The following is a 54,927-nucleotide window of genomic DNA, read 5'->3' on the forward strand; positions in this document are numbered from 1 at the left end:
ATATGGGCGGCGGCTTCCTGCAAAAACTGACGGAAGGAGCGTCCATTCTTGGCCTGTTTGTCATGGGGGCACTGGTTAACAAGTGGACGCACGTGAATATCCCGCTGGTGGTGTCGAAGATCACCGACCAGACCGGGCATACCACGGTGACCACGGTGCAAACCATCCTCGACCAGTTGATGCCGGGTCTGGTGCCACTGCTGCTGACCTTCGGCTGTATGTGGCTACTGCGCAGAAAAGTGAATGCGCTGTGGATCATCATTGGCTTCTTTGCCATCGGTATCTTCGGTTACTGGATAGGTCTGCTGGGTCTGTAAGCGTTTTAATCGCCGGGGGGAAACCCCCGGTTTTTTTATTTGTGGAGTTGAAAGATGTCGCTGACCGATGGCGTATTACTGATTTTCACCGCGCTGATGCTGGTGTATGCGATTTACGACGAGTTCGGTATGAACCTGCTGAAAGGCAAAACCTTGCTCAAGGTGCAGTTAAAACGCCGTAATCGGATTGATGGCCTGATTTTTATCGGCCTGATCGCCATTCTGCTCTACCGAAATGTCACCACTCAGGGTGCGTTAATAACCACCTATCTGCTTATTTCTTTAGCACTGATCGCCATTTATATTTCTTATATCCGTTGGCCCAAGATGTTGTTTAAAGCCCAGGGTTTCTTTTATGCCAACGCCTTTATTGAATATAACCGGATTAAAGCCATGAATTTATCCGAGGATGGCATCCTGGTGATAGATCTGGAGCAGCGTCGCTTGCTGATTCAGGTCACTCAATTAGATGACCTGGAAAAGATTTATCACTTTTTTGTAGAAAATCAGTGAGTAAGAAATAACCTTAACTCTCCCATCGCCTCGCCCCGCGCTGTGTGTGTGGATAATTATTCGCCAGCGCACGAGGCTACCTGATGATTATTTACGCAATATTGTTGCACTCGCCTACATTATATTCCTTCTTGTACATTCCATTAATGAAAACAATTATCAACTCCAAACAAATGTCCATCGGGAATAAGGGTTGTTGGTAACGGAATTAATATGGTATGGTTGCGCCGTCATTGGGGAGTAGCCGGTTTCTGGACAATAAAACGCCAGAAACGCCCGTATCAACATACTCGTTTTATCCATTAAAACGTGGTGCGGGCAGCCAGGTAAGGTTGGCGAGACCATAGACACGTAACTCCGTCGTATGGTTGGGGGTGGGTTACGTGTATATGGAGCCGCCCGGCCGAGGTTACTTAACATGAACTTGTCAGCTACACTCATTCTCGCTTTTGGCATGTCTATGGATGCGTTCGCCGCATCGATCGGCAAAGGTGCCAGCCTGCATCAACCTCGTTTTCGTGAAGCGCTACGCACCGGACTCATCTTCGGGGTGGTCGAAGCCATTACGCCGATTATCGGTTGGGGCATCGGCTTGTTCGCCAGCCAATACATTATGGAATGGGATCACTGGGTCGCCTTCTCACTGCTGTTTATCCTCGGCATGCGCATGATCGTCGAAGGCGTCAGAAACCGGCCGGACGAAGTGGAAAAAGTGAAGCGTCACGGGTTCTGGCTGTTGGTCGCCACCGCCATTGCTACCAGCCTCGACGCAATGGCCATCGGTGTCGGTCTGGCCTTCCTGCAGGTGAATATCGTGCACACTGCCATGGCTATCGGCTGTGCCACCATGATTATGGCCACCCTGGGCATGATGATTGGCCGCTTTATCGGGCCATTGCTAGGCAAACGTGCGGAGATCCTCGGCGGCGTGGTGCTGATCGGTATCGGCTTCAATATCCTGCTGGAGCATTTGGGTTATCTCGCCTAATCCTGCTGAACGCAAAGAAAAACCTGCCAATGGCAGGTTTTTTTATTTGTGGCCCGTGATTCAGGCTTAATCAGGCTGGCGGCGGTACAGCGCGATGACAAAATCGGTTTCGCAGGCGAAGGCCTCGCAGCCAATCAGGTGCTGCTGTACCTCTGGAGAGGCCCGCCAGGCAAACGGCGTCATCTGCAGCAGGTTGGCCGCCTGCTCACCCGGTAACGTCATCGGGTAGGCTAACGACTCAACGCGTTCACAGTCAAAACCGGCGAACTGCTCATCCTGTTCGACATGCAGTTGCACCTGCTGATAGACCTGTTCTTTCAATTGGTACAGGTGACGTGGGCCGGGCGATACCGTGACCACTACACCACCGGGTTTCACCACCCGAGCCAGCTCTTCAGCTTTGCAAGGCGCATAAATACGCACTATCGCGTCCAGAGAGCCGTCGGCAAACGGCAGGCGGTGGCTCGACGCCACACAGAATGACACTGCCGGATAACGCTTGGCGGCATAGCGAATTGCCACCTTGGCAACATCCAGGCCATACACCGTAATATTCCGCTGCTGCGCCAATCGGGCGGCCACCTCTGCCGTGTAGTAGCCTTCACCACAGCCAATATCCAGTAACGCCTGTGCATCGGTCGCCAACGCCTGATCCAACAGCTCGGCCACCCGCTGTTGCAAGGGCTGATAGAAACCCGCATCCAGGAAAGCGCGCCGCGCCTGCATCATTTCCACACTATCTCCGGGCTGCTTTGAACGCTTGTGCTGTACCGGCAGCAGATTGACATAGCCTTCTTTGGCGCAGTCAAACTGATGGTTGGCGTCGCAACGCCATTGCAGATGAGATAAATGAAGCGGTTGATGACACAGAGGGCACTGATAAGACATGGCTTGGATTCCAGAGAGATACGGCGCGGCTAGTCTAAAGAAGGCGCTGGTGTGATGCAAGGTACATCCCGCCAGGGCCTAGCCAAGCGGGAAAAAAACTGGCTACACTGACGTTAAGTTTTCTGACGCAGGCAAAAACCTTATATGACCGATTATTCCCTACTGCTCAACGCCATACCGGCCATTCAGCACGGTTTCGGCAACAAAAGTGCGCTGCTGCCCGGCCACCTGCTGCCCTACCGCGTCACCCTGCCGGAGAAGAAACAGGTGCATGGCACTCGTATTGTTGACGTAACGCAGACGACGCAACGGTGCGGTGAAGCCGATGGCTTCTATACCACCCAGCCTGGCATTTTGCTCAGCGTGTTAACGGCAGACTGTCTGCCGGTGATTTTCAGCCGTAACGACGGTTCTGCCATTGCTGCCGTGCATGCCGGCTGGCGTGGCCTGCTGGACGGCATTCTGGAGCAACTGGCGGCGCGTATCAGCCGTGATGACTCAACCGCTAATTGGGTGGCTTCCATTGGCCCTGCGGCCGGCCCCTGCTGTTACGAGGTCAACGAGGAACTGGTCGCAAGGTTCAAGCAACAGTTACCCCTGCCCGCGGCCTTAATCAGTCCCCATTATCGCCACCTGGATCTGGCCGCCATCGCCGAATCCAAACTCCGTGAACTGGGGTTTTCCGCCGTTGACCATGCCGGAAGCTGCACCATCTGCACCCCCAATACCGACCCGCACCAGCCACAGCGTTTTAAATATACCAGCTACCGTCGCAACAGTCACCGGCGCGAGCAAGACCCAACGCATCCGGGTATTACCGGGCGAAATCAGTACGCGGGGATTATTATTACCGGTAGATAACAGAAACGAAAAAACCCGCACTAAGGCGGGTTTTTTGTACAGCTGACGCTGATTAGATTGCAGTAACGTTTACTGCAGATGGGCCTTTCTGGCCATCTTGGATTTCGAACTCAACGTTCTGGCCTTCAGCCAGGGTTTTGAAGCCGTTACCCTGGATTGCAGAGAAGTGTACGAACACGTCTTTGCTGCCGTCAGCTGGAGTGATGAAACCGAAACCTTTAGATTCGTTGAACCACTTAACTTGACCTTTAATCTTTGCCATCTTGAGTATTTCCTTTGGATTGTTTAAACCGCCCGGAGGCGTTACATAGACAAACTAGAGTCGTTACTGCTTGAGGCACTAAGATAAGGATCGGCAGAGAAGCGGTATTCAACGCTAACGTTTTTACTCAGAACTTCTTTACTGAAAATGCCACACATATACAGAACTGTACCTCGTTTTACCCAGATGCGTTATCACATACTCTGTATTCGATGGCAAGCCATTTTTAATCACTGGTGGAGCTGTCGCACATATTTGAAACGGTCGAGAGCAACATAAGCTTAAATAGACTAAAAGATGTTGAAGCCTTAGCTATTTTCTGCTTAACAGTGATACCTCGCTACACTCCGCACCCTGACTGAATTTTAACAATTCTTTCATCCGATTGACCAATGTATGTTGCAACATATAACCCCAGGCAGACGCTTAGAACGTTAAAAAATTTGAATCTTTATGGAATTTCTTATACAACTTTTGAATATCGATGAACGGGCACATTTGATATCGGATGATCCGACCATCGGGTTGCCATCTGGATGGCCCGACGCTGGCACCGCCTTCCGTCCGCGACTTCCCTGCCCCCGGCAACGAAATAATACCCAGGCTCATTATTGCTCTCAATCAGGGTGGCCACAATTTGTGCAACCGGGATCTCATAACAAAAATCAAATAGCGTGCCACTTTAGGGTGCATAAGCATGCAAAATCAGAATTTACGCACTCTTGTCGTGCAGCAGCAGTGAAATACATTACTTATTACGGGGGTTAAATAACGGCAATAACCTTGAAGAGTGTGGGAATCTATAGCGAAATTAAATCTTAAAAAACGCGCAGGTATTTACTCGGTCAATAAGAATGTCTACCGGGCGTATTTATTTTCTCTTTTTCTCCACGTGGTATCCATTCAGGCCAACGCGTAACCTCAGGCATGGGATAACCGGGCCCCGCACTACGGAATGGCCACAGCCCGCATCGGCGCTGGCCTGCAGGCGGTGGCAACCTTCGCGTCCGTCCTGCAGGACCAGGATTAACGCTTAAGAGTTAGCCTCAAGCGCGATGCGCTCACCAATTTTGATTGGCCGGAACCGGTGCTGCTCTATTCCCGCTGCACTCAGAGCAAGATTTAATTGCTGCGGCGGTTCATCCAACGACTCGTCGGCCAACTCAAAAACCCCCCAATGGATCGGAATCACCCGCGGCGCATTTAATTGTTGATACAGCGTCACCGACTGCTGCGGATCCATATGCTGTTCCTGCATGAACCAGCGTGGTGCATAAGCACCAATCGGCAACGCCGCCACGTCAAACGGCCCTAAACGGGTGCCAATGTCTGCCAGACTATCCGAATAGCCGCTGTCTCCGGAAAAATAGAAGCGTAGCGCCGGATGATGGATCACCCAACCGCACCAGAGAGAGCGATTGCGGTCCCACAGGGTGCGCATGCTCCAGTGACGCGCCGGTGTGCAGTGAAACGTCAAATCCCCCAACTGCAGGCTATCCCACCAGTCCAGCTCTTCTACCCGCTGCAGGCGGTAACGTCGGAACCAATTCTTCAGCCCCAGCGGCACAATAAAGGTCGCCTGCGGAAATCGCCGCGCCAGTTGCCGAACGGTGCGTCGATCGAGATGGTCATAATGATTGTGTGAAATTAATACTATGTCCACCGTCGGCAACTGTTGAACCGTCAACGGCGGCGGTGTCTTTCGCTTCGGGCCATAAAAACTGAACGGCGATGCGCGTTCCGACAGTACCGGGTCAATCAGGATATAACGGCCATCGAGACGCAGCAGCATCGAGGCATGCCCCAGCCACCAGATACTGTTATCGCTGCCGCTAAGATCGGCACGTTGCCACCAGCGCTGGGTAAACTGCGGATAGCCCATCTGCGGCGGTTTGGGCAACCCCAGCTGTTTGCGCTCATCCTGCCAGCGTTTTAAATCCCCCGCCTGACGTTGCGAAGGCTCCGGATTGCGAAACCCCTGCGGGGTATGATGCGCTTTGCCGGCATCATAGTAACGATTGGTTATCTTCAAGTTGCTCTCCCGACCATTGCGGACATCCTGCACGGGCAGGTTCGACAGCATAACAAGATACGCGATCCGCACGCTTTGTGAACCGTGCTCACCTCAGGGGGACCTTTTCGGGTATTGTGTTGTCACAGTTCCTGTAAGAATGCCAGGGCCGACTAGAGCCTGTTAAGCATCTCTTAAGATCCTTGTGATTTACTTATTAGGACATTCAGAAAAGGAGAAGTTATGAGCCGTTCTACATCACGCAAATCACGTGTTCGACTGGGCCGTATCCGTAGCGCGATGCTGGCACAGATGCAGTATTGGAAAATGTATGCCGCGATGAAACTGCGTCGGGTGCGCGTACCGGCACCACTGGTGCTGTTGGTTGGCGCGCTGGTGAGTTTCTTCATGCTGGGCATGCTGATGCTGAGCGTGGTCGCTATCGATGTCATCACCACCCTGTTCCTGCTGTGCAGGAAGCTGTTGGGATTAGGCCGCGCCACCCCAGGCAATGCCTTTATGCCTCGCAGCTAAAGGATGAACCGGAGGCGCAGACAGCGCCTCCGTTATAGATTACCGCCGAACTTTAGCGCCTTTGCGGCGCGTCAGCATAAAGCCTGTCCACAACAGCAAGATCCACACCGGCATCAGCAATACCGAGATACGGATCCCCTCGCTGAAATACATGATCACCAGAATCAGGCTGAGGAACACCAGGCACAGGTAGTTGCCAAACGGGTACCACAACGCCTTGAAGATTGGGATCACGCCCTGACGGTTTTTCGCCGCGCGGAACCGCAGATGCGCCAGACAAATCATCACCCAGTTAATCACCAGGGTAGAGACCACCAACGCCATCAGCAACTCAAAGGCCTTCCCCGGCATCACATAGTTGATCAGCACGCCGACCGAGGTCACCAGCGCCGACAGCGCGATCGACAATACCGGGACACCGCGCTTGTTCACCCGGGTCAACGCCTTGGGCGCATTCCCCTGCGTCGCCAGCCCGAACAGCATACGGCTGTTGGCATAGACCCCACTGTTGTAGACCGACAGCGCCGCAGTGAGCACCACCACATTGAGCAGGGTTGCCACCAGATTGCTGTTCAGCGCATGGAAAATCATCACGAACGGGCTACCGCCTTCGACCACTTTGTCCCACGGATAGAGCGAAAGCAGTACCGTCAGCGAGCCGATGTAAAAAATCAGAATGCGGTACACCACCTGGTTGGTGGCCTTGGGGATACTACGGCGTGGATCGGCCGCTTCAGCGGCCGTAATGCCCACCATCTCCAGCCCACCGAATGAGAACATGATCACCGCCATCGCCATCACCAGCCCTTCAATGCCGTGTGGCATAAAGCCGCCCTGCTCCCACAGGTTGCCGATACTGGCTTGCGGACCGCCGTTGCCGCTGGCCAATAGCCAGGCGCCGAAGACGATCATGCCGACAATCGCTACCACCTTGATGATGGCAAACCAGAACTCGGTTTCGCCGTACAGCCGCACGTTAACCAGGTTGATCAGATTGATCAGGACAAAGAATACCGCGGCGGAAACCCAGGTAGGGATGTCCGGCCACCAATACTGAATATAAATACCGACCGCGGTCAATTCGGCCATGCCGACCAAAATGAACATCGCCCAGTAGTTCCAGCCGGAAAGAAAACCGGCGAAATCACCCCAGTATTTATAGGCAAAGTGGCTGAACGACCCGGCGACCGGCTCTTCAACCACCATCTCCCCCAACTGACGCATGATCAGAAAAGCGATAAAACCGCCAATGGCATAACCCAGCAGCACCGAGGGACCGGCCATTTTAATGGTCTGCGCAATGCCGAGAAACAGGCCGGTACCGATGGCGCCGCCCAGGGCGATGAGTTGTATGTGTCTGTTTTTTAAACCGCGTTTTAGCGGGGTATCCTGCTGCTGACCGCCCATCTTATCCTCATATGGCGTGGGATCCTGCCGCTTTTGCGCAAGATTTCGCCAATCAATAAATGTATCTGCGGGCGGCTTTTTAACACTTAACCCCGTGAGCATCAAGGAGTAGCGCCCCGGCAACGATGGCCAGGGCGCTATTTTATACTGGGAATAACCGTAGAAGGGGTGAGTTTTTAACCGGACAGGCCGCACAACTTGGTCAGATTGCGCGCGCCAATCATCAGCGTTGCGACGTAGGACTGGCGACGTGTTACCACCTCTACCGCCACGCGATCGTTTTGATATTTTATCAGATAGGTTGACGGCCAGCCCTGTCGGCGCTGACCAAAGCTTTCGGCGTGACGATCGATTGCCGCATGGGCAACCACCAGATGAGACAAGTTTTTATCACCTTTAATAATGCGCTTCATAAACAGGCTCCGCCAGAGACAAGTTCTGTTGTCATAAAAAGGGAAAGTCATCAGTAATTCTGGTGTTTCAACGGACCATTTCGTTAGTTTGCTGGCTCAGCAGGAAACAGATCATCGCTGCACGCAGGGGGCTGCTGCAGTCCGCCTGCCACTCGCCAAGCTGAGTGCTCATGCGCGCTTGCCACTGAGTACTGTCGCTTTGAGCATCGGCATTCAGACTGATTTTATTGGCGCAGATAATCGGCCAGGCATCGGAGGGATTCTTGCAATAATCTTTACCTTTCACACCGCCGTAAGGATACCATTTATCCGGGTTTTCTCCGGTGATCAACGCAATGCTGCGGTTCACCTCGGCGTCGCTTTCTTCATACCATTTAATCATCGGCTTTATCCATCTTTCGTAGAGTTGGCGCTACATTACGATGCTAATACGACAGATTTATGACAATGGGATGGGTTTTTATATTATCTACACTAATGTTTTTCGGCGCGAGGCGGGTGGCAACGCCACCCGACAGGCATCTTGATTAACGCTCGGGGATAAAACCTTTGAAATCCAGCGTCGGGCTGAGATCGTCATCGTCCGTCACGCTATCGCCGCGCGCGCTATGCGCCAGGCTTTTCAATAATGCAGTTTGCTGACGCTGCTGCTCGGCAATTTCCTGCAGCAGGCGGATCTGCTCATTGGCACGCACACTGGCGCGATTCACCAGGAACCAGATCCACAATCCCACCAGCAGTGCCAGCACGGCGACAACCAGCGACACCAGGCTATTCGGACCAAAACCTAAATCGTACATGGACAACCCTATCTACTGCTAAAAACAGGCGGACATCTTAGCACTCCGGGCCCCGGCACGAACATCTTGATAGAAAATTGTTACGCACTGCCTCGCATCTCACCAGGGAATCAAGCGGGTAACAGAACAAACTCCCAACGCGAATGTGCCCCCCTCATCGCAATAGCTATCCAGCGCCAGCAGATAAAAGAACAGGCAGGCAGCGAGGAACGCCATTATCACGAGGATTTTTTTCCGTAACAAATTTAGCAGCCTCATTGTTATCTTGATAATTTGTTGGGCATGCTATCACAGCCAACTTAAACGAAGTTTAACCTGTCGTTTAGAAACCGGCTTGAGGGCTACTTTTCAGATTGTTACCATTGCCCCCTTCTCCGGAGCGTGGCTATATCGCAACGACGATAAATAACAAGGAGTCACAATGGGTAAGTTGGTGAAATGGGCAGTGCTGCTGGCAGTAGTGTATGGGGTGTTTTTGTTCTCGGGCTATGGCGTGTTGGTCGGCAGCAATAAAAACGTCGGTGGGCTGGGATTGCAGTGTAAGTACATGACGGCACGCAACCTGGTTATCGCCCAGTATCTGCATGGTGATAACGGCGTGATTGGCGTGGCCGATTGCCCGTTGTTCAAGAAAGTCGAAACGGTGGTGGATTAATCACCACCGCTCAGAACCGTCGCTCAGCGGCGGTTTCCCCATTAGCTGCGGGTAAACTTCATCTCAATCAATGCAATCGCTTTTTCAATCGCCCGCCGGGTCACGGGATCGGCACCGGCTGGGTGAGTGGTAAAATCGATGCTCTTCAACTGGCTTGCCATCTTGTCCCGCACCTCGGTGGGGGCGATAACGTCGATAACGTCCAGGATTTGTTTGATCACCAATTGGCAGGCCACCAGGTCGGAAGCCAATTCCTGATCGTTGCTCAGCATGTCGGACATAATTCCTTTCCTTCTTAATTCAGACGCCGCACAGAATAGCATGCCGCCTGAGGCTTTACCGCCTCCTGGTCGTTTGCCGCTGAATTTTCAACGATGTTGCGCATTGGCTGCCAAAACGCCCGGTTGAATTGACCTATACTTGAGCCTTGAGCGGCACGCTTTTCGGCGCAACCCTCAGCCACAACCCAACAGGAGAAAGTTATGGCAAACCACAATGTGAAATCCTGGGCTACCGTGCGTGAAACTTCGGTGGAGATCGCCGAGGCTATTTTTGAACTGGCAAAAAACGATGAGGTTCTGGCACAAAAAATCTGGGAAGAAGGCAGTGACGAAGCGTTGCAAATGGCCTTTGCCAAAACCAGCGCCGACCAACTGTACTGGGGTGAAGAAACCGTGGAACGGAAAAACGTTTAATCGGCTAATGCTCAGCAATAAAAAGCCCGGGTCACTCTGTGCCCAGGCTTTTTCGGTAGTCTGTCAAACCCCATTGGGGGTCATATTCTGCCCTGATATCACGGCTCTTCACCTCCCACACCTTCCGCATTATTCATTCTCATCACCGGTGTCACCATAAAAGCGGCTACACCTACAATTACAACCAGAGTAATAATCACTGTCATTAACATGCGATCACCCCATCAACGCTGAATTGTCACGGCTGGATCTGCTTGGGTTGTTATGTGTTGCGATCTGACCCACTTTGCTATCGGCAGTAGCGGCCAATCTCAGATTAGCCGTTTTCCCTTCCGGCTGACAAGCCACCTGACGATGGTTTTTCCGAATAATTTCGCCTCGGTGTCGGTGGCTTTTTTGTCCGTGGCGGCAAGTTGTGTATACTTCAGCGCTATGTAGATCTCACACAGACGCACTGATGATACAAGAACATCACCTCTCATTAGTCTGCGCCCTCAGTAAATGGGTCGAAACTCACCTTGGAAGAGTGATCCATCTCGAAGAGCTGGCCGAATACTCCGGCTACTCTCTGTGGCACATGCAGAAACTGTTCAAAGAAGCGACCGGGATTTCGCTGGGCAAATACATCCGTGAGCGCAGACTGGCCGGCGCGGTTTACCAGTTGCGTAGCAGTGACGCTTCTATTTTCGACATCGCCCTCGATTTTGGTTTTGGCTCACAGTCACATTTCACTTATATGTTCAGAAAGCGGTTCGATATCACACCTTATGATTTTCGCCAGGATTTAAGCGTGGATTTGCACATCGCCCCGCCGCTGCACGTCATTCATCAGAAGACCGCCTGACCGCTTTCCCGCCGCCGTCAACGGCGGGCTAATGCGCCCAAAGGACCACCACCAGCCCCACTAACGCGGGCAGCGCCTGCACCCTGAGGATTTTACGGCTGGCCGTCAGCCCGCCAAACACGCCCGCCACCAGCACACAGCCGAGGAAGAACAGCTGCACCGTCGGATCGTTGCGCCAGACACCCCAGGCCAGTCCTGCCGCCAGAAAACCGTTATACAGCCCCTGATTGGCTGCCAGCACCCGGGTTGCCGCAGCAAATTCTGCGGTGGTAGCAAACACTCGCCTGCCAGTAGGTTTCTGCCAAAGGAACATTTCCAGGATCAGGATATACAAATGGATCGCGGCAATTAACAACACGATTATATTAGAAAGAATTATCATTTTATTTTACGGGGTTAATCTGGGATTAGGTTTAACCAGTATAACCGCACTCAGAATATTGCGAATAATCCGGCATAAAAAAACCCGCCGTAGCGGGTTTATTGCATAATCATTCAGAGTTAGTTTAGTGCGACAACCAACATGGCTGCGATGGTGATCCAAAACGCCGCCGTTGCAATAACAACATGGGATAATCTTGCACGATAGAGTACTTGGCTCATAATGACCTCACAGGCTTCTGACTAGCGGTGGACAACATCACTTCTTGAGATTTATCTTAATCCACTGCTCCGACCTTTTATTTGCGCCAGATCACTATTTACCAGATAAACTATATTTACGCCCAAACATGGAATTTCGATCACATTAATTTAACGTTAATAGAGCGAAATGAATAAAACCATTAGTTTGTTATAGCCTGATGATATCAAACATCGCTCCAGGGCAGGCGTGGCGCGGTCATACGTTGACCATAATAGCCGCTAACTTCGGGAAAACGTGTATTCCCCTGTTCCCAGTCACGTTGCGCCTGAGTAATCTCCTGCTTGTTGTGACCGACAAAGTTCCACCAAATGAGAATCTCTTCGTTTAAAGGGAGTCCGCCGATTAATAATGCACGGCTACCCTTCCTGGCATGTAACTCGATACGGTTAAGATTTTTACCTAAATAGGCAAACTCATCAGGTGAAAATTTTTCATCATTAACCTCAAATGCACCAATAAGGGGCAAAAATCCTATTTCAAAGTCCTCTCGCAGAGGTAATTGCAAATAGCCATCGGCCAGCCATTCCAAATCAATGGCGATTAAAGGCGAAAGAGTGAACACCGGGGAACGATATTGTTCAAACTCGCCCACCAACAAAGTGTGCCTGACCCCGTCGCGTTGCCAGCACGGCAAATCAGGATAATGATCGAAGCGTGGTGCCATATTGGCATGTTCGGCAGGTAACGCGATCCACAATTGCGCGGCGTGTAAACGCCGCTGTTCGCCCGTTGACTGTTCGGTATGCGCGATACCCTGCCCTGCAGTCATCAGATTGACCTGGCCGGGACGTATCACCTGTTCACTGCCCAGGCTGTCACGGTGTAGCACTTCACCTTCAATCATCCAGGTAAAGGTTTGCAGGCCGATATGCGGATGCGGCCCGACGTCCATCCCCTGCGAGGAGCCACTGAATACCGACGGACCGGCATGGTCGAGAAAACACCAGGCCCCCACAGTACGGCGTTCACGGGTAGGCAAGGCACGATTGATCTCAATACCGCCGACTTCGGCGTTGCGTACGGCAATGCGTTGGATCTGACGGATGCCGTCAACCACAGGACAATCACGGGAAGATGAAGAATGAGTTGGGCGGGAATTGCTCATGATAAAACGCCTCCAGAACGTCACACAGGTGAGTGAGTAACCGGACGCCAGCTTACCATGAGCCGGCGGCCAGAACGTAACCTGGGTGGTCTGAGCGCTAAGATGCCTTGATGTAGCAGCCTTTGATATCGACTTCATCGCGAGCATGCTTCAGATCGGAGAAGTAAGTCACACCAAAGAGTATTGATACCACTAACAACACGGAAACCAGTAAGCCGATAACAGCCAGCAGCTTGGTTTCATCGTGGAGATTGTGCTCCATTTTATCCCCTGCATTGAAAGACGTCATGTCAGCCACAGCGTGACTGACAGCGTAAAGATGATCAGGGAGCAGGACGCTATCGCCAGCACAATGACAGCAAATTGCGCGTCTCCCAAAGTTTCACGGTAGTTTTTATCTTGTGAGGTATTACGTTGTTGTTTCACAGAATCTATCTTAACTCATCACGCGTTAACGTTTTTGTGAGGGGTGATTGATAAAAAGCCCGCCATTGCAGGTTTGTCAGATTCCGCGCCCAATGCCGCTCAGACCTCAAGAGTGGCAAGACGCTATCAACTTTCCTCGCCAGGGTCAATATTCTCCCCTGACTGATGCGGCGAAGAACAGGAAGCATTCTCAACACTTATTAAAACAATAAAATAATTAGACCAACTTATACCAAATGGCATAAAAAAGCCCGACCAGAGATCCGGCCAGGCAGAATGTGTCGCGGTTACTGTGGAATACGCAGTACCTGCCCCGGGTAGATTTTGTCCGGGCTGGACAACATTGGCTTGTTCGCTTCGAAAATCTTGTTGTACAGATTGGCATTACCATACACTTCTTTCGAAACGGCGCTCAGGGTATCGCCCTTCTTCACGGTATAGAAACGACTTTCTGCGGCGGCTTGTTCAACCGTCACCTTGTCTTCCACACCGCTGATGCCGGCGACGTTCCCTACGGCCACCAGGATCTTCTCTTTCAGTTCCTGGCTGACTGTGTCACCAGTCACCACGGCTTTACCGTCAACCACCTGCACATCAACCTTATCAATACCCGGCAGACCGGTCTTATTGAGGTGGTCCTTCAGTTTGGCGCTTTGATCTTCGGCAGTCGCATTGCCGGTCACTGTGTCCCACAGCTTTTCGCCCGCTTCTTTGACGAAGTTAAACAAACCCATATTCACTCCTTTCGATGGTTACAATGTTGCGTTGACTTGAGGCTTGTTAAGCTTAGCACTGCAAGAGGGATATTCAATTGGCCCTGCGGTTTTAAGCGGTTAGAGTAATCCGAAAGTGCCACATTTAGTTGCCAAACTGTCCAGTTGCACCTGCCCGGCATGAAACAATCGCCGACTTTACCTACAATATAGGTATGGAAGGATTGGGTGAAGGACATGAGACGCAATGTACGCCTTGGTGATGTTTGTCTGTTATCTGGATGGCGGCTGTGCCGATATCGTGGTTGACGTACTGCGCGACGAACGCCAGTGTCTGATCAGCATGAAGGAACAGAACCTGCGCCATGCCGGTTGTTTTCCGTTTGAGGATTTTATCGACGGCTTCTGGTTGCCTGCCAACGAATATGCGCCGATGTAAACTATCGAACAAGTTTTCCGCTACTTTCCTCTGAGGAATTTCTGAATTCACCGGAAAACAGGTCTGCCTACAATGCTTTATGCCGCCAGTTTGCTAAATTGCTTCACCCGAACGATATGGAGACGGCGTGATGCCCGTATCTACCCTCTCAAACGAACATTATGAAACCCTGTTACGCGACGTCAGCCTGGTGGTCGGCGGCGCAGTGATCCAACTGATCAATCTCAATAAAAAAATTTCTGGCAATAATATTCTGGCCCATTTGGTTAACGAGATTGAGCATGAGACCAATCAGCAGCGCTTTGCCACCTTGCGCTCGGCGATTGAGGTGATGGGGCAAGCCCCGAAAGGATAGCGGCCCCAATAATAGAAAAGGCAGAGCTCGCGCTCTGCCTGATTACCTTTTGGTTCCCGACACAGGAAGAAGGTAATAGCGTTGAAACTTAGAAACGGTAGGTCAAGTTCACTGCCACGATATCATCGGTGCTCAGTTTCAACTTGTTATCGTCGTTCAACTGGTTGATTTTGTAGTCAACATAGGTGTACATGTTTTTGTTGAAGTAGTAAGTCGCACCCACTTCCACGTATTTCACCAGATCGACATCACCAATCCCTTCGATATCCTTGCCTTTGGACTGCACGTAGGCCAGAGAAGGACGCAGACCGTTCTCAAACTGGTACTGAGCCACCATTTCGAAGTTCTGCGTTTTGTTGGCGAAGCCAGACACGCCATTGCCGCTGATTGGCGTCATGTTACGTGTATCGGCATACATGGCTGCCAGGTAAACCTGGTTGGCGTCATACTTGATTGCCGTGGTCCAGGCTGTTGCGCTGTCGCCTTTGCCGTAAGCCAATTCTTTTTGCGCACTGGTGCGGTTGGAGTCAGAGAACGCCGCCGCTACACCAATACCAGAACCACCGATGTCCTGATAATCCAGGGACATACCGTAACCGTCACCGTTTTGTTTGGTCACGCCACGGCCATCACCGTCGTTTTTACCCTGGTACTGCAACGCAACACTCAGACCTTCAACCAGGCCAAAGAAATCACGGTTACGGTAAGTTGCCAGGCCGTTGGAACGTGCGGTCATGTAGTTGTCGGTGTAGCTATAGGAGTCACCGCCGAATTCCGGCAGCATGTCGGTATAGGATTCCGGGTCGTACACAACGCCGTAGTTACGGCCGTAATCGAATGAACCGTAGTCAGCGAATTTCAGGCCGGCAAAGCCCAGACGGGTTTTAGTGCCCGCGGTACCCTGCGCTTCGTCGTGGTTGGCCTGAACGTTGTATTCCCACTGGCCATAACCGGTCAGTTGGTCATTGATTTGCGTTTCGCCTTTAAAACCGAAACGGACATAAGTCTTGTCGCCGTCTTCGGATTTATCATCGCTGAAAACATGTTTGGCCGCTACACGACCATACAGGTCGAGTTTATTGCCATCTTTATTATAAATTTCAGCCGCGTTGGCAAAGGAGGTCATTGCCCCGAGGGCAATAGCTAAGGCTAATACACTGCGTTTCATCATTTATTTTCCTAGATATTATAATTTTTAATTCCTGCCCATCACGCCCAATTTATGGTTTGGGCTGTGATCTTTATCATTTAGCGTTTTATGAGCGCCCCTAATAAAGGAGCCATGTGACATTAGCATCATGAATCGTAACTTCAAATAAAAAGTTCATAAAACACCGTGGATAAAGCATGTTTATTTGTAACTAAATATTACAACACCACAACCAATCAAACCATTGATTTTCATTATATTTTGGCACATAAGTTATAACCACATTGGTGCAATGCACTAATTTGGTGCAATTTAGTTTCTTTTTGTATGCTTTCCATTCGTTTCATAAATATCATGAAACTTAGCATGGTTATTAATAACGTTACTTATTTCACATTTTTATCTGAGTAAAGTCGCGCTGGTCATTTAGGACATTTACCCGTGTTTTAAGCCAAGCTTTTACCGCTTCGAATAATTAATCGAAGTCAAACCATCAAAAAGAGGTTTGGCGAAGATGAAAGGTAAAAAAATAAAAAACATTGAACAGCGGAATATAAAGAAGGGGAAATAAGCGGAAGGGGTAGCATGATATACCGCCGTTATTTAAGGTTGCAGCCAACATCACTACAACCTCAAACACGGCAAGTATAAAAACGTATTTAGGAAGAACGGTTCAATACAGCGTGCTGCGTGGCGCTTCGATCAGTACCATACCGGCACGCAACCCAAGTGCAACGCCAGGGTTAGGGAACAATATCCACTCACTGGCATGCTGTACCCGGTACTCTTCTCCCGGTTGCTCACACAACAGCGTGCCCTGCTTCAGCTCGGTAAAGTTGGCAGTATCATCACTGAGATGCAGCCTGAAGTCTTCACTACGCTTGATCAGCGAGCGCTCAACGCGGAATAGCCGCAAGGTATCCGCCGCTCGTTGCGGTAAAGGCTCATCACTCACCGCCGTCTGTAACGCACGGTTAATGGCGGCAAACTGCTGCAGATCGTTGCTGCCAAACGGCCTCGCCTTGCCCAGTTCCAGCGTGGAGCTGGCAGCGCCGGCATGCTCACTGGAGAAATGGCTGAAAGTGCCACCCGGCGCGCTGTGGATCACCAGGGCATCCAGATCGGCGGCATCCAGCAAGGCCAGCATCTCGGCACTGTAAGGCCGCGTCTGGAAAGGCAAAATACCAAAGCGCGGCAGGCGTGAATCACGGATCGCCGTATGCAGATCATAATGGAAACGGGCAGCGTCCTCATCGGCGAAAAACTCCGCGATCGCCTGCTCCAGTTGCTGTGCCCGCGCGGTTTCACCACTGTGGTCAAAATCACGATAACGGCCGCCAAACATCCGGTTCATATCACTGTGCAAATAACGCTTACCGGCACGCATCGCCGCCGGGTTGCCCAGCACCACCAGCAGCCTAACCGCTAAGGTTCGGCTACCGCTGAGCAGATCATTGACCAACTGATTCAACAGCTCAATGGGGGCAGTTTCATTACCGTGGATACCCGCTGACAGCACTACCGCCTGGCGGTAATCCTGCCGTGGGGTGATCTCCAGCAGGCCTTCCCCCAGCCAGTGCCAGTGCAAATTCGCGTTCTCGCCCTGTTGCTCAACCGGGACCTGTCCCGCCAGCGTCAGGGCCAACAAATCAAACATGGTGGCTCCGCCTATTGTTGGAAAGGATAAACCGAGCCCAGCCCGAGGATGGTCGTCAGGGCATCCAGCGCATCACGCCCTTCGCGCAGCAGTTGCGGATCGGCCAAATCATTTTGCGTCAGACGATCGCGGTAATAACGATCGACCCATTCATTCAGCGTGACGAACAGGCTATCGTTCATCATCACGCGCGGATTAACCGCCCGCAGCTCTTGCTCATTCAACGCCACACGCAGCCGCAAACAGGCCGGCCCGCCGCCATTACGCATGCTTTCACGCAGGTCAAACACCTTGATTTCATCGATTGGCCCGCCGCCGGACACCATCTCGCTCAGATAGCTCCAGACGCCGCTGTGCTGACGCGACTCTTCCGGCACCACGATCATCATTTTGCCGTTGGGTTTGGTCAGGATCTGGCTGTTGAACAGATAGGTTGCCACCGCATCCGCCACGGACACCCGCGTCGTCGGCACTTCAATCACCACCAGTTCGGTGTCCAGCGTCGCCATCTTGCGACGCACTTCATCCAACGCCTGCTGCTGACGATAAAAAGCCTGCTGATGATGGAACAGCACGTTCTGGTTGCTGACGGCAATCACGTCGTTATGGAACACGCCCTGATCGATCACCTCCGGGTTCTGCTGCACAAACACCGTATGCTGCTCGTCCAACTGATGCAGACGGGCAATCGCCTCCCCGGCCTCACGCGTCTGACGTGCCGGATAACGCGTTGGGGCAATTTCACCCCCAAACTCCTGACGGCCGTAAACAAACATCTGCACGCTGCGTTTGCCGTAGTCGCCGCCCAGTCGGTTGTGATTAGCCGCACCTTCGTCACCGAACAGCGCCACCTGCGGCAAGGCCTCATGATGGGCGAAATGGCGGGGATCGTTAAACATCGCTCGCAGTACGCCGGAAGTCGTCTCGGCCTCAATCGCGCGATGGAATTTATTGTTCAGATTGGCGGCGGTGAAATGCACCTTGCCATCAGCGCTGTCCGCCGAAGGTGACACCGTGGCCGCATTGGCGGTCCACATGCAAGAGGCCGAACTGAGCGCAGACAGCAGACGTGGCGACTGCTGCATCGCCTGTGCCAAAACACTTTCACCGCTGCCGCTGAAACCCAATTTGCGCAGCATCGGCACGTGCGGGCGTTCCTGCGGTGGCAATACTCCCTGCTGGAAGCCGAGGTCTGCCAGCGCCTTCATCTTCAGCAGCCCCTGCTTGGCCGCCAGTTTCGGGTTCGACACGCTATTCTGGTGCTGGGTCGAGGCCTCATTCCCAAATGACAATCCGGCGTAGTGATGCGTCAGGCCCACCAGACCATCGAAATTGACTTCATATCCTGACATGCTGTTCTCCTGATATTGTAGGGGCGCTGCATGCTGCACCCCTACAGTAATAACGCTGCGGCTTGAAAGGCGACGGGTAAAACTTAATTAAATGACAGTCCCGGCGACAGACTGGCCGGCAGCGTCAGGCTTTCGCTCTCCAGCGATGCCATTGGCCAGGCGCAGTAATCCGCTGCGTAGTAGGCACTTGGGCGATGGTTGCCAGAGGCCCCCACACCGCCGAACGGTGCCGCACTGGAAGCCCCGGTCAAAGGTTTGTTCCAGTTGACGATACCGGCACGCGCCTCCAACAGCAGGTGATCAAAACGCTCACGCTGCGGCGAAACCAGCCCGACCGACAGGCCATAGCGCGTCTGGTTGGCGATACGCACCGCTTCATCAAAATCGTTATAGCGAATGATGGTGGTCAGCGGGCCAAAGTATTCCTCGTCCGGCACATTCTGCACGCCGGTCACGTCAATAATGCCCGGGCTCAGCAACGCGCTGCCGCTCTCCAGACGTTGCATGGTCAGCAAGGCTTTGCCGCCCAGAGACAGCAGGTGATGTTGCGCCGCCAGCATTTTTTCTGCCGCCGCCGAAGAGATCACCCCGCCCATAAATGGCTGAGGTTCGGCGTCCCAGCGGCCAATGCGCAAGGCGCTCGCCACCTGCACCAAACGCTCAATAAAGGCATCGCCCTCGCTGCCGCGTTTCACCAGAATACGGCGCGAACAGGTACAGCGCTGACCGGCGGAAATAAAGGCCGACTGGATCGCCAGGTTGACCACCGCATCGCAGTCTTCAATCTGATCGACAATCAGTGCGTTGTTGCCGCCCATTTCCAGCGCCAGGATCTTCTCAGGCTGCCCCGCCAGCTGACGATGCAGGTGATACCCCGTGCCGGCACTGCCGGTAAACAGCAGGCCGTCGATATCGGTACTGGCGGCCAGCGCCTCGCCGGTTTCACGTCCGCCCTGCACCATATTGATCACCCCGGCAGGCAAACCGGCCTGCTGCCACAGCTTCAGGGTTTCCTCGGCGGTTTGCGGCGTCAGCTCACTCGGCTTAAACACCACCGTGTTACCCGCCAACAGCGCCGGTACGATGTGCCCATTAGGCAAATGACCGGGGAAGTTATAAGGCCCAAACACCGCCAGTACGCCGTGCGGCCGGTGACGCAGCACCGAAGCGCCATCCGCCATCGCGGTCTGGCTTACGCCGGTACGCGCCTGATAAGCCTGCAGGGAAATCGCCACTTTGCCGATCATCGCCTGAACTTCGGTCAGCGTCTCCCAACGGGGTTTGCTGGTTTCACGGCTGATGGTCGCTGCCAAATGCGCCTTGTGCTCTTCCAACAGCGCGGCAAAACGCTTCACCAATTGCTCACGTTGTTCAAACGGCGTGCGCGCCCAGGCCGGGAAAGCAGCACGAGCCGCTTCACAGGCGGCGGCAACATCACTGCCGTCGGCGGCGTTAGCCTGCCACAGCGGCTGATTGTCGACCGGATCGGTTTTGCTGAATTCAGCGCCATGGCCCTGCTGCCAGGTGCCATTAATAAACAGTGCAGGATGGGACATTACGCTTTCTCCTGTGCAATAAGGGGGATAACCCGCACCGGGCTGCCTTGCTCAACGCCCAGCGCCGCAGCGGTGGCCGCATTGATATGCAGACGGTCGTCATACAGATCGGCATTGACCAGCAGTGCGCGGTAATTTTGATAATGATCGTTAGCCACCAGATGAACCGGCGCATCGGCGCGCATCGGCGTTTCATCCAGTACCACTTTCACCAGGCGGCTTTGTTTGACCGCACGGATCTGGTCGATTTCCGCTTCCAGCGTCGGGCCGCCGTCGAAGATATCGACATAGCCCTGATAACGCAGGCCTTCCGACTCCAGTACCCGGCGCGCCGGTACCGTCTGCGGATGCACTTCGCCAATCACTTTTTGCGCGTCTTCGGCCAGGAAATCGACATACAGCGGGTGTTTCGGCATCAGTTCAGCGATAAACGCCTTCTGGCCGGTGCCGCTCAGGTAGTCCGCCTTGGCGAACTCGATGGAGAAGAAATGGTTGCCTACGCTCTCCCAGAACGGCGAACGGCCGTTCTCATCGGAAAAACCGCGCATTTCGGCAATCAGCCGGGCGGAGAAACGCTCACGGAAAGCGGCGATAAACAGGAAACGCACCTTCGACAGCAGCTTGCCGTTTTCGCCGTGGCGGTAGTCCGGATCGAGGAACAGCGTACAGAGTTCGGAATGGCCGGTGTGATCGTTGCTGAGGAACAGCGTCGGCACCGATTTATACACATTCAACTGTTTGGACGCATGCACCTGAGTGCCAACGCGGAAGCTGTACCAGGGTTCCGTGAGCCCCACGGCCACTTCAATGGCACACACCCCGACCACCTGCTGGCGCTCGCTGTCTTCCAGAACAAACAGATAACACTGGTCACTTTGCGGAAGTTCGCCTTGCCAGGTTTTTAACGCCCGCTCAATGCGTGCCGACAAGGTATCTTCATCTTGCGGCAGGGAAGTGAGACCGATGCCGGACTTACCGGCCAGCGTCAATAAATCAGCCAAATCGCGACGCTCTATAGGGCGAATAATCATCATAATGCGAACCTCTTCTTAATCAGGCTGCGCCGGTGAAGGCGCAGCCCCTGTGTTAGCTGCAAATCCGCGCCACGGCTCGCGCGAATCGCGCCAGCCCCTCTTTCACATCCTGCTCAGGAATAATCAGTGAAGGGGTGAAGCGCACCACATCCGGCCCGGCGATCAGGGCAATCACGCCCTCTTCATTGGCCAGTTGGGTGATCTGTTTTGCCTTGCCGGCATAATCCTGGGTCAGTTGGCAGCCAATCAACAGGCCGCCACCGCGGATCTCAGAGAAAATCGGGTACTGCTGGTTAATCTTGTTCAAACCGTCGAGGAACCACTGGTGACGCTGTTTAACCCCTTCCAGCACTTCCGGCGTGTTGATGATCGAGAACACCGCACCTGCCACCGCCGTCGCCAGCGGGTTACCGCCGTAGGTGGTGCCATGAGTGCCGACGCCCAGGGTCTTGGCCAGTTCGTCAGTGGTCAGCATGGCGCCGATGGGGAAGCCGCAACCCAGCGCTTTCGCGGTGGTCAGCACGTCCGGGACTACGCCGTATTGCGTATAGGCATACAGCTCGCCGGTACGGCCCATGCCGGTTTGTACTTCATCGAAAATCAGTACCGCATCGTGACGATCGCACAGCTCACGCAGACCCTGCAGGAAAGCGGGATCGGCCGGCAATACGCCACCTTCGCCCTGAATCGGCTCGACGATCACCGCACAGGTGTGGTCGTTGATCACTTCGGCGGCGGCCGCCAGATCGTTGAACGGCGTGTGGGTGATGCCGCCCGGCAGCGGGGCAAAATCTTTGGAATACTTCGGCTGGCCGCCGGCAGAAACGGTAAACAGCGTGCGACCGTGGAAGGCGTTGTTGAACGCCACAATCTGGTTCTTGCTGCTGTTGCCCTTGTCCAGCGCGCGTTTGCGTGCCAGCTTCAGTGCCGCTTCGTTGGCTTCCGCCCCGGAGTTACAGAAAAACACTTTGTCGGCAAAGGTGGCGTCAATCAGCTGCTTTGCCAAACGCAGTACCGGCTCATTGGTGTAGCCATTGCCCAGATGCCACAATTTGCCCGCCTGTTCCACCAGCGCCGCCGTCACCACCGGGTGAGCGTGGCCCAGCGCGTTGACCGCGATACCGCCGGCGAAATCGATGTACGACTTACCCTGTTGATCCCAGACCTGCGAGCCTTCTCCCCGTACCAGAATAAAATCAGCGGGGGCGTAAACCGGGACCATCCAGTCGTCGAAAGACTGGCGGGTAACTGCGATTGGCTGTTCCATAATGACCTCATAACTTCAGCAAAGACTGAATTTTGACTGTAAGGGCCGCTCCTGCCCGGATGTTCCACCACAAAGCAACAAAAACCACGCCGTCGCTGCCACTTTTCGACCGGTGATAACTCTGCCTTTCACCGCCTATTCAGAAACAAATCTGTTACATCAAACGCGTTTTTCGCTATTTATGCCGGGTATCGGGTCCTGGAACGGGGAATAAATGTTAACGAGCAGTTAAAATACATGCCGTTTGATAAAGAGTGTAGAGCAGCTATCGTGCCAAACTGGGATTTTCGGCGATTTTTGCGTTTTTTTACGCTAAAACAACGGCTTACAATGCATACTTATTCAATAAATATGCATTGGTAATGAATAATTGAAAAAATAAGGCTAAAAATCATCGTTGGCTGCGAAATCCTATTCAATTACAAAAAACTTCAATAATTCTGATCGCGCTCGCAAAAATAATTTGGCTTGATTTGCGTCCGATCACACTTTTGCCCCACATCGGTGCAGAGAATGCACCAGATGCGGGCAAAGCCGCGTCAATTCAGGCTCTGCGCGACAAACAGCCGCCCCGAATCGGGCGCCTCCGTGGGCAACCTCCGCGTCAGATCTCATATTTGTTAACTTACCGAACAAATTGTTGACAGTCTGAGGGCGCGATAATAGGTTAATTTCAATGGAACACGTGTTCCATGATGAAAAAACACACACCACATCGACTGCACAGCATCGGGGTTATCATGGCTCATTTCTGCTTGCGTACTAACCAGAGGATTACCGGGGCCGCACTGGCCGTGCTGTTGGGCCTGCCGGTTTCTGCCAGCGCCAACACCCGCATCACCTTCGCCAACTATTTGCCGAATGATTACATCAACAAGGTGATTAAAGACTTTGAAGCGGCGCATCCGGACATCCAGGTGCAGTCGATCAAATGCGGCTTCGCCGACTGCCACCAAAAGCTGACCACCGCACTGGCCGTTGGCCAGGGAGCCGCCGATATCTTCAGCGTCAGCACCATCAAGCTGGGTAGCTTTGCCAACTCCGGCGGGCTGAACAACCTGAGCGCCCCACCGTTCAGTATCGATAGCCAGGGTTGGCAGTTTGATCCCTCGATGATCAGCCTGGCGAAGGGCAACGACGGCAATATCTATGGCGTGCCCTATGACACCGGCCCGGTGATCATGATCTACCGTAACGACATGGTGCAGAAGGCAGGCGTGAAGATTGAAGACATCACCAAAAGCTGGGACAGCTTTATTGCCTTTGGGGAAAAACTGAAAAAAGAGCAAGGCGCTTACCTGCTCCCGGCCGCCACCAGCCTGATCAACCCGTTGGTGGTGGGCATGAACAGTGAACCGGGCAAGCCGGTGTACACCAAAGACGGCAGACCCAATCTCGACTCCCCGCAAATCAAACAGCTGATGACGGTGATCAAAACGCTGTATGACAAAGGGCTGGCTGCCTCGCTCGACGGCTCAACCAACTCGCAGGAATACATCAAGCTGTACCGTCAGGGGAAACTGTTCGCGGATATCGACGGCCCGTGGGACGAAGGCCGGATTGAGCAGGAGCTGGATCCGGACGGTGCCAAAGCCGGGCTGTGGCGCGTCACTGGCGTACCGGGCAATATCAAGGTCAATGCCGGCGGCACCACGCTGGTGATCCCGAAGCAGAGCAAAAACGCTCAGGCAGCCTGGCAGTTCATTCAGTACTTTATGCAGCGTGACGTGGTGATCGACGCCGCGAAAACCGCCGGTACCCTGCCAGCCCGTCTCGACGTGTATAACGCGCCCTACTTTGACACCCCGAGCAGCATTCTCGGCGGTCAGCACTCGATGCGCTACTACGCCAGCCTGGTGCCGGATCTGAAACCGGTCGCCTCATCGCCGGAGGACAACATCGCCAACGAAATCCTTAACGAAGCGGCGAAGAAAATCCTGGTGCAGCATCAGGACATCGACAGCACCCTGCGCGATGCCAACAGGCTGCTGGAACGTCGGATGCGTGCTTTGTAATCATCAGATACGGCGGTCAGTCGGCCGCCGACTTTATGTTTCCGTCGGTTCGGGGAGTCTATGCGTAAGCGATTTTTCAAAGGGCTGCTGCACGATCACCGCACCGCCTACCTGCTGCTGCTGCCGTTTATGCTGCTGTTCGCGGTGTTCAACGCCTTCCCGATCTTCTTCTCGGCGTTTCTGTCATTTCAGTCGTGGAACCCGGTAAAAGGCCTCAGTTCGATGAAGTTTGTCGGGCTGGATAACTTTTACTATGCCTTCACCGACGATGCCTTCTGGGTGTCGCTGGTCAACACCATCAAAATTACTCTGGTGTCCGGTCTGTGCCAGCATTTGTTCGCCATCACTCTGGCCTACTCATTGCTGCACATCATCGTGCGGGGCCGACGCTTTTTAAAGGCGGCGATCTTCCTGCCCTACATCACCTCTTCCGTCGCCGTCAGCCTGATAGTGTTCAATCTGTTCTCCCCGGTCGGCATGGTCAACGAACTGCTCAGCGGACTGGCGACCCGGCTGCACCTTGGCGCACTGGCGGCCGCCTTGCCGATCAACTTCTTTGACAGTGACTGGATCCGTTTCACCATCGCCAATCAGGTGACCTGGAAGTTTACCGGCATCAATACGGTGATCTACATGACTGGCCTGGCGTCGATCTCACCGGACCTGTACGAAGCGATTGAACTGGACGGTGCCGGCCGCTGGCAGAAATTCCGCTATATCGCCCTGCCGCTGTTGGCCCCCTTTATCTTCTTCGCCACGCTGATGACGTTGATCGGCAATATGCAGCTGTTCAATGAACCGATGATCCTGACGCAAGGGACCGGCGGCGTCGACAACAGCGGCCTGACGGTGTCGATGTACGTGTATAAAACCGGCTGGTCCTATCTGGATATGGGCACCGCTTCGGCAATCTCCTGGATCCTGTTCCTGTTGATAGCCGTGGTCAGCGCACTGGTATTTTGGGGCTTTGGCAACCGCGGGGGATTAAAAGATGAACGCTAACGGACGCCGTTTTGACACCGGCAAGCTGGTGATCTACCTGCTGGTCTCGCTGTTTGCTTCGCTGTCACTGTTCCCGTTCTACTGGTCGGCCTTGCTGGCAACGCAGGACACCCGCAGCATCATGGGCATGTCGCTGCGCTTTGGCAGCCACCTGCTGGAAAACTACCGAGGGCTGGAACAACAGGTCCCCTTCACCCGTTCGCTGATCAATACCCTGTATGTCACCGCCATGGCCACCCTGACCAGCGTGCTGGTGTCCGCCGCCGCGGGTTACGCCTTCAGCGTTTATCAGTTCAAGGGCAAGAAGGTACTGTTCACCACCCTGATGCTGACCATGATGGTGCCCAGCGTGGTCAACCTGGTGCCTTATTTCTTCGTGATCAAAAGCGTCGGCCTGCTGGATCAGTTCGCCGCCGTCTGGCTACCGGCCGGGGTCAACATCTTCGGTATTTTCCTGGTACGCCAGTACGTCAGTTCCTCGCTGCCCAGCGAAATCCTCGACAGCGCGCGTATGGATGGCCTGAACGAACTGCAGATCTTCCTGCGTATCGGCCTGCCGCTGATGCGCCCGGCACTGCTGACGGTGGCGATCGTGGTGGTGGTCGATACCTGGAACAACTTTATGCTGCCGCTGGTGGCGTTACAGTCACCGGACAAACAAATTCTACAGTTGGTGCTGCGTAGCCTGAGCGGTGCCACCGCCACGCCGTGGAACCTGGTGATGACCGGCAGCTTCCTGGCGATCGTGCCGCTGCTGATCGCCTTTATCTTCTCTTCCAAACAAATGATGGAGAGCCTCACCCGTGGGGCGGTCAAAGGGTAACTTATGCAATCAATCGATATTTACCGCGATCACAGCACCGCTGAGCGCCAGCAAGTGATCCTGTTTGCCACCGCAGAGGACGCACTGCCTGCCACCTTGCAAAATGCCGGTCTGCAACGGGCAGTGGTCGGCACGCTTTATCCGCTCGGCGACAGTCGTTTTGCTCTCAATATCGGCACGCCGCTGACGCCCGCCGCGTTGCAGGACGCCGGGGCCATTATCGCCGCCGGGCAAAAAGATTTCGGCTTGCAGCAGCTACGCCTGACGCTAACGCCAGAGCTGCCGGCAGATGCCGAGAGCTGGCGTTGGCTGCTGTTCGGCCTGCGCCTGGGGGCTTATCGTTATCAGCATCACGACAGTGTGAAGCTCACCGACCCCACCCTGCCGCTGAACAGCCAGGATGCGACCACCCAGGCGCTGTGCGACTGGGCCAATCTGCATGCCGAAGGGGTGATCATTGGCCGCGAGCTGATGAACAAACCGGCCAATATTCTCTACCCGGAAAGCTTTGTGGAAGCGGTAGCCCAACTGCCGTTCAGCCACCTGCGCCAGGAAGTGCTGGGGGATGAACAAATGGCAGCACTGGGCTTTGGCGGCCTGCTCGGGGTGGGCCAGGGCAGCGCCCGCGCATCGCAGTTGCTGATCCTCGATCACCATCCGGCCAACGCCCGCCACACGCTGGCGCTGGTCGGCAAAGGCGTCACCTTCGACAGCGGCGGCATCAGCATTAAAGGCGCGGCTCGCATGAGCACCATGAAGTTCGATATGGGCGGCGCGGCGGCGGTGGTGGGCGCGATGCGAATCATCGACGCGTTGCAATTACCAATCCGCGTCATTGGCCTGTGCGGGCTGGTGGAAAATATGCCCTCCTCACGCGCCCAGCGCCCCGGTGACGTCGTCACCATGCACAACGGCAAATCGGTAGAGATCATTTCGACCGACGCCGAAGGTCGCATGGTGCTGGCCGACGTGATCAGCTATGCCCAGCAACGCTTCCAGCCGGATTATCTGCTGGATATCGCCACCCTGACCGGCGGTGCCGGCGTAGCGCTGGGCAAGGAATATGCCGCCATGATGGGTAACGACGAGGCTTTTCTGGCGCAGGTCAGCCAGGCGGGCAAGGTCAGCGCAGAACCGGTCTGGCCGATGCCGCACGGCGGCTGGTATCGCGGCGTGCTGAAGTCTGAATTTGCCGACTATCGCCACGGTGGCGAAGATCCGCACGGTAGCCCGTGCGTGGCGGCGACCTTTATCAGCGAGTTCGTGCAACCGGGCCAACGCTGGGCACACCTGGACATCGCCGCCATGTCGACCGATATGCCGCACCGCAAGCTGTACGCCAACGGCGCATCCTCATTCGGCGTGCTGTTGCTGGCACGGCTGAGTTCCCTGCTTGCCGAAACGGAGCACTGATGGCTTACGTAGAACTGCTTGATATCAACAAACGCTATGACAACGGCTATCAGGCCGCCAGCAATGTGAATCTGCAGGTGGAGAAAGGCGAGTTTGTGGTGCTGCTCGGCCCATCGGGCTGCGGTAAATCCACCACCCTGCGCATGATCGCCGGGCTGGAAACCCTGTCCTCCGGCGAATTGCGGATTGACGGTGAACGCATGAACGAGGTGCTGCCCAAATACCGTGATATCGCCATGGTGTTCCAGAGCTATGCGCTGTACCCGCACATGACGGTGTACGAGAACATGGCGCTGTCGCTAAAAATCAAAGGGATGGCCAAGGCGGAGATCGCCAGCCAGATTGCTGCGGTCGCCGAAATGCTGCACCTGAGCGAGTTCCTGCAGGTCAAACCCGGTCAGTTGTCCGGTGGCCAACGCCAGCGGGTGGCGCTCGGTCGGGCGATTGTCCGGCGACCCAAGGTGTTCCTGTTCGATGAGCCGCTGTCCAACCTCGATGCCAAACTGCGCAACCGCATGCGTCAGGAGCTGTCGGCGCTGCACAAGGCGATCGGCGCCACCATCATCTACGTCACCCACGATCAGGTGGAGGCGATGACCATGGCGGACAAAGTAGTGATCATGAACCAGGGCAAAGTGCAGCAAATCGGTACGCCGCTGGATCTTTATCACCGGCCGGTTAATCGTTTTGTCGCCGAGTTTATCGGCTCACCGCAGATGAACCTGTTTGAGGTGCAGGTCCAGGTTCAGGGCGAGCAGATTGTGCTGCAGGGCGATTCGGGATTGGTGTTGCCGCTGGCGGCGGCCGACTTCCCGGCGCTGAGCCCTCTGCACGGTGCCTGGCTGACGCTGGGCTGCCGTCCGGAGGCCTGTAGCATCAGCGCGCCGCTGGCGGAGCCGCATCTGAGCGGGACGCTGGTGTACAGCGAAAATCTGGGTGCGGAGAGCAATCTGTTCGTGCAGGGTGACAACGGCGCGCAGTACATCGTGAAACAGCATACTCAATTGCAGCACTCACAAGGACAGCCACTGGCGGTGACGCTGGATACCACCGCGTTGCACTTTTTTGATCCGCAAACGGGCGAACGGTTGGCGGCATGCGGGGAAACGGTGTTACCGACCGGCGTTCTGTGAGACCCTATCACCGCTGCGCGCCCCTACCGCAGCGCCCTGTTTTCCGTTGAGTATTCGCCCCATGCCGATTAAAAAAGTCACCTCTCACGATGTCGCCCGCGTTGCCGGTGTTTCACGCACCGTGGTTTCCCGCGCCTTTTCCAATCAGGGCCGGGTGTCGCAGAAGAACCGTGAACTGGTGATGCGCGTCGCCAGCCAACTGGGCTACGCGCCGGACGCCATCGCCCAGAGCCTGCACACCGGCAAAACCGGCTTTGTCGCGGTGGTGGTTAACCACTTTCACGACCTGTCAGATCTGGAGTTTTTCGACCGTTTGGTGGAACAGCTGCAAAACAGCAATCGACAGGCGGTGATGATCCGACTGGAAGGCATCGCAGATCCGGCCGGCTACCTGAAACAAACCATTTCCTATCACGTGGATTCTGCCGTGGTGTTCGCCGACAACATCAGCGCCCGCGCCGCGAAGGATCTGTTCCGCATTGCCACACCAATTATGCTCAACGGCCTGGCGGGTGACGCCCTGTGCGATGCGCTCAACGCCGACGAGGCCCCCAGCCTGCAACAACTGGCGGCGCTGATGGCGCAAAAGGGTCAGCGGCGGGTGGCGGTGCTTGGCGGGCGCAGCAGCGCCAAAGGGGAACAGCTACGCCAGCAGACCTTCTTAGCTCAGGCGGCACAACAACAGTTGCAGATCGTGGCCCAGCTCAGCGGAGATTACAGCTACCAGAGTGGTTTCACGCTGGCACCGCAGCTACTGGCGGCACAGCCGGCCCCGCAGGCGATCTTCTGCACCGCAGATTCCATGGCAATGGGGGTGATGGATTATATTCGTTTGCATACGTCGTTGCGGATCCCGCAGGACGTCGCGGTCTACGGCTTTGACGATATCCCGATGGCCGCCTGGCCGAGCTATCAACTGACCTCGGTGCGGCGGGATATCAGCGCGATGATCGCCGCCATTGTGCAACTGATAGAATTACGCAGCAGCAGCCCGCAGGCCGCACCGCAGCAGGTGACCATCCCCACCGAACTGGTGGTTCGCGCCTCCTGTTAACCCCGCTTTTCAGCGGGTGGTAATGATCTCGGCATCGCGTAATTCCGGTGCCGCCATGCCACTTTGCCACAGCCAGTATTGGATCGGACCGGGGCAGTTGAGGCTCACCACCTTGTGGTTGCCGTGTTTATCGACGGCATGGATAGTCACCCCCTCGGTGTAACCGTCCTTCAGGTAGTTCAAATCCTCTATCGCTTCATACACCGCCTGATCCAGCGTCATGCCCATCTTCATATACAACACCACGGCACGACTGGTACCGCAACGGATGGTCATTTCCCCGGTGTGGGTGCAGGCACAGGCCCCATAGCGGCTGTCGGCATAGGAGCCGCTGCCGATGATTGGACTGTCCCCCAAGCGGCCCGGGTATTTCCATGCCCAGCCCGAGGTAGAAGTGGCCGCACTCAGGGTGCCCCCGCCATCCTGCGCCAAGAACACCGTGGTATCGCGCACTCGCTCGGGATCGGTGGCGTTGTTCGACAAGCCGGCCAGCGGAATATTCGGCCAGTCGCGGCGCTGTTCCGCACTCATCGCCTGCTCCAGCTTTTCCCACCACACGCGTTTGGAGTCGGCAATCAGGTTGTCGCCCGCCAGTGCGCCAATTTCGGCAGCAAAACGTGCCGCCCCAGCACCGACCAGGATCTCGTGGTTAAGATCTTCCATCACCCGGTAAGCCACCTCCACCGGATGCAGGAACCCTTGCAATGCCCCTACCGCACCGGTGCGCAAGCTGTCGCCGTCCATCACCGAGGCATCCAGCTCCATCTCGCCCAGGACGTTGGGCCAGCCGCCATAACCCACGGTGCGCACGCTCGGATCCAGCTCCACCAGCTTGATGCCGTCAACGATGGCTCGCAGGCCATTGTGCCCCTGCTGCAGCCGTTCGGCCGACAGACCGATCCCCGGATGTCCTTCAGAGTTTGCAATCACAATCATAGGATTTTGTTTCCCGCACGGCGTTGAGCGCCCAAAGAGAGGCACCGGGATTTCCGGTGTTCAGTGCCAATGGAACACGTGTTCCATTGGTGTTTAAAAAGTATCTTCGCCTCGCTGAAAAGTCAAACTCAGGCGGCAAAAAGCGTGGCTTGGCACGCCTTTTCTCAACGTGCTACCGGGCCAGCAAACGTGCGCCATTCAACTACACTGTGATCTCGACCGAAAAGCGCATGAGGAGCCATGATGTCCAAGAAAACTGTAGACCCAACCCAACCCGCCGCTCAGCACGATATCCGTACTTTTCTGGATGCGTTGAATGCCGGGGGCGGCAAGCCGATGGAACAGATGAAACCGAAAGAGGCGCGTAAGGTGCTGGAAGGCGCGCAGCGTAGCGTCGAAGTGCCGCTGCACGAGGTCGAAATCAGCGAGAAAACCATTCATGTCGAGGGGCAGGACATCCTGCTGCACATCGTGCGACCGGCCAAGGTCAAGGAAGCACTGCCGGTATTTATGTTCTTCCACGGCGGCGGTTGGGTGCTGGGAGATTTCCCTACCCATGAACGGCTGGTGCGCGATCTGGTTTACAGTTCCGGCGCGGCGGCGGTGTTCGTTAACTACACCCCGTCACCGGAAGCTCATTACCCCACCGCCATCAATCAGGCCTATGCCGCCACCGAGTGGGTGGCGGAATACGGCGAGAAAATCAACGTCGACGGCTCCCGGCTGGCGGTAGTCGGCAACAGCGTCGGCGGCAATATGGCGGCGGTGGTCAGCCTGATGGCCAAAGAGAAAGGCACCCCGGCACTGCGCACGCAAATCCTGCTGTGGCCGGTAACGCACGCCAGCTTTGATACCGACTCTTACCACCAGTTCGCCGAAGGCCACTTCCTGACCCGCAATATGATGAAGTGGTTCTGGGACAACTACACCACCGATAAAGCCCAACGCAAAGAGATCTACGCCTCACCGCTCAATGCCACGCTGGAACAGTTAAAAGGCCTGCCACCGGCCCTGGTGCAGACCGCCGAGCTGGACGTGCTGCGCGACGAAGGCGAGGCCTATGCCCGGTTGCTGAATGCCGCCGGGGTAGAGGTCACTTCCACCCGCTATAACGGCCTGATCCACGATTATGGCCTGCTGAACCCCATCGCCCATGTGCCGGCGGTGCATTCCGCCATCCACCAGGCCGGACGGGCGCTCAAACATTATCTGGCCTAGGTTAATCGGCATAATGGCAGGCCACCCGATGCCCCGCAGCCACCGTACGTAACGCCGGAGCCTGCTCCCGGCACTGTGCGGTGGCCTGCGGACAACGGGGATGAAAACGACAACCCTGCGGCGGTTGCGCCGGGTTAGGCAGTTCACCCCGCGCCATCGCCTGCGGTTGGCGTTGCGGATCCAGACTGGGCACTGCTGCCAGCAACGCCTGGGTATAAGGATGGCGCGGTTGGCGAAACAGGCTGTCGCGGTCTGCGCTCTCGACAATCTGGCCGAGATACATCACCGCCACGTCCTGACACAGGTGCTCCACCACCCCGAGATCGTGCGAAATAAACAGAAAGGTCACCCCCTGCTGCTCCTGAAGATCGGAAAACAGGTTGATAATCTGCGCCTGAATCGAGACGTCGAGCGCCGAAATCGGCTCATCGGCGACGATAAATTCCGGCTGCAGGATCAGCGCGCGCGCAATTCCGATACGCTGGCGCTGGCCACCAGAAAACTCATGCGGAAAACGCCCATAATGCTGGGCCGACAGTCCGCAGATCTCCATGGTGTCGATCACCCGGTCACGCAGCTCGTTTTTCTGCGCCAGCCCGTGTTGTAACAGGGCTTCACCAATCGCATCGCCAATACGCATCCTCGGGTTCAGCGAACTGTAGGGATCCTGAAACACCAATTGCATCTTCGGGCGCATCTCACGCAGCCGACGCGGGCTGAGCGCATCCAGCGCCTGGCCATTGAACAACACCTCACCGGCGGTTTTATCATGCAGCCCCAGCAGCGTGCGACCAACGGTGGTTTTCCCACTGCCGGACTCGCCCACCAGGCCGAAAATCGTGCCTTTTCGAATACCGAAACTGACGTCATCTACCGCCCGCAATTGCCCGGTGGTCCGGCCGAACAGGCCTTCCCGCAGCGGAAAATGCTTCTTCAAGCCTTTGACTTCCACCAGCCACTCAGCCGACATGAATACGCCCTCCCGCATTCAGAAAACAGGCCGACTGACGCTGCAATGTGCCATACAACGGCGGAATGCCGTCGCGGCAGCGCGCACTGGCCTGAGCACAACGATCGGCAAACGCACAATGGTCCGGCAGCTTGGCCAGATCCGGCACCTGACCGGGGATCGAATACAGCCTGCGCCGCCGCTGCCCGGCCACCGGCCGCGAAGCCATCAGCCCCTGAGTGTAAGGGTGCTGGGGGTTAGCCAGTACCTCATGCGTCCCCCCCTGCTCGACTATCCGCCCGGCGTACATCACCACCAGCCGGTCGGCCATCTGAGCAATCACGCCAAGGTCGTGGGTGATCAACATCATCGCCATGTTATTTTTACGGGTCTGCTCACGCAGCAGTGCCAGGATCTGCGCCTGCACGGTGACGTCCAGCGCGGTGGTCGGCTCATCGGCAATCAACAGCGCCGGGCGACAGCTGATGGCCATGGCAATCATAATGCGCTGTAACATGCCGCCGGAAAGCTGGTGCGGGTAGCTGGTCATCAACTGTTCCGCCCGCGCCAACCCAACCTCGGTAATCAGCGCCGTCGCCTCACGCCATGCTACCTTCGGCGAAGTCCCACGATGGCGGATCAACGGTTCCACCAACTGTTCGCCGATGGTCAGCACCGGGTTCAGCGCGCTCATCGGTTCCTGAAAAATCATCGCCAGCCGGTTGCCACGCAGATCGGCCATCTGCTGCGGCCGCAGCTTCAATAAATCCTGACCGTCGAAGTGGATTTCGCCGCCGTCAATTTGCGCCAGCGGCTGCGGCAATAGCCCCATCAGCGCCATGGCGGTGACGCTTTTACCGCAGCCGGACTCACCGACCACTCCCAGCGTCTGTCCGGCATGCAGTTCAAAACTCAGTTGCTGCACCGCCTGCACCCGACCCTGCTCACCATTGAAGGCCACCGACAGTTGATTAAAAGCCAGCAGGGGTCGGCTCATGGTTTTACTCCGTTCATTTTCGGATCGAGTGCGTCCCGCAGACCGTCACCCAGAATATTGATCGCCACCACGGTGATAAAAATCGCCAGGCCCGGCGGCATCCACAGCCAGGGACGACGCTGAAAGTCGATCAGGCTGTTGGCGGCATCCATCATGTTGCCCCACGACGGCGTTGGCGGCACCACACCCAGCCCCAGATAGCTGAGTGCCGACTCACTGAGGATGGCATTGGCAACGCCCATGGTGGCCACCACCACCAGGATCGGAATGGTATTCGGCAGCAGATGGCCGAACAGGCGTCTCCGGGTGGACAGCCCCAGCACTTCGGTTGCCAGCATGAAGTCACGCTCACGCAGCGACAGGATCTGCCCCCGCACCAGCCGCGCCAGCGACGGCCAGCCCAGCAGGCTGAGCATAATCATCACCATATAGATGCGGTAATCCGGCGAGACGTCCAGCTCGGACAGCATCGCCCCCATAATGATCAGCAGCGGCAGGCTGGGGATGGTCATCAACAGATCGGCAAAGCGCATGATCAACTTGTCCACCATGCCGCCCAAATAGCCGGACAGCGCCCCCAGCAGGTAACCGAGCGTGACGGACAGCAGCATCGACACCAGGCCGATGGTCAGCGAGATGCGCCCCGCCAGCAACAGGCGGGTGTAAATATCGCGGCCAAGAAAATCCGTGCCGAGCCAGTGCGCCGCATTGGGGGCCTGATTGATGTTCAACGCATCCCCGGCATCGTCCTGCCAGGGCGACAGCATCGGCCCAAAGAGGCACAGCACCGCCAATATCAGCAGCAACAGCAGCGAGAGCATCGCCAACCGGTGACGCCGCAGCCGTTGCCAGGCCTGAGCGGTCGGGGGCGGCGACAGTTGCGCCAGCGCCGGAAGTTGCGCCTGCCGCCAGCGGCGACGGCGACCAAAAAACAGCGTTGCCAGCATGTTCACCTCAAACGAATTCGTGGGTCGGCATAGGCGTACAGAATGTCCGCCAGCAGATTGCCCAAAATAGTCAGCACCGCCAGAAACAGCGTGAAGCCCATCAGCACCGGATAGTCACGTGCGGCCAGCGAGTCAATGTGGATGTGCCCCGCCCCAGGCCAGTTGAAGATTTTTTCGGTGATCAGCGCGCCGGAAAACAGTGCCGGTAATTCAAAGCCCAGCAGCGTGATAATCGGCAACAGCGCATTGCGCAGCGCGTGTTTGACGATCACCGTTTTTTCTTTCAGGCCTTTGGCGCGTGCGGTGCGGATATAGTCCATGCGGATCACGTCCAGCATGCTGGCGCGGAAATAGCGTGTCAGGGTGCCGGCCTGCAGCATCACCAGTGCCAGCACCGGCAACAACAGGTGCGCCGCCACTTCCGCCACCCAGGCCAGCCCGGTCGCTTCGCTGCCGGTACGCAACATGCCGCCCGCGGGCAACCAGTGCAGATCGACGGCGAACCATTTGATCAGCAGCAGGCAAAGGAAAAAGGTCGGAAATGACATGGCGCCGAACACCGCCACGGTGACCAGATGATCGAACAGCGAATAGGGTTTCATCGCCGAAGCCACGCCAACCGCCAGCGCAATGCCCCAGTACAACACCAGGGCGACCGAAGCCAGCAGGAACGAGTTCCAAATATACTGATTCAACAAGGTGCTGACCGGGATTTGGTACTGCAGCGAAAAGCCGAGGTTGCCTTGCAGCAACTGGCCGAGCCAGTGCCAATAGCGGATCAGCAGCGGCTGGTCCAGCCCATACAGCGCCCGCAGCTCGGCGGCACGTTGCGGCGTCAGGTTGATGTTGCCGTCAATAAAGTCGCCGGGGGTCAGCGCGAAGATAAAGAAAATCAGCAGTGACGCCAGCAGCAGCATTGGCAGGGTTTGCAGCAGGCGGCGCAGGATAAAGTTTCTCATGGTGTTTTCCATCACCGCCGCACGGGGGAGCGCGGCGGTGCCTTGCCGTTACTGGGCCAGTTTGACGTCCGGCAGGCTGCCGGTCAGGCCATTGTAGACATCCGGCTTAAAGCCGGTGACGCGGGCACTGCTGGCACTGAGCACTTTACGGTTGCCCAGCAGGATCACCGGCGGATCTTCGGCCAGCACCTGATACAGCTGGTGGTACAGAGGCTTGCGCTGCCCGATATCCAGCGTGGCGTTAGCCTGGCTAATCAGCTTGTCCGCCTGCGGATTGTTATAGCCGGTCTCACTCACCTGGCTGATGAAATCGCGCACCCCGTCATGCGGGTCATTCAGCCCGCTGGTGCTGAGCGACGCCAGGTCATAATTTCCTGCCTTGCGCTGTGCCAGCAACGCGTTGAAATCCAACACCTGTGGCTTTAACAGCACGCCAATCTGCCGGTAGTTGTCTTTGGCGATCGGCACCAGGGCGTCATTCAGCAGCTTTTTTGTCACCAGCAGCGTCAGTTCCAGTTTTTTACCGTCTTTTTGGCGAATGCCGTCGGCACCCGGTTTCCAGCCGGCCTGATCGAGCAATTGTTTCGCCTTGTTGACGTCATAAGCGTAAGGATTGATGCCTTGCGGATCATAGGCCCAGGAAACGGGAGAGATGGGTTGATTCGCCACCGTGCCGTACCCCTGATACACCACGGTGATCAATTTTTGGCGATCCAGCCCGTAGATCAACGCCTGACGTACGCGCGCATCCTGCAATGCCGGGCGCTTAAAGTTGAAATCCACCCGGCTGTAGTCGCTGGAGCTGTACAGGTTGATATTGGCGAAGCCCAACAGCTTCAACTGCTCGATATCGTCCGGCTTGGAGGTAAAGGCGTCGTAATCGGTTTCACCGGTCTGAAACAGCTGGAAGTTGGTGGTCGGGTTGGTCACGCGGTAAATAAAGCGGGCCACTGCCGGCGGGCCGAGGTAGAAGTTCGGGTTGGCGTGAAAACGGATCTCCTGCCCCGGTATGTATTTGTCGTAAATATAAGGCCCGTTGCCCAACGGTTTGCCGTTCAGCGCCCGCACGCTCTCCAGCTTGCCGCGTTGGTAATCCTTGCCGTAATAGGCTTTCGACAGCACTGGCCCGCCAATCAATAACAGGGTGGTGGCGCCCGGTTGGGTGGTGGTGATCTGAAGGGTACGATCGTCAATCACCTTCAGCCCGCTGATAACTGGGGCAGTGCCATTTTTGTATTCCGCCCCACCCTGAATATGCGCCGGGGCAATGTCGGTGTCACCGTCATAGGCGGGGTCATGCAGCAGCGTCAGGGTAAAGGCGATGTCTTCCGCCTTGATAGGCGAACCGTCGCTGTAGACCAGATTAGGACGCAGCTTGATGGTATAGACCAAATTATCCGCGCTGACCTGCCAGGACTCCGCCAGGCGCGCTATCGGTTTGCCTTCACTGTCCAGGCCAATCAACCGGGTAAAGATCACGTCGGTGACGTTTTCGTCCCAACCGTTGGTAAACAGATAAGGGTTAAAATTGCCCTGCGGCTCGAGGATACCGGCCACTACGGTGTCGTTGCGCAGCTTGGCTGCCGCCGGCACCAAACTGGCATCGCTCGCCGGAGTGATCCCTTCCGCCAGCGTTTCCGCCTGAACACTGAATGAAAGGCCTATCGCACTGGCCAGCGCCAACGGCACCAGTCGTTTTTGCAACAGTCTGTTTATATTATTTTTTATTTTGCTCACCCACTGCCCCTTGTCTACCCGTTGATAAAATGTGACAAAATTTATCGAAGAGTAATGGGCAGCCGGAGGGCTGTCTAACAACGAAACCGGCATTCCATTGCCGAAAAAAGCATTATGAATTTTTCTATTGCGATACCCAGCCAATCAGCCCGGCTCAGCCTGTCGGTTCGAGCTGCCGGATAAGTTTGGCTAAGGTTTTGATCGCCGCCTCGTGCTTGTCGCTCCAGTCAAAAGAGGCGTTCAGGCGGAAGCAGTGGTTGAAATGGTCGCCGGTGGTGAACATCCGGCCCGGCGCGATACTCACGCCCAATGCCAGCGCACGCTGATACAGCTCCATCGACGACAGCGCGGGATCCAGCTCCAGCCACAGAAAATAGCCGCCGTCGGGCTGGCTGACTTTAACGGTGGGCGGAAAATGGTGGGCGATCGCCTGACGCATCATGCTTTGGCGCTGCGCCAGCAAGCGACGCAAACGCCGCAGGTGGGTGTCGTAGCCGCCGTGCAGCAGGTAGTCGGCAATCGCCAACTGGGTGGGTACGCTGGTCGATACGGTGCTCATCAGCTGCAACCGCTGGATCTGCTGCGCGTAGCGCCCCGCCGCCACCCAACCGACACGGAAGCCCGGTGCCAGGCATTTGGAGAATGACGAACAGTGCAGGATCTGCCCTTCGCTGTCCCACGCCTTGGCCGGCTGCGGCCGCTCGGCGCTGAAATACAACTCGCCGTAAACGTCGTCCTCAATCAGGGAAATCTGCCGCTCACGCAGTAAGTTCACCAGCCGCTGCTTGTTGTCGTCCGACAGGCTGGCCCCCAGCGGGTTCTGGAAGTGGGTCATCAGCCAACAGGCTTTGATCGGGTATTGCTCCAGCGCCTGCTCCAGTGCGCCCAGATCGATACCGTCCTGCGGATGCGTGGCAATCGCCACCGCCTTCAAGCGCAGCCGCTCCAGTGCCTGCAGCGCGCCATAAAACGCCGGTGACTCGATCGCCACGTAGTCCCCCGGCTGGGTCACCGCCTGCAGGCTGAGGCTCAGAGACTCCATCGCCCCGGCGGTAATCACGATTTCGTCCGGCGCCACCTGCATGCCGCTCAGGGCATAACGCTGGGCAATATGGCGGCGCAGCGCTTCATTGCCGGGCGGCAGGTTGGCCAGTGAGCTGTGCGGCGTAAACTTGCGTGCCACGCTGCTCAGCGCCCGCGCCAGCTTCGGTTGGGCAAACAAGGTGGCGTCGGGAAACGCCGAACCAAAAGGCACAATCTCCGGATCCTGGCATGCCTGCAGCACATCAAAAATAAAGGTGTTGATATCCACCTGCTCGCTCAGTAACAGCTTCTCGCCGTGTACCGGCTGCGGCAACGGCTGCGGGCGTGCCGCCACGTAATAACCGGACTGCGGCCGCGCGACGATCCAGCCCTGACTCTCCAGCAATTGATACGACTGCACCACCGTCATCAGGCTCAGCCCGGCGCGTTTGCCGCTTTCACGCAGCGACGGCAACTTGTCCCCCGCCCGCCATACCCGGTTTTGGATCTGTTCACGAATCTGTTGTGCAAGCTGCTCGTATCTGGTCATAGGCCCTAACTGTTATATGAAAAAGTGAAATAACTGTCACTATTATAGCCACTGTACTCCGTGCTTAACTTGGCGCCAAGCTTTCGAGAGAAAAATTACCGCTATACTGAAGAGGCCATTTTATGTACAACCCAAGGAGGCGCCATGCTGGGTCTTGATGCACTGGAACTTGCCAGAATACAGTTCGCCTTCACCGTTTCTTTCCATATCATTTTTCCGGCGATAACCATCGGCCTGGCCAGTTACCTGGCGGTACTGGAAGGGCTGTGGCTGAAAACCCGTAACGAAACTTACCGCGATCTCTATCATTTCTGGTCAAAAATTTTCGCCGTCAACTTCGGCATGGGCGTGGTTTCCGGCCTGGTGATGGCCTATCAGTTCGGCACCAACTGGAGCTTCTTCTCCGAGTTTGCCGGCAGTATCACCGGCCCTTTGCTGACCTATGAAGTGCTGACCGCCTTCTTCCTGGAAGCCGGTTTTCTGGGGGTGATGCTGTTCGGCTGGAACCGCGTCGGCCCTGGCCTGCACTTCTTCGCTACCTGCATGGTGGCGCTGGGTACGCTGATTTCCACCTTCTGGATCCTGGCGTCCAACAGCTGGATGCAAACGCCACAGGGCCACGAAATCATTAACGGCCAGGTGGTGCCGGTCGACTGGCTGAAAGTGATTTTCAACCCGTCATTCCCGTACCGGCTGTTGCATATGTCCACTGCCGCCTTCCTGTCTTCGGCATTCTTTGTCAGTGCCTCCGCTGCCTGGCACCTGCTGCGCGGGCGCGATACTCCGGCGATGCGCAAAATGCTGTCGATGGCGATGTGGATGGCGCTGATTGTCGCGCCGATACAGGCGATGATCGGCGATGCCCACGGCCTGAATACGCTGAAATATCAGCCGGCAAAAATTGCCGCCATCGAAGGTCACTGGGAAAATGCACCGGGTGAAGCCACCCCGCTGATCCTGTTCGGCTGGCCGGATATGCAACGCGAGGAAACCCGCTTCAAGCTGGAGGTGCCCTACCTCGGTAGCCTGATACTGACCCACAGCCTGACCGAGCAGGTACCGGCGCTGAAATCCTTCCCGCCTGAGGACCGCCCTAACTCCACCGTGGTGTTCTGGTCGTTCCGCATTATGGTGGCACTGGGTATGTTGATGATCCTCGCCGGGGTCTGGAGCCTGTGGCTGCGTTGGCGCGGCGGCCTCTATCAGTCCCGCCCCTTCCTTTACTTCATCCTGTGGATGGGCCCTTCCGGGTTGCTGGCCCTGCTGGCGGGCTGGTTCACTACCGAAATTGGCCGCCAGCCGTGGGTGGTGTATGGCCTGCTGCGCACCAAGGATGCGGTCTCCGCACACGGTGACCTGCACATGAGCATCAGCCTGCTGGCGTTTATCATCGTCTACTGTTCGGTGTTCGGCGTGGGCTATTCCTACATGATGCGGTTGATCCGCAAAGGGCCACAGCAACATGAAGGCCACGAAGATGACACCGAAGGCCGACCGGCGCGTCCGCTGTCTGCGGTGAAAGAAACTCTGGATGACAGGAGCTGAGCATGGGCATTGATCTTCCGCTGATTTGGTTTGTGATCATCGTCTTCAGCACCATGATGTACGTGGTAATGGACGGCTTTGATTTGGGTATCGGCATCCTGTTCCCCTGGGTTAAGGACAGCGGTGACCGTGATGTGATGATGAACACCGTCGCCCCGGTCTGGGACGGCAACGAAACCTGGCTGGTGCTGGGTGGTGCGGCGCTGTTTGGTGCTTTCCCGCTGGCTTACGCGGTGATCCTCGACGCGCTGGCTATTCCGCTGACGCTGATGCTGTTTGGGTTGATCTTCCGCGGCGTGGCCTTTGAGTTCCGCTTTAAGGCCACGGCGGAAAAACGCCACATTTGGGACAAGGCGTTTATCTGGGGCTCCCTCTTCGCCACCTTCAGCCAGGGAGTGGTGGTGGGTGCCATCATTAAGGGTTTCCCGGTCAACGGCCGCACCTATGCCGGTGGCGCCCTCGACTGGCTGACGCCGTTCGCGCTGTTCTGCGGGCTGGGGCTGGTGGTGACCTATGCGTTACTCGGCTGCACCTGGCTGGTGATGAAAACCGCCGGTGACCTGCAGGCCCGCATGTACCGGCTGGCAACGCCACTGTTGGCTGCCCTGCTGCTGGTGTTGGCGGTGGTCAGTATCTGGACGCCGATTGCTCATCCGGAGATCGCCACCCGTTGGTTCTCGCTGCCGAATCTGTTTGTGCTGTTGCCGGTGCCGATCCTGGTGCTGCTCAGCGCCTGGGGCATTCAGCATGGGGTGAAAAATGCGGCGCACTATTCACCGTTCCTGCTCACCCTGCTGCTGGTGTTCCTCGGCCTGAGTGGGTTGGGCATCAGCATCTGGCCACTGCTGATCCCACCGTCCATCACACTGTGGCAAGCCGCCGCACCGCCGCAAAGCCTCGGCTTTATGCTGGTGGGCGCGCTGTTTATCATTCCAATTATTTTGGTTTATACCTTCTGGAGCTACTACGTGTTCCGCGGCAAGGTCAGCCATGAACATGGCTATCACTGATGAGGGAGCAAACTATGCAGGATAAAACCGCACCCGCACCGGCACCCTGGTGGAAACGCGTCGGCTGGCTGGTGGTGATCTGGAGTGCCAGCGTGCTGGGGCTGTTCGCCGTCGCCTCGCTGTTTCGTCTGCTGATGAACGCCGCGGGCATGAGATCGCACTAAAAATACACGCCCAAATGCCACCTGACCTGGGTGGTTATTTGGGCAACAATATGCGAGCAGTTTTAAACCGGGTTACGGTAACCAGCAACGATTTGGTGTGCCATTTCATCCAGTTCAGTGTCATTCATCAGGCGGTTTGCCACAGCTATAAGCTCTGCTGTTTCAATATCATCGGCAGTGATGGTAAATACCGTTAAGTTATATAACAAACGTTCTCTTTCCTCTTCCGGTAAATCATCAACGCTGCCGAAAATAGACTTATAATAATAATCACTAAGAAGACGCAGTAAAAATGCAACCTGATTAACATCCACCTTGTCTTCCGTAACCATTACCGTTAACTTGACGAGAAAAAATGACTCTCTCAAAACCTGCCCATTAACCAGCATGAATGTCGCACATGATATAAAAGCGGTTTGCTTATTAGCATCAGCAAATGCATGCGATTTTGCTATCGAAATTAAATATACTGCGGCCAGTTCAAATACATCATCACATAAGTGATAGTGATGATGATTGGTAACCCGGCCCAGGGCACCTTCAAGCTTATCAATATCTACTACGGCTCCCTGAGGTAGGGTTGTGCGCTGAATATCAACTACCTCTTGAGTAGAAAGAAAGATAAGTTTCTCCATCACTTACCCTCCAAATTCCTTATGGTTTTGGCATGGCGTTTTCTCACTTCTTCGACAGCCTCTTTGACAGAAACTTGGTTAGAAGCGCTTGGCTTTTCCACCGACGCAGTTTGTTGTTGAAGGGCATCAATCGTGGTTTTATCGAGCATTCCCTGAAGTTTTATCATTCTTCCAAGCGCTTCGACCTCTTGCGATACAATGGACGGCGTAACCTTATTAGCATTGATAGCCGATACAGCATTACGGACCATCGCCTTTAAAATTTCGTTATCCAACGCATTGGTTTTCGAAGTTGATGATTTGTTATTATTCTGACCCAGCATTACAGATTCCTTTCCTCGTTGAGTAACAATAAAAGTCTCACCGTCACGAATTTCATCTAATATCTGAGATAAATCGGCTCGGAGTCGGGTAAAAGTAATTTCTTTCATAGCAACCTCTATCCACGCATGTCTATGTGCTTATGACAGAGATTAACATTTCAAAAAACGATTATCACGTACCTGTACAGGATATAACCTCAGCAAGCTGTTATCGATTCATTAGATAAATGAATCGGAAAACAACATTTAGCTCGCCGCCTATTACTCTCTTTCAGTGGGATAGAGTCTACGTGAAGCCTGCATTTCGTTCAATTAGTGAACTGCGTAACGCTTCGCAAATTCAATAAATTGCAAATATTACACCCATAATAACTACAGCGGTTTACGCCCCATCGCACTGAGAAAGCGCTGTTGCAGACGCAGCAACTCCCCCAGTTCCAGCACCCGATAGTCGATACCAAAGCGCGGTGCCACTTCAGCAATAATGCGGCTCAACGCCGGGTAATGCCGATGACTCCAGTGCGGGAATAAATGGTGCGTCAGGTGCAGATTAGCGCCACCCAACCAATAGCCCAGCCAACGCGGCCGGGGGAACCAGTCAAAGGTAGTGGCGAACACATGGTGATACCAGCCGTGCGCTAACGACCCCTGTTCCGGTGCCTGATAAAATTGCGCCTTGGCCCAGTGAGTGCCGATAATCAACATCACAAACAACAGTGAAGACAGCATCTGGCTCAGCAGGTAAACCAGCAGGATTTGCCCCACGCCAATCGCCGGAGGCAACAGATAGCACGGGATCGCCAGCGTCAGGATCAGGTGTGCCGCTTTGCCCGCCAGAAAAACACTCCAGCCACGCACACCCTGCTGCGCCATCCTCGCCCTGACCCGGGTCCGCCCCGCCCGATCCAACCAGTCGAACAGCCAGATGTAATACGGAAAGGTCATCGCCGCCACCAGCGGCCAATAAAAGCGCTGCGCGCGCATAAAGGGCCGCCAACGCTGAAACGGCGTTTGCCGCAGCACGCCATTGGCGTCGATATCGGGATCGTAATGCTCAATGTTGTTGTGCGCGTGGTGAAAAATAACGTGCCGTACCCGCCAGCAATCGGGATCTAATCCTAGCGGAATACTCACCAGGCAATTCAGCCAGCGATTGGCCCAGGGCTGCCTGAAAAAGGCGTTGTGCGACGCGTCGTGCACCACATTCACCGTAAGAAACATACCGATAAAAATGAAACCGAAGTAGCAGGTAAAGAATGCCAAAAAACTCTGTTGTTGCAGACTCAGTCCGTAACAGAGCGCACACAGCGCCAGCAAGAGCAGCACCTTCGCCAGCATGCCGCCGTCGGCAAAACGATGGTCGCGATTGTCGGCCAGATAGCCCTGTGCGGCCTGCATCAACGCACGATGCAGCCCGCTGTCATCCGGCTTGAAGGCCAATGGGCGCAATGGCTTCATGGCTGGCCCATCCGGCGTAAGAATTGCTGTTGCTGTGCCAGCAGCTCGCGGTAGCCGATACAGCGGTATTCCATGCCGTGCTGCGCCGCCAACTGCGCCACTATGGCGGCCAACGCCGGATAATGGCGATGATTCCAGCCGGGAAACAGATGGTGAGTCAGGTGATAATTCAACCCGCCGGTCAGGTGCTGTAACCCGCGTGGGGAGGTCTGCCAGTCACAAGCGGTCGCGAAATTATGCCGATACCAACCGTGTGGCATACTCCCGCCTTCCGGCACAGCGTAAAACTCGGCCTGCGCCCAATGGGTGCCCAGCAGCAAGAACACCACCAACAACGAGGCGCACATCTGGCTGACGGTGTAGGCCAGCAGCACCCACTGCCAGCCGATACCGTTCTGCTGGCACAGTACCAGCGGCAGAGCCAGTACCAGCACCAAATGACCGATTTTGCACAGGATAAACATCGCCCAACCGCGATGACCCGGTAAAATATTCTTTTCATGCAGCGGGGTTTTACCCAAACGATCCGACCAGTCAAATATCCAGGCGATGTAGGGCAAGGAGAGTGCAGCGATCAACGGCCAGTACAGGTGCTGATAGCGCATATGTTTACGCCAGCGCTGAAACGGCGTCTGGCGGAAGAAACCGTTCTCTTCGGTATCCAGATCGTAGTGCTCGACGTTGGCATAAACGTGGTGATATTCCACATGCCGCACCCGCCAATAATCCGGATCCACCCCCAACGGCAGCGTCACCAGCCGCCCCGCCAAGCGGTTGGCCCAGGGGGCGCGCAGAAAAGCATTATGCGAGGCATCGTGATTCACATTCACGTTGAGCAACATCCCCATCATAACAAACAGGAAATAGCAGCCGAAAAACGCCCACGGCTGATGCTGCATCAGGCCCAGCACATAAAAACCCACGCACAGTATCAGCAGCAGCGCCGCCTTGGCTAACCGCCAGCCGTCGGCATAACGATGATCCTCGGCCAAATAGGCATGAGCCGCCCGCTTGAGATCGCGATGAAATGCCTGTTCGCCGTCGGCGGGAAACGTCAGTGGAGCCAGTGAGTCAGCCATAGGGTTCCTCCACCGCTGCAGCCGCGCTCGTCCGGCCCCAGCCCAATGCCGCACAAACGCCGTGCAAGGCGGTTATGCCCATCGCAACCTGCCAGTAAAGCTGCGGCCAGCCCAGATAACCAATAAACAACAGCGGGAGGCTCAGCGTTATCAACAACCAGACGACAATCGCCCAACGATGCCCTTCGGTCATGCCGCCCAGTGCCATCGACCCCAGCGCCAGTAACACCAGCAGCGCCATTTGCGGCCAGCTGATATCGCTGTAGCCATAGCCGTACTGGTAAACATAGCCAATCACCAGGGTAAACAGCAGCATCGCACCGCTGAACACGCTAAGCGCCGAGTAGCGGAACCCCCCACTGCTCGCCCTGGGCCGCCAGCGCAGACGGAAATAGCGCAGGAATGGCAGATTGCTGGCCCAAAACGGATTGGCGGACGGCTTATCGCCGCTGACGCCATACACAAACGGCGTTTGCGGCAGGCTCGGGCAAAAAGTACCGAACAGCTTGTCCCAAAAAATAAAGCTCCCGCCGAAGTTCTTGTTCGAATAGGCCATGTCTTTAACGTGATGCACCCGGTGATGCGCCGGCGTAACCAGAATGTGTTCCAGCCAGCCGAGTTTGGGGGTCAACGCATTATGGTTAAACAATTGGATGCTGTAATGCAGGATCGAGACCGTGACAAACACCGACAGCGGCACGCCCAGCAGTGCCAACAGAAGAAAGAACGGGATCGAGGTCAGCGACGAATACCAGGAATTGCGCACCCCCAGCGATAAATTGAAATGCTCGCCCTGATGGTGCACCACATGCACCGCCCATAGCACGCGCAGATAGTGGTGCAAGCGATGCAGCCAATAAAAGCCGAAGTCCCACGCCAGCAGGGCAAACAGCCACATCAGCACCGGCGGCCAGTCGCTCAGCAAATCCAGGCTGAGATGCGCCGCCACATAGCCGTAGCAGGTGATCTCCAGCCCGCGGAACAGCCACAGCATGATATGGCCAGAGTTCAGATTGAACACCAGATCGTGCCAGTTGACCTGTCGCCGCTGCGCATACTGCAGCACCAGGGCCTCACCAATGACGACAAACAGCATGAACACGATGGGCATCGCCAGTTCGCTCAACCTATCTCTCCTGTGACGGCGTCACGCCGCCAATTTTCTATGCGCTGCGCCAGCCAGCCGGCCAAAAACGCCAGCAATGCCCCACTGGCCAGATCGACCAGCAGATGGCGGCGCAGCTGCAGAATGGAAAAGGCGATCGCCAGCGCCCACAGCATCAACAGCGCGGTTCTCACTTTACGCTGTCGATCGCTCAGTGCCCATACCGCCAGCACCGTCAACGCCATATGTAGCGACGGCAGGCAGTTTTGCAACGAATCCACCTGGGTCAGCGCCGCCAGCAGTTTTGAACTCACACCGACCCCGCTGTCTTGCGGATAAGCCATAGTGGTCGGCCACCACAGATAGACCGCCCCGGCACCCAGAGCCGTCAGTTGCATCGCGGTACGCAACCATTTCACCCGTGGCATCGGTGCCAGCAGATAACCGAGCGGGATAATGATAAAGAAAGACAGGTACAGCCAAATGGCCGTCGGACTGAACGGGATCCAACGGTCAATCGCCGAAGGAGGGAGCAGCGTGCCCACGCCCTGCAGGCGATCGCTGCTGCTATAAATCACCCCAACGAATCCCCAGCCCAACAGCATTTGCCACAGCCGGTACGCCAGCGTTTTCATCATGGCGCCACCTGCCGAATAATCCGCCTTCTCTTGCGATCAAACTGCGGCATCACCGCCTGCACCCGCAGTTGCCACTCCAGGTCAGCGCTGGCAATACCCTGACGTTCAAACAAGGCTGACAGCTGCGCCTGACAGTGCGTCAGTTCTGCTTCACTGCAATCGGCCATCAGTTGCAACTGCCGTTCCCCGGACTGCACCAGGCGGTAGTCGCTGGTCAGCGGCAGCGCATTGGCGATCGCCCGGCTACACAGATCGGCAAACACCACCTGCGGCTGGCCAAAGGCATCCGGCAACATCAGTTGGTCGTCGCGCCTTCCTTCTATGCGCGCAATCGCCATCGACGGCTGCCCACAAGGGCAAGGCTCCGTCTGCCTGACCAGCACGTCGTCCAGTCGGTAGCGGACGATCGGCTGGGTGCTGCGGGTAAAGTCGGTGATCAATGGCGTGAAGCGTTGCTCATCAATCCACTGAGGTTCAATATGCAAAAACTCTTCGTTCAGGTGCAGGGTGCCGTGCGCACAGGTGGCGGCCAGGAACCCTTCGGTAGCCTGATACACCTCACCCACCGTCGAAAACACCTGCGCCAGCAGTTGCCGGTCTTGCTCTTCCAATACCTCGGCCACTGAAATCACTTTTTTGACCTCGAGCCGAATCTGTTTAGCCAACACCGCCAGCGCCAATGCACGCAGCACCTGCGCCGGTGCGACGATAATCGTCGGTGCCTGTTGTTCCAGCTGCGAGAGCTGTACGGCAAAGGGGGCAAAGAGATCGTAAAACTCCAGGCTCAGCCAGCGGTTGTTGACGCTGTGATACAGGTTATTGTCCGCCCGTAGAAACAGCGCCACGCGTTCACCGGCAAACAGCCCCTCCGGCAACATTTTCGCCAGCATGCCACCGGCCCAAACGCTTTGCTCATGCGGACTGACGACAAAAATACCGCGCTGGCCGGAAGTACCCGATGACAGACCCACACTGTATTTGCCGATTTTCGGACTGAAATCCCGCTGTTGCTCGCTGCGTCGCGCGCAGGCCAGCAATTGATCGCGCTGCAACCCGGCGGTGTTCATTTGGTCGAATTGTTCCATCATCAGCGCCTTGTCCATCTGCGGCCAGGTGGCGATGGCTTGCCGGTTGAAACGGCTGAAATAAGGGCTTTTGGTCAGCACGCGACGAGCAAAACGCTTTAACCTTTTGGCCTGGTAAGCCTCCAGCGACTGACGATCGTCAAAGGTTAAGCGCTGGGCACGGAAGTAATGCCACAGCGTCATCAGCGGGATCATAAATCCCCCTCATGACACAGCAGAATATTCGCATTACCGCTCTCCCATAGCTGATTCAACCGTTCCAGCGTGTGGTAATAGGCGTTGGCATCGTCCATCACCAGATTGGCCAACCGCGAAGGGCCACGCAGCTGCTGATAACTGAGCGGCGACCAGGCCGCGTCGCTGGCCAATAGCGTCCAGCCGTCATCGGTAAGAATAAAGGCGCCAATATGACCCGCCGCATGCCCCGGAAGATCGACCAGCAGGATCTGCCCTTCACTGCCCGGCAGCGCATAGCCACGTTCGAAAGGTGCCAGCAACGCGGGCAAGCTTACTTCTGGGAAACCCTCGATAAACTGCAGGCCACTCTCAAAATTTTCAGGGATCAGTCCGGGGATAAAAGCGCGTTTTAACGCCGCAAAGCCACGCAATGGCCGGGTTTGCCGCCAGCCTTCGCCCGAGCAGATAAAATCGAGATGTTTGAAATCGCGCAGCCCGGCAATATGGTCGGCGTGAAAGTGCGAAACAATCAGCGCCTGTATGTCATTAGCGGCGTAACCGGCGGCACGTAACTGTTGATTCAGCGACTCACGGGGATCGAAATACACCGGCGTCATTTGTCGGTAAATGCGGAAAATGCCGGACTGCGTCTGCTGCTGGAAATACTGCGCATAGCCGGTATCCCACAGCCAACGGCGGTCCCCCACTTCCAGTAAATAGGCCCGAGCCGGGAATTTGCACACCCGGAAACCTGCGCCCCGTAGCGCCATGCAACCGATATGGGTGCAGTATCCCACTTCGAAAGCGGTAACTTTAGCCATGGGGCACATCTCCCTGTCGTTTAAGCCACTCTCCGGTAATGCGGATCCCCTCTTCCATCGAATAACGCGGCCGGTAGCCCAGTTGCTCCACGGCTCGGGTTTGGCTCAAGGTCATATCGAAATACACCGCTGCCACGCTGTAGCGCGTCAGCAGGGGTTCTTTGCCGGTGAAATGGGCCAGCAGCTCCAGCCCCCCGGCCAGCACCTGCAATAAGGGGTATGGCACGGCCTGCAGCCGGTAGCGCAACCCCAACTGCCGGTGCAGCAGTGCATCCAGCATATCCGCCAGCCGCTGTGGTTGATGATTGGTGATGTTATAAGCCGCACCGGAAGGTAGCGGCTGCTGACGGCTGGCCAGGTCCATCGCATGTACCACGTTCAGCGCGAAGGTCAGATCCAGCAGCGCTTTACCACCGCCGGGCAGCCGTAGCACCCCGCGATCGCGATCCAGCTGTTGCAGCAGCCGCGGCACAATCACCCGGTCGTGCGGACCGAACAACCCTCTGGGGCGCAGAATAATATAGGTAGTTTGCGGATAGCGCGGCACCAGCGCCTGCAGCCGTTGCTCCGCGGCATATTTGCTGGCGGCGTAATGATTGGCGAAACGCCGGGCGCGACACTCTTCATCGATATTCTGGTGCGGCTGAAAATCAAAATAGATCGCCGGCGTGGAGATATGAATAAAACGCCGGATGCCACAGTGCCCCGCCGCCTGCGCCAACTTTTCTGTCGCGGCCACGTTGGCCTGATAAAACTCGCGCTTGCTGCCCCAGGGGGAAGATTTTGCCGCACAGTGCCAGACCCAATCGCAACCGGCCATCAGTTGACGGCACTGTTCCGCCGTCGCCTGAGTCAGGTCTAGCTGGGTGAACTCAGCCCCCAATCGACGCAGTTCCTGCCCGGCCCGGCTGTCACGCCCGGTGGCATGAACCTGATGGCCCGCCTCCAGCAGCCACTGCGCCGCGTTACGCCCCAGCCCACTGGTGGCTCCGGTGACCAGCACCCTCATGGCAGCAGCACCATACCGGCCAGCGACAGCCCGGCGGCGGTGCCGATCAGCATCACCGGTTTGCCGGGATTAAAACGCCCGCTGGTGACCGCAGCGTGCAGTGCCGTGGGGATAGAGGCCGCCACCTGATTGCCGTGATAACGATAGATATCCACCAAAACCTCGGCAGAAACGTGCAGCCGCTTGCGCATATGTTCGAGCGACAGGTGGCTCGCCTGATGTGGCACCACCGTGGCGATCTGCGCTAACGTCAGGCCGCTGGCCGCCAACAAACGGGCCAGATAATCTTCGATCAACGCCGACGCCTGACGGAACAATTTTTTGCCCTGCATATGGAACAGGAAATCGCTGTTATTCATGCCAGCGCGCGGGTTGCGCCGCGTACCACCGGCGCGGATCTCACACAGCTCACTGCCTTCGGGATAGGTTTCTACCAGGCTCGCCAAAATACCGCTGGTGCCGTCGCCACGCTCGACGATGGCACAGGCCGCACCGTCGCCAAAAATCAACGAGGATTCTTCGTGATCCCAGTCAATCCCGCGTGAAGCCAAATCGGCGGAGACAATGGCGATACGCCGGTAGGTACCGGCATTCAACAGCCCGGCGGCCACCTGCATGGCGGAGATAAAGCTGACGCAGCTGCTGTTGATGTCAAAACCGGCGGTGCCCGGTGCCAGACCGGCCACTTTAAGAATGTGTGCAGCGGTGCAAGGCAGCGCCTGTACTGAGATCGCTGACGCGGAAATCAGCAGATCGATTGTTTGTGCCTCGAGGCGGCCACGGGTTATAGCATCCTGCAGTGCGGCGACCGCCAGTTCAGCCTGGCTGGCATCATCCGCAGCGTGAAAACGGTAACTGATGCCGGAACGTTTTTCGACGTAGCCAGGCGGCTTGCGCAGCAGGCTGTCCAGTGTGGAGGAATCGACACGGTTAGGCGGCAACGCGGCCCCCGTAGCGATGACTTTCAGAGGCAGTAACGCGGGAGAACAAGATTGTGTTGTCATTATTATTGTTAACTAACCTGAATATCCATAAAGCGATCTCCCGGCGCACCCCAGCAGGCAGCGGCGAGTCATCCCCGGTTTTAAATCCCAAAGTGCCCGCAAACAGGGGCTATTGATTGTTTTTATGCACTGCAAACTGCCGGCAGCCGCCGACGAATAAATGTAACCCTACTGAGATAGCAAGTTTACGGCAAGGAAGCAAGAATGGGCAAATCGGCGGGAGTTATTTGGCGTGGCTATTGTTTTGGATGCTCATGGGAAAACCCCCACCACCTGACCTACCGCCTCCAGCACCTCACCGTTCTCCCGTACGATGCCAAGAGAAGAGCCGTCTTGTTTCACCCATTGCCTGTCGGCAATGCTAATTAACGCAAAAGCCAAGCGGATCACATCCGTTTTCTTCATTCCATGCCGCTTGGCAATATCGTTCAGATTATCATCAATTTCATTTGATAAACGAATCGGTAAACTACGCATATCCCACCTCCTGTGGCTGTCTGTTAGTGGGGTAAAGCTTACTTTAGCGGTAAGGATTGTTCAATTAGCGAACTGCGTAACGCTTCGCAAATTCAGCAGGTTGTGTGAATTAAATACCCTGTTGCTGCTGCCGGACATGAAAAGTAAAGGTATCGCAGACAACCGCTACAGGAGATCAGATTATCCTGCCCACAGACTGCCGCTCTTCTTCACCAAACCTGCACTATACTCCCTGTGCATCGTCAATGATTGACGGACTGCGCCCATGGTCGGCTTGTTGCCGGCCATTGTCTTTTTTGAGGATAAGCAATGCAAAAATCCCACGCTCACCGCAAGCACCTGACCCGCACCGAAGTCACCCGACTACTGCAACAGGCCGCTGCCGGCCGCGCCCCCGAGCGCGACTGCTGCCTGATCTGGATGGGCTTTATTCACGGTTGCCGCGTTAGTGAACTTAACGGCCTGCGCCTGGCCGATCTGGATATGGAAAGCGGTTGTGTTTACATGAACCGGCTGAAAAATGGCCTTTCTACTATTCATCCGCTGGAAACAACCGAAAAGCAGCTGCTGACCCGCTGGCTGGAAAAGCGTCAGTCGTGTCGCAATCTGGAGGATGAAGAGTGGTTGTTTCTGTCGCAAAAGGGCTACCGACTGTCGCGCCAGCGCATCTATCGCATGTTGCAGGCCTACGGCAAACAGGCCGGGCTGGCGGTGGCTGCGCACCCACATATGCTGCGCCATGCCTGTGGCTATGCCCTGGCCGATAACGGGGCCGATACGCGAGTGATTCAGGACTATTTGGGGCACCGGAATATTCAGCATACCGTGCTGTATACCGCAGCCAATTCAGGACGATTTAAACATCTGTGGAAGGAGGAAAAAGCAGAAGAAAATGTTACCTTTTGAGTCAAACTGACACATAACTTAAGAATGTCCTGATTAAAAGTCAATATCTGGAGAATGGTTATTTTATTTTTTTTATAAATAGCATAATTATCAATTAATTAAACTATTGTTCGCAGCCTATCAAACTCATCACTTGCATAAGATTTCAGTCAAAAACAGCCTATTGCATTCTTTAATCATTCTAAATAAAAAATAAAACCCAACCATTTACTCCGTAAAAACACCATCCATGGTGTTTTACACCATTAAAAACACTTTGTTACCCAGCTAACAACACGACTCACTTAATGTGACATTTTGACTCAAAATGTTGCCTTTTTCTTGAAGGGAAACATAACGGTTGAATTTAAAAAGGACAGCCCTATCAATGGGTTAATGGGATATCAGTGCAGAAGCACACGCATCAAGGAATTATGCACATGAAGAAAACACTTCTCGCCACCACCCTGGCGACCATCACTCTGTTCTCCGTATTTTCCGCCTATTCTGCAGACAGTGTAGACCTAAAAGTAGGCGGAACTCTCTTACCGAAAGCCTGTACTCCTACGTTGAGCAGTGGAGGCATCATCGACTATGGCACGATCAAAACCAACACTCTGAAAAGCGACGCTTACACCATACTAGACATTAAATCACTGGACTTTTCCATAGTTTGTGACAACAAAGCTAAAGTGGCACTTAAGGCGATCAATGGCCGTCGTAATAGTCTGGCCGGAGCTCCTGAAGGGTCTGGCGGAGGGGGAACTCCTCCAGTAAATCTGTTTGGTAAACCTCTGTCGACTAATGGCGCTGTAGGCCTGGGTATGGACGGAACTAAAAAAATCGGTGGTTACATCGCAAGATTTAAGCATGGCAGTTTCACCGCTGATGGTACTGCTGTTGACATCATTGCAAGCAGTAACTATGGAAAAACCTGGTTTAAAGCAATATACGGTGATGTTTATTACGGTCACGTGGTTCTCCAACAGAGTTGGGCAGTCAAAGGCACTGAGTTTCCACCGATAGAATTCAAAACTCTGGGGGGCAAGCTGGAAGTTCAGGCATATATCAATAAAACCTCAGGAATGGACATCAGCAAACCGATCAAGCTTGACGGCCAGACTACGCTTGAGCTGATCTACCTATAACTTTCTGTCTCTTTTTCAAAAGCGTACGAGACTATTTTCTCTGCCAAAAATTGACGGACGAGATGTGCACTTCCGTCGCTATAACAAGGATGAACTATGACTTACCTTGCTTTTATTCACTCACCTGTTCTATGTGCCGGGATCCTGACATTGTGCCTGACACCAGTAAGCACCTTGGCCAGCGGCATGGTACCGGACAGTCCGGTGGTGATCGTGGAGGCCGCTAACGGTGAAGGTAGCATCAACGTTCAGAACACCGATCCCTACCCAGTCCTGTTGCTGACCCAGCTTGAGAATATCCCCGAGGATACCGAAACCCTGCTAACGGTCACACCCCCCGCCGCTCGAGTTGAACCCGGCAAGCGCCAGAGCGTACGTTTTCTGCTGACAAGTAAGAAATTGCTGAAGACCGAGCGTCTTAAGCGCGTCACCTTCGAAGGGGTACCGCCACAGCAAAAGGATCGAAGCGAGGTACGTATGACGGTGCGCCAAAATCTGCCGGTAATTATCCGCCCTGCAGAGTTGGCGCGCGATGAGGCGCCGTGGAAACACCTGGTCTGGCAGTTGGTGGGCAAAGTACTGACGGTCAGTAATCCCTCGGCTTACGTGGTACGTCTCAGTCAGGGTGTGCAGACTCTACCGGGCAATAGCATCTGGATGCTGCCGAATAGCTACGTACTGCCGGGTCAGACGCTGACCCTGAAGCAAAACGGCAATAAG

62 protein-coding genes and 1 riboswitch (2 of these 63 running past the window's edge) are annotated in these 54,927 nt (G+C 55.6%); of the genes, 23 read left to right on the forward strand and 39 right to left on the reverse strand.

What is annotated here, in order from left to right:
* The 3 genes from BEI65_RS16725 to mntP all read left to right on the forward strand — a co-directional run.
* On the forward strand, positions 1-317 hold the 3' portion of the coding sequence (locus BEI65_RS16725; protein ID WP_085117192.1) for a PTS mannose transporter subunit IID. It extends 526 nt beyond the left edge of the window; the window shows 317 of its 843 coding nt (coding positions 527-843); the start codon falls outside the window, past its left edge; it ends in the stop codon at positions 315-317.
* A gap of 54 nt (positions 318-371) precedes the next feature.
* Positions 372-830: a DUF986 family protein gene (locus BEI65_RS16730; RefSeq protein WP_085117193.1), complete on the forward strand. Its 459-nt coding sequence runs from the start codon at positions 372-374 to the stop codon at positions 828-830.
* A 223-nt stretch (positions 831-1,053) separates the two neighbouring features.
* Positions 1,054-1,235: riboswitch (yybP-ykoY riboswitch) on the forward strand.
* Between the two features lie 13 nt (positions 1,236-1,248).
* On the forward strand, positions 1,249-1,818 hold the full coding sequence (gene mntP / locus BEI65_RS16735) for a manganese efflux pump MntP (protein ID WP_085117194.1): 570 nt from the start codon (positions 1,249-1,251) through the stop codon (positions 1,816-1,818).
* Between the two features lie 66 nt (positions 1,819-1,884).
* Here mntP and rlmA read toward each other — a convergent pair whose 3' ends face one another.
* Positions 1,885-2,706: a 23S rRNA (guanine(745)-N(1))-methyltransferase gene (rlmA, locus tag BEI65_RS16740; RefSeq protein WP_099064300.1), complete on the reverse strand. Its 822-nt coding sequence runs from the start codon at positions 2,704-2,706 to the stop codon at positions 1,885-1,887.
* 144 nt (positions 2,707-2,850) lie between these two features.
* On the opposite strand from rlmA, the gene pgeF reads away from it, so the two are divergent.
* Positions 2,851-3,567 (forward strand): peptidoglycan editing factor PgeF, encoded by a 717-nt coding sequence (gene pgeF / locus BEI65_RS16745; protein ID WP_099064301.1) that lies wholly within the window; start codon positions 2,851-2,853, stop codon positions 3,565-3,567.
* A gap of 52 nt (positions 3,568-3,619) precedes the next feature.
* Here pgeF and cspE read toward each other — a convergent pair whose 3' ends face one another.
* The 3 genes from cspE to BEI65_RS16760 all read right to left on the reverse strand — a co-directional run bounded on the left by cspE (position 3,620) and on the right by BEI65_RS16760 (position 5,861).
* A complete protein-coding gene (cspE, locus tag BEI65_RS16750; protein ID WP_002221949.1) occupies positions 3,620-3,829 on the reverse strand; it encodes a transcription antiterminator/RNA stability regulator CspE in 210 nt (69 codons plus the stop codon).
* A gap of 41 nt (positions 3,830-3,870) precedes the next feature.
* On the reverse strand, positions 3,871-3,987 hold the full coding sequence (locus BEI65_RS16755; RefSeq protein WP_071593021.1) for a DUF2627 domain-containing protein: 117 nt from the start codon (positions 3,985-3,987) through the stop codon (positions 3,871-3,873).
* Between the two features lie 875 nt (positions 3,988-4,862).
* Positions 4,863-5,861 (reverse strand): MBL fold metallo-hydrolase, encoded by a 999-nt coding sequence (locus BEI65_RS16760; protein WP_099064403.1) that lies wholly within the window; start codon positions 5,859-5,861, stop codon positions 4,863-4,865.
* Between the two features lie 222 nt (positions 5,862-6,083).
* Between BEI65_RS16760 and BEI65_RS16765 the strand changes: the two genes are divergently transcribed.
* Complete coding sequence (locus BEI65_RS16765; protein WP_099064302.1) at positions 6,084-6,374, forward strand: hypothetical protein; 291 nt, start codon at positions 6,084-6,086, stop codon at positions 6,372-6,374.
* Positions 6,375-6,413: 39 nt separating this feature from the next.
* On the opposite strand, the gene BEI65_RS16770 is transcribed toward BEI65_RS16765, so the two are convergent.
* The 5 genes from BEI65_RS16770 to mgrB form a co-directional block, all read right to left on the reverse strand.
* The gene (locus BEI65_RS16770; RefSeq protein ID WP_099064303.1) at positions 6,414-7,781 is read right to left on the reverse strand and encodes an amino acid permease; all 1,368 of its coding nucleotides are present in this window, start codon (positions 7,779-7,781) and stop codon (positions 6,414-6,416) included.
* A gap of 176 nt (positions 7,782-7,957) precedes the next feature.
* Positions 7,958-8,194 carry a DUF4060 family protein gene (locus BEI65_RS16775; protein WP_012145549.1) on the reverse strand — a complete coding sequence of 79 codons (237 nt, stop codon included), beginning with the start codon at positions 8,192-8,194 and terminating at the stop codon, positions 7,958-7,960.
* Positions 8,195-8,261: 67 nt separating this feature from the next.
* Positions 8,262-8,576, reverse strand: a complete 315-nt coding sequence (locus BEI65_RS16780) for a phage protein NinX family protein (RefSeq protein ID WP_099064304.1) — start codon at positions 8,574-8,576, stop codon at positions 8,262-8,264.
* 145 nt (positions 8,577-8,721) lie between these two features.
* Complete coding sequence (locus BEI65_RS16785; RefSeq protein WP_099064305.1) at positions 8,722-8,994, reverse strand: YebO family protein; 273 nt, start codon at positions 8,992-8,994, stop codon at positions 8,722-8,724.
* Positions 8,995-9,093: 99 nt separating this feature from the next.
* Positions 9,094-9,252, reverse strand: coding sequence for a PhoP/PhoQ regulator MgrB (gene mgrB / locus BEI65_RS16790; protein ID WP_165366353.1), 159 nt, complete (start codon positions 9,250-9,252; stop codon positions 9,094-9,096).
* A 163-nt stretch (positions 9,253-9,415) separates the two neighbouring features.
* On the opposite strand from mgrB, the gene BEI65_RS16795 reads away from it, so the two are divergent.
* Complete coding sequence (locus tag BEI65_RS16795; RefSeq protein ID WP_099064306.1) at positions 9,416-9,649, forward strand: YobH family protein; 234 nt, start codon at positions 9,416-9,418, stop codon at positions 9,647-9,649.
* Positions 9,650-9,690: 41 nt separating this feature from the next.
* On the opposite strand, the gene BEI65_RS16800 is transcribed toward BEI65_RS16795, so the two are convergent.
* The gene (locus BEI65_RS16800) at positions 9,691-9,930 is read right to left on the reverse strand and encodes a DUF2766 family protein (protein ID WP_085117202.1); all 240 of its coding nucleotides are present in this window, start codon (positions 9,928-9,930) and stop codon (positions 9,691-9,693) included.
* Positions 9,931-10,131: 201 nt separating this feature from the next.
* On the opposite strand from BEI65_RS16800, the gene BEI65_RS16805 reads away from it, so the two are divergent.
* Together BEI65_RS16805 and BEI65_RS16810 are read left to right on the forward strand one after the other, a co-directional pair.
* The gene (locus BEI65_RS16805; RefSeq protein WP_012145555.1) at positions 10,132-10,344 is read left to right on the forward strand and encodes a YccJ family protein; all 213 of its coding nucleotides are present in this window, start codon (positions 10,132-10,134) and stop codon (positions 10,342-10,344) included.
* Positions 10,345-10,801: 457 nt separating this feature from the next.
* Positions 10,802-11,188, forward strand: coding sequence for a helix-turn-helix domain-containing protein (locus BEI65_RS16810; protein WP_012145556.1), 387 nt, complete (start codon positions 10,802-10,804; stop codon positions 11,186-11,188).
* Between the two features lie 28 nt (positions 11,189-11,216).
* Here the strand turns inward: BEI65_RS16810 and BEI65_RS16815 are convergent, their stop codons facing one another.
* The 5 genes from BEI65_RS16815 to lysM form a co-directional block, all read right to left on the reverse strand.
* The gene (locus BEI65_RS16815) at positions 11,217-11,570 is read right to left on the reverse strand and encodes a DUF1304 domain-containing protein (RefSeq protein WP_099064307.1); all 354 of its coding nucleotides are present in this window, start codon (positions 11,568-11,570) and stop codon (positions 11,217-11,219) included.
* A gap of 427 nt (positions 11,571-11,997) precedes the next feature.
* Complete coding sequence (locus tag BEI65_RS16820; RefSeq protein ID WP_099064308.1) at positions 11,998-12,939, reverse strand: pirin family protein; 942 nt, start codon at positions 12,937-12,939, stop codon at positions 11,998-12,000.
* Between the two features lie 97 nt (positions 12,940-13,036).
* Entirely contained in the window at positions 13,037-13,201 is a 165-nt protein-coding gene (locus tag BEI65_RS27005) for a hypothetical protein (RefSeq protein ID WP_020827317.1), read from the reverse strand.
* Between the two features lie 23 nt (positions 13,202-13,224).
* Positions 13,225-13,365 carry a hypothetical protein gene (locus tag BEI65_RS27010; protein WP_165366775.1) on the reverse strand — a complete coding sequence of 47 codons (141 nt, stop codon included), beginning with the start codon at positions 13,363-13,365 and terminating at the stop codon, positions 13,225-13,227.
* A gap of 287 nt (positions 13,366-13,652) precedes the next feature.
* The gene (gene lysM, locus BEI65_RS16825) at positions 13,653-14,099 is read right to left on the reverse strand and encodes a peptidoglycan-binding protein LysM (RefSeq protein ID WP_099064309.1); all 447 of its coding nucleotides are present in this window, start codon (positions 14,097-14,099) and stop codon (positions 13,653-13,655) included.
* 226 nt (positions 14,100-14,325) lie between these two features.
* Here lysM and BEI65_RS16830 point away from each other — a divergent pair, with 226 nt between their 5' ends.
* Entirely contained in the window at positions 14,326-14,517 is a 192-nt protein-coding gene (locus BEI65_RS16830) for a YebW family protein (RefSeq protein ID WP_012145560.1), read from the forward strand.
* 130 nt (positions 14,518-14,647) lie between these two features.
* Positions 14,648-14,872 (forward strand): biofilm development regulator YmgB/AriR family protein, encoded by a 225-nt coding sequence (locus BEI65_RS16835; protein WP_099064310.1) that lies wholly within the window; start codon positions 14,648-14,650, stop codon positions 14,870-14,872.
* Positions 14,873-14,960: 88 nt separating this feature from the next.
* Here the strand turns inward: BEI65_RS16835 and BEI65_RS16840 are convergent, their stop codons facing one another.
* The 6 genes from BEI65_RS16840 to BEI65_RS16865 all read right to left on the reverse strand — a co-directional run bounded on the left by BEI65_RS16840 (position 14,961) and on the right by BEI65_RS16865 (position 22,888).
* Positions 14,961-16,043: a porin gene (locus BEI65_RS16840; RefSeq protein ID WP_099064311.1), complete on the reverse strand. Its 1,083-nt coding sequence runs from the start codon at positions 16,041-16,043 to the stop codon at positions 14,961-14,963.
* A 652-nt stretch (positions 16,044-16,695) separates the two neighbouring features.
* A complete protein-coding gene (gene astE / locus BEI65_RS16845; protein ID WP_099064312.1) occupies positions 16,696-17,679 on the reverse strand; it encodes a succinylglutamate desuccinylase in 984 nt (327 codons plus the stop codon).
* A gap of 11 nt (positions 17,680-17,690) precedes the next feature.
* The gene (gene astB / locus BEI65_RS16850; protein ID WP_099064313.1) at positions 17,691-19,031 is read right to left on the reverse strand and encodes an N-succinylarginine dihydrolase; all 1,341 of its coding nucleotides are present in this window, start codon (positions 19,029-19,031) and stop codon (positions 17,691-17,693) included.
* An 83-nt stretch (positions 19,032-19,114) separates the two neighbouring features.
* Complete coding sequence (astD, locus tag BEI65_RS16855) at positions 19,115-20,587, reverse strand: succinylglutamate-semialdehyde dehydrogenase (RefSeq protein ID WP_099064314.1); 1,473 nt, start codon at positions 20,585-20,587, stop codon at positions 19,115-19,117.
* Positions 20,587-21,621, reverse strand: a complete 1,035-nt coding sequence (astA, locus tag BEI65_RS16860) for an arginine N-succinyltransferase (protein ID WP_099064315.1) — start codon at positions 21,619-21,621, stop codon at positions 20,587-20,589. Before astA ends, astD begins: the two co-directional genes overlap by 1 nt.
* A 52-nt stretch (positions 21,622-21,673) precedes the next feature.
* The gene (locus BEI65_RS16865) at positions 21,674-22,888 is read right to left on the reverse strand and encodes an aspartate aminotransferase family protein (RefSeq protein WP_085117212.1); all 1,215 of its coding nucleotides are present in this window, start codon (positions 22,886-22,888) and stop codon (positions 21,674-21,676) included.
* Positions 22,889-23,580: 692 nt separating this feature from the next.
* Here BEI65_RS16865 and BEI65_RS16870 point away from each other — a divergent pair.
* The 6 genes from BEI65_RS16870 to BEI65_RS16895 all read left to right on the forward strand — a co-directional run bounded on the left by BEI65_RS16870 (position 23,581) and on the right by BEI65_RS16895 (position 30,328).
* Positions 23,581-24,903, forward strand: a complete 1,323-nt coding sequence (locus tag BEI65_RS16870) for an ABC transporter substrate-binding protein (RefSeq protein WP_099064316.1) — start codon at positions 23,581-23,583, stop codon at positions 24,901-24,903.
* Between the two features lie 60 nt (positions 24,904-24,963).
* Entirely contained in the window at positions 24,964-25,905 is a 942-nt protein-coding gene (locus BEI65_RS16875) for a carbohydrate ABC transporter permease (RefSeq protein WP_099064317.1), read from the forward strand.
* Positions 25,895-26,728, forward strand: coding sequence for a carbohydrate ABC transporter permease (locus BEI65_RS16880; protein WP_099064318.1), 834 nt, complete (start codon positions 25,895-25,897; stop codon positions 26,726-26,728). Before BEI65_RS16875 ends, BEI65_RS16880 begins: the two co-directional genes overlap by 11 nt.
* A 3-nt stretch (positions 26,729-26,731) precedes the next feature.
* Complete coding sequence (locus tag BEI65_RS16885) at positions 26,732-28,141, forward strand: M17 family metallopeptidase (protein WP_099064319.1); 1,410 nt, start codon at positions 26,732-26,734, stop codon at positions 28,139-28,141.
* On the forward strand, positions 28,141-29,274 hold the full coding sequence (locus BEI65_RS16890; RefSeq protein WP_099064320.1) for an ABC transporter ATP-binding protein: 1,134 nt from the start codon (positions 28,141-28,143) through the stop codon (positions 29,272-29,274). Before BEI65_RS16885 ends, BEI65_RS16890 begins: the two co-directional genes overlap by 1 nt.
* A gap of 61 nt (positions 29,275-29,335) precedes the next feature.
* Positions 29,336-30,328, forward strand: a complete 993-nt coding sequence (locus tag BEI65_RS16895; protein ID WP_232519111.1) for a LacI family DNA-binding transcriptional regulator — start codon at positions 29,336-29,338, stop codon at positions 30,326-30,328.
* A 9-nt stretch (positions 30,329-30,337) separates the two neighbouring features.
* Here the strand turns inward: BEI65_RS16895 and BEI65_RS16900 are convergent, their stop codons facing one another.
* Positions 30,338-31,264 (reverse strand): N(4)-(beta-N-acetylglucosaminyl)-L-asparaginase, encoded by a 927-nt coding sequence (locus BEI65_RS16900; RefSeq protein WP_099064321.1) that lies wholly within the window; start codon positions 31,262-31,264, stop codon positions 30,338-30,340.
* A gap of 243 nt (positions 31,265-31,507) precedes the next feature.
* Here BEI65_RS16900 and BEI65_RS16905 point away from each other — a divergent pair, with 243 nt between their 5' ends.
* Positions 31,508-32,482: an alpha/beta hydrolase gene (locus tag BEI65_RS16905; RefSeq protein WP_099064322.1), complete on the forward strand. Its 975-nt coding sequence runs from the start codon at positions 31,508-31,510 to the stop codon at positions 32,480-32,482.
* Between the two features lies 1 nt (position 32,483).
* Here the strand turns inward: BEI65_RS16905 and BEI65_RS16910 are convergent, their stop codons facing one another.
* From BEI65_RS16910 to BEI65_RS16935, 6 genes are all read right to left on the reverse strand, one after another.
* Positions 32,484-33,452: an ABC transporter ATP-binding protein gene (locus tag BEI65_RS16910; protein WP_099064323.1), complete on the reverse strand. Its 969-nt coding sequence runs from the start codon at positions 33,450-33,452 to the stop codon at positions 32,484-32,486.
* Positions 33,442-34,428: an ABC transporter ATP-binding protein gene (locus BEI65_RS16915; RefSeq protein ID WP_099064324.1), complete on the reverse strand. Its 987-nt coding sequence runs from the start codon at positions 34,426-34,428 to the stop codon at positions 33,442-33,444. Before BEI65_RS16915 ends, BEI65_RS16910 begins: the two co-directional genes overlap by 11 nt.
* A complete protein-coding gene (opp4C, locus tag BEI65_RS16920) occupies positions 34,425-35,375 on the reverse strand; it encodes an oligopeptide ABC transporter permease (protein ID WP_099064325.1) in 951 nt (316 codons plus the stop codon). The genes BEI65_RS16915 and opp4C overlap by 4 nt, the downstream gene beginning before the upstream one ends.
* Before the next feature lie 2 nt (positions 35,376-35,377).
* Positions 35,378-36,334, reverse strand: a complete 957-nt coding sequence (locus BEI65_RS16925; protein WP_017893140.1) for an ABC transporter permease — start codon at positions 36,332-36,334, stop codon at positions 35,378-35,380.
* A gap of 48 nt (positions 36,335-36,382) precedes the next feature.
* Positions 36,383-38,071: an ABC transporter substrate-binding protein gene (locus tag BEI65_RS16930; protein WP_099064326.1), complete on the reverse strand. Its 1,689-nt coding sequence runs from the start codon at positions 38,069-38,071 to the stop codon at positions 36,383-36,385.
* A 154-nt stretch (positions 38,072-38,225) separates the two neighbouring features.
* Entirely contained in the window at positions 38,226-39,644 is a 1,419-nt protein-coding gene (locus BEI65_RS16935; RefSeq protein ID WP_099064327.1) for a PLP-dependent aminotransferase family protein, read from the reverse strand.
* Positions 39,645-39,788: 144 nt separating this feature from the next.
* Between BEI65_RS16935 and BEI65_RS16940 the strand changes: the two genes are divergently transcribed.
* The 3 genes from BEI65_RS16940 to BEI65_RS16950 are packed head-to-tail and all read left to right on the forward strand — an operon-like array spanning position 39,789 to position 42,363.
* Entirely contained in the window at positions 39,789-41,189 is a 1,401-nt protein-coding gene (locus BEI65_RS16940) for a cytochrome ubiquinol oxidase subunit I (RefSeq protein WP_085117220.1), read from the forward strand.
* 2 nt (positions 41,190-41,191) lie between these two features.
* On the forward strand, positions 41,192-42,199 hold the full coding sequence (gene cydB / locus BEI65_RS16945) for a cytochrome d ubiquinol oxidase subunit II (protein ID WP_099064328.1): 1,008 nt from the start codon (positions 41,192-41,194) through the stop codon (positions 42,197-42,199).
* Positions 42,200-42,213: 14 nt separating this feature from the next.
* Entirely contained in the window at positions 42,214-42,363 is a 150-nt protein-coding gene (locus BEI65_RS16950; RefSeq protein WP_085117222.1) for a DUF2474 domain-containing protein, read from the forward strand.
* Between the two features lie 62 nt (positions 42,364-42,425).
* Here BEI65_RS16950 and BEI65_RS16955 read toward each other — a convergent pair whose 3' ends face one another.
* From BEI65_RS16955 to BEI65_RS17005, 11 genes are all read right to left on the reverse strand, one after another.
* Positions 42,426-42,998, reverse strand: a complete 573-nt coding sequence (locus tag BEI65_RS16955; RefSeq protein ID WP_099064329.1) for a type II toxin-antitoxin system death-on-curing family toxin — start codon at positions 42,996-42,998, stop codon at positions 42,426-42,428.
* Complete coding sequence (locus tag BEI65_RS16960; protein WP_099064330.1) at positions 42,998-43,429, reverse strand: type II toxin-antitoxin system Phd/YefM family antitoxin; 432 nt, start codon at positions 43,427-43,429, stop codon at positions 42,998-43,000. The genes BEI65_RS16955 and BEI65_RS16960 overlap by 1 nt, the downstream gene beginning before the upstream one ends.
* Positions 43,430-43,693: 264 nt before the next feature.
* Positions 43,694-44,779 carry an acyl-CoA desaturase gene (locus tag BEI65_RS16965; protein WP_099064331.1) on the reverse strand — a complete coding sequence of 362 codons (1,086 nt, stop codon included), beginning with the start codon at positions 44,777-44,779 and terminating at the stop codon, positions 43,694-43,696.
* Positions 44,776-45,858 carry an acyl-CoA desaturase gene (locus BEI65_RS16970; RefSeq protein WP_099064332.1) on the reverse strand — a complete coding sequence of 361 codons (1,083 nt, stop codon included), beginning with the start codon at positions 45,856-45,858 and terminating at the stop codon, positions 44,776-44,778. Before BEI65_RS16970 ends, BEI65_RS16965 begins: the two co-directional genes overlap by 4 nt.
* Complete coding sequence (locus BEI65_RS16975; protein WP_099064333.1) at positions 45,851-46,984, reverse strand: sterol desaturase family protein; 1,134 nt, start codon at positions 46,982-46,984, stop codon at positions 45,851-45,853. The genes BEI65_RS16970 and BEI65_RS16975 overlap by 8 nt, the downstream gene beginning before the upstream one ends.
* Complete coding sequence (locus tag BEI65_RS16980; protein ID WP_198404472.1) at positions 46,981-47,598, reverse strand: phosphatase PAP2 family protein; 618 nt, start codon at positions 47,596-47,598, stop codon at positions 46,981-46,983. Before BEI65_RS16980 ends, BEI65_RS16975 begins: the two co-directional genes overlap by 4 nt.
* Positions 47,598-48,881, reverse strand: a complete 1,284-nt coding sequence (locus tag BEI65_RS16985; RefSeq protein ID WP_099064335.1) for a F390 synthetase-related protein — start codon at positions 48,879-48,881, stop codon at positions 47,598-47,600. The genes BEI65_RS16980 and BEI65_RS16985 overlap by 1 nt, the downstream gene beginning before the upstream one ends.
* Positions 48,878-49,684: an MBL fold metallo-hydrolase gene (locus BEI65_RS16990; RefSeq protein WP_099064336.1), complete on the reverse strand. Its 807-nt coding sequence runs from the start codon at positions 49,682-49,684 to the stop codon at positions 48,878-48,880. Before BEI65_RS16990 ends, BEI65_RS16985 begins: the two co-directional genes overlap by 4 nt.
* On the reverse strand, positions 49,677-50,693 hold the full coding sequence (locus BEI65_RS16995) for an NAD(P)-dependent oxidoreductase (protein WP_099064337.1): 1,017 nt from the start codon (positions 50,691-50,693) through the stop codon (positions 49,677-49,679). The genes BEI65_RS16990 and BEI65_RS16995 overlap by 8 nt, the downstream gene beginning before the upstream one ends.
* The gene (locus BEI65_RS17000) at positions 50,690-51,697 is read right to left on the reverse strand and encodes a 3-oxoacyl-[acyl-carrier-protein] synthase III C-terminal domain-containing protein (RefSeq protein WP_099064338.1); all 1,008 of its coding nucleotides are present in this window, start codon (positions 51,695-51,697) and stop codon (positions 50,690-50,692) included. The genes BEI65_RS16995 and BEI65_RS17000 overlap by 4 nt, the downstream gene beginning before the upstream one ends.
* Positions 51,698-51,949: 252 nt before the next feature.
* Entirely contained in the window at positions 51,950-52,174 is a 225-nt protein-coding gene (locus tag BEI65_RS17005) for a hypothetical protein (RefSeq protein WP_099064339.1), read from the reverse strand.
* A 309-nt stretch (positions 52,175-52,483) separates the two neighbouring features.
* Here BEI65_RS17005 and BEI65_RS17010 point away from each other — a divergent pair, with 309 nt between their 5' ends.
* The 3 genes from BEI65_RS17010 to BEI65_RS17020 form a co-directional block, all read left to right on the forward strand.
* Positions 52,484-53,080: a tyrosine-type DNA invertase gene (locus BEI65_RS17010; RefSeq protein WP_099064340.1), complete on the forward strand. Its 597-nt coding sequence runs from the start codon at positions 52,484-52,486 to the stop codon at positions 53,078-53,080.
* 419 nt (positions 53,081-53,499) lie between these two features.
* A complete protein-coding gene (locus tag BEI65_RS17015) occupies positions 53,500-54,207 on the forward strand; it encodes a DUF1120 domain-containing protein (RefSeq protein WP_099064341.1) in 708 nt (235 codons plus the stop codon).
* A 96-nt stretch (positions 54,208-54,303) separates the two neighbouring features.
* A protein-coding gene (locus BEI65_RS17020; protein WP_099064342.1) for a fimbria/pilus chaperone family protein crosses the window boundary here: on the forward strand, positions 54,304-54,927 show its 5' portion. The gene runs 90 nt beyond the window's last position; only the first 624 of its 714 coding nucleotides appear in the window; its start codon is at positions 54,304-54,306; its stop codon lies off the right edge, out of view.

Source organism: Serratia sp. BW106 (assembly GCF_002607755.1).
Classification (GTDB): Bacteria; Pseudomonadota; Gammaproteobacteria; order Enterobacterales; family Enterobacteriaceae; genus Serratia; species Serratia proteamaculans.

Excerpts from the sequence above, each read along its gene's own strand:
- BEI65_RS16730 (WP_085117193.1), top strand. The coding sequence starts at position 372 with ATGTCGCTGACCGATGGCGTATTACTGATTTTCACCGCGCTGATGCTG.
- mntP (WP_085117194.1), top strand. The coding sequence starts at position 1,249 with ATGAACTTGTCAGCTACACTCATTCTCGCTTTTGGCATGTCTATGGAT.
- rlmA (WP_099064300.1), bottom strand. The coding sequence starts at position 2,706 with ATGTCTTATCAGTGCCCTCTGTGTCATCAACCGCTTCATTTATCTCAT.
- pgeF (WP_099064301.1), top strand. The coding sequence starts at position 2,851 with ATGACCGATTATTCCCTACTGCTCAACGCCATACCGGCCATTCAGCAC.
- cspE (WP_002221949.1), bottom strand. The coding sequence starts at position 3,829 with ATGGCAAAGATTAAAGGTCAAGTTAAGTGGTTCAACGAATCTAAAGGT.
- BEI65_RS16755 (WP_071593021.1), bottom strand. The coding sequence starts at position 3,987 with ATGTGTGGCATTTTCAGTAAAGAAGTTCTGAGTAAAAACGTTAGCGTT.
- BEI65_RS16765 (WP_099064302.1), top strand. The coding sequence starts at position 6,084 with ATGAGCCGTTCTACATCACGCAAATCACGTGTTCGACTGGGCCGTATC.
- BEI65_RS16770 (WP_099064303.1), bottom strand. The coding sequence starts at position 7,781 with ATGGGCGGTCAGCAGCAGGATACCCCGCTAAAACGCGGTTTAAAAAAC.
- BEI65_RS16775 (WP_012145549.1), bottom strand. The coding sequence starts at position 8,194 with ATGAAGCGCATTATTAAAGGTGATAAAAACTTGTCTCATCTGGTGGTT.
- BEI65_RS16780 (WP_099064304.1), bottom strand. The coding sequence starts at position 8,576 with ATGATTAAATGGTATGAAGAAAGCGACGCCGAGGTGAACCGCAGCATT.
- BEI65_RS16785 (WP_099064305.1), bottom strand. The coding sequence starts at position 8,994 with ATGTACGATTTAGGTTTTGGTCCGAATAGCCTGGTGTCGCTGGTTGTC.
- mgrB (WP_165366353.1), bottom strand. The coding sequence starts at position 9,252 with ATGAGGCTGCTAAATTTGTTACGGAAAAAAATCCTCGTGATAATGGCG.
- BEI65_RS16795 (WP_099064306.1), top strand. The coding sequence starts at position 9,416 with ATGGGTAAGTTGGTGAAATGGGCAGTGCTGCTGGCAGTAGTGTATGGG.
- BEI65_RS16800 (WP_085117202.1), bottom strand. The coding sequence starts at position 9,930 with ATGTCCGACATGCTGAGCAACGATCAGGAATTGGCTTCCGACCTGGTG.
- BEI65_RS16805 (WP_012145555.1), top strand. The coding sequence starts at position 10,132 with ATGGCAAACCACAATGTGAAATCCTGGGCTACCGTGCGTGAAACTTCG.
- BEI65_RS16810 (WP_012145556.1), top strand. The coding sequence starts at position 10,802 with ATGATACAAGAACATCACCTCTCATTAGTCTGCGCCCTCAGTAAATGG.
- BEI65_RS16815 (WP_099064307.1), bottom strand. The coding sequence starts at position 11,570 with ATGATAATTCTTTCTAATATAATCGTGTTGTTAATTGCCGCGATCCAT.
- BEI65_RS16820 (WP_099064308.1), bottom strand. The coding sequence starts at position 12,939 with ATGAGCAATTCCCGCCCAACTCATTCTTCATCTTCCCGTGATTGTCCT.
- BEI65_RS27005 (WP_020827317.1), bottom strand. The coding sequence starts at position 13,201 with ATGGAGCACAATCTCCACGATGAAACCAAGCTGCTGGCTGTTATCGGC.
- lysM (WP_099064309.1), bottom strand. The coding sequence starts at position 14,099 with ATGGGTTTGTTTAACTTCGTCAAAGAAGCGGGCGAAAAGCTGTGGGAC.
- BEI65_RS16830 (WP_012145560.1), top strand. The coding sequence starts at position 14,326 with ATGTACGCCTTGGTGATGTTTGTCTGTTATCTGGATGGCGGCTGTGCC.
- BEI65_RS16835 (WP_099064310.1), top strand. The coding sequence starts at position 14,648 with ATGCCCGTATCTACCCTCTCAAACGAACATTATGAAACCCTGTTACGC.
- BEI65_RS16840 (WP_099064311.1), bottom strand. The coding sequence starts at position 16,043 with ATGATGAAACGCAGTGTATTAGCCTTAGCTATTGCCCTCGGGGCAATG.
- astE (WP_099064312.1), bottom strand. The coding sequence starts at position 17,679 with ATGTTTGATTTGTTGGCCCTGACGCTGGCGGGACAGGTCCCGGTTGAG.
- astB (WP_099064313.1), bottom strand. The coding sequence starts at position 19,031 with ATGTCAGGATATGAAGTCAATTTCGATGGTCTGGTGGGCCTGACGCAT.
- astD (WP_099064314.1), bottom strand. The coding sequence starts at position 20,587 with ATGTCCCATCCTGCACTGTTTATTAATGGCACCTGGCAGCAGGGCCAT.
- astA (WP_099064315.1), bottom strand. The coding sequence starts at position 21,621 with ATGATGATTATTCGCCCTATAGAGCGTCGCGATTTGGCTGATTTATTG.
- BEI65_RS16865 (WP_085117212.1), bottom strand. The coding sequence starts at position 22,888 with ATGGAACAGCCAATCGCAGTTACCCGCCAGTCTTTCGACGACTGGATG.
- BEI65_RS16870 (WP_099064316.1), top strand. The coding sequence starts at position 23,581 with ATGATGAAAAAACACACACCACATCGACTGCACAGCATCGGGGTTATC.
- BEI65_RS16875 (WP_099064317.1), top strand. The coding sequence starts at position 24,964 with ATGCGTAAGCGATTTTTCAAAGGGCTGCTGCACGATCACCGCACCGCC.
- BEI65_RS16880 (WP_099064318.1), top strand. The coding sequence starts at position 25,895 with ATGAACGCTAACGGACGCCGTTTTGACACCGGCAAGCTGGTGATCTAC.
- BEI65_RS16885 (WP_099064319.1), top strand. The coding sequence starts at position 26,732 with ATGCAATCAATCGATATTTACCGCGATCACAGCACCGCTGAGCGCCAG.
- BEI65_RS16890 (WP_099064320.1), top strand. The coding sequence starts at position 28,141 with ATGGCTTACGTAGAACTGCTTGATATCAACAAACGCTATGACAACGGC.
- BEI65_RS16895 (WP_232519111.1), top strand. The coding sequence starts at position 29,336 with ATGCCGATTAAAAAAGTCACCTCTCACGATGTCGCCCGCGTTGCCGGT.
- BEI65_RS16900 (WP_099064321.1), bottom strand. The coding sequence starts at position 31,264 with ATGATTGTGATTGCAAACTCTGAAGGACATCCGGGGATCGGTCTGTCG.
- BEI65_RS16905 (WP_099064322.1), top strand. The coding sequence starts at position 31,508 with ATGTCCAAGAAAACTGTAGACCCAACCCAACCCGCCGCTCAGCACGAT.
- BEI65_RS16910 (WP_099064323.1), bottom strand. The coding sequence starts at position 33,452 with ATGTCGGCTGAGTGGCTGGTGGAAGTCAAAGGCTTGAAGAAGCATTTT.
- BEI65_RS16915 (WP_099064324.1), bottom strand. The coding sequence starts at position 34,428 with ATGAGCCGACCCCTGCTGGCTTTTAATCAACTGTCGGTGGCCTTCAAT.
- opp4C (WP_099064325.1), bottom strand. The coding sequence starts at position 35,375 with ATGCTGGCAACGCTGTTTTTTGGTCGCCGTCGCCGCTGGCGGCAGGCG.
- BEI65_RS16925 (WP_017893140.1), bottom strand. The coding sequence starts at position 36,334 with ATGAGAAACTTTATCCTGCGCCGCCTGCTGCAAACCCTGCCAATGCTG.
- BEI65_RS16935 (WP_099064327.1), bottom strand. The coding sequence starts at position 39,644 with ATGACCAGATACGAGCAGCTTGCACAACAGATTCGTGAACAGATCCAA.
- BEI65_RS16940 (WP_085117220.1), top strand. The coding sequence starts at position 39,789 with ATGCTGGGTCTTGATGCACTGGAACTTGCCAGAATACAGTTCGCCTTC.
- cydB (WP_099064328.1), top strand. The coding sequence starts at position 41,192 with ATGGGCATTGATCTTCCGCTGATTTGGTTTGTGATCATCGTCTTCAGC.
- BEI65_RS16950 (WP_085117222.1), top strand. The coding sequence starts at position 42,214 with ATGCAGGATAAAACCGCACCCGCACCGGCACCCTGGTGGAAACGCGTC.
- BEI65_RS16955 (WP_099064329.1), bottom strand. The coding sequence starts at position 42,998 with ATGGAGAAACTTATCTTTCTTTCTACTCAAGAGGTAGTTGATATTCAG.
- BEI65_RS16960 (WP_099064330.1), bottom strand. The coding sequence starts at position 43,429 with ATGAAAGAAATTACTTTTACCCGACTCCGAGCCGATTTATCTCAGATA.
- BEI65_RS16965 (WP_099064331.1), bottom strand. The coding sequence starts at position 44,779 with ATGAAGCCATTGCGCCCATTGGCCTTCAAGCCGGATGACAGCGGGCTG.
- BEI65_RS16970 (WP_099064332.1), bottom strand. The coding sequence starts at position 45,858 with ATGGCTGACTCACTGGCTCCACTGACGTTTCCCGCCGACGGCGAACAG.
- BEI65_RS16980 (WP_198404472.1), bottom strand. The coding sequence starts at position 47,598 with ATGAAAACGCTGGCGTACCGGCTGTGGCAAATGCTGTTGGGCTGGGGA.
- BEI65_RS16985 (WP_099064335.1), bottom strand. The coding sequence starts at position 48,881 with ATGATCCCGCTGATGACGCTGTGGCATTACTTCCGTGCCCAGCGCTTA.
- BEI65_RS16990 (WP_099064336.1), bottom strand. The coding sequence starts at position 49,684 with ATGGCTAAAGTTACCGCTTTCGAAGTGGGATACTGCACCCATATCGGT.
- BEI65_RS16995 (WP_099064337.1), bottom strand. The coding sequence starts at position 50,693 with ATGAGGGTGCTGGTCACCGGAGCCACCAGTGGGCTGGGGCGTAACGCG.
- BEI65_RS17000 (WP_099064338.1), bottom strand. The coding sequence starts at position 51,697 with ATGACAACACAATCTTGTTCTCCCGCGTTACTGCCTCTGAAAGTCATC.
- BEI65_RS17005 (WP_099064339.1), bottom strand. The coding sequence starts at position 52,174 with ATGCGTAGTTTACCGATTCGTTTATCAAATGAAATTGATGATAATCTG.
- BEI65_RS17010 (WP_099064340.1), top strand. The coding sequence starts at position 52,484 with ATGCAAAAATCCCACGCTCACCGCAAGCACCTGACCCGCACCGAAGTC.
- BEI65_RS17015 (WP_099064341.1), top strand. The coding sequence starts at position 53,500 with ATGAAGAAAACACTTCTCGCCACCACCCTGGCGACCATCACTCTGTTC.